The sequence below is a fragment of the Heliobacterium chlorum genome (assembly GCF_014502795.1).
GTDB classification, from domain to species: domain Bacteria; phylum Bacillota; class Desulfitobacteriia; order Heliobacteriales; family Heliobacteriaceae; genus Heliobacterium; species Heliobacterium chlorum.
Genome location: NZ_JACVHF010000020.1, coordinates 1 through 50953, shown reverse-complemented (window position 1 = coordinate 50953; position 50953 = coordinate 1). Strand labels below are relative to the sequence as shown.

The following is a 50953-nucleotide window of genomic DNA, read 5'->3' as shown; positions in this document are numbered from 1 at the left end:
TTACCGGAACGGATTAAATCGGATGGCCGGATTCATGGCTCATTTAATCAGGTGGCTACCGTGACTGGCCGGTTCTCTAGCAACGAGCCGAACCTGCAAAATCTGCCGACGAAAGCACGGAAATTGATGATAGCTCCACCTGGCAAACTTCTAATTGGTAGTGACTTTTCACAGATTGAACCTCGGGTACTAGCCCATATTAGCGGCGATAAACATCTTCAAGAGCCATATTTGAACGGTCAGGATTTATATTCGACACTGGCCAGCCGTGTATTTAAGAAGCCTATCGAGGAATGCAGCGATGGGTCAAAGTACCGGAAAATGATGAAGGTCGGGCTTCTCGCTGTGATGTATGGTACGAGTATGCACACGCTATCCAGCCAGCTTGAGATCAAGGTAGATGAGGCCCACCAGTTCATTCGTGACTTTTTTAGAACCTACCCACAAGTCCATGCCTTCATTAAAGATACTCATGAGTTTGCCAAAGAAAACGAATACGTGGAAACCCTGTATGGACGAAAAAGAAGATTCCCTGGTCATCGCCAGAAAGCGAAGGTCTATGAATCCCTCGCCAAGCAAATCTGTCAGATTCTCAAAGTGGATGAACTACCCCTAAACATCTGGCGAAACAATGACATCCCTCGCGACCTCAAACGGAAATTCTACGATGTTAAAGGCGATGTGGAATCAGCCCGACGGCAGAGCGTGAATGCCATCATTCAGGGAACGGCCGCTGATGTAATGAAGCGTGCGATGCTCAACCTGCATCAATATTGTAGTCGCCGGGGCTGGGCTCTTTGCGGCACAGTCCATGACGAAGCGTTGATGATGGTGGATAATACCGTTACCGAGTGTGATGTGAAGGAAATTGAGGCGTGTATGACCTCAGCGGCTTCACTGAACGTACCATTAAAAGTCGATACAGAGATCATGCGACGATGGGGTGAAGGGGTAAAGAAAGGGGAGTGGTTTTCATCGGCAGCTTAGTCAATCGGGTTGGAGCCAAGGAACTCCGGCAGGAAGTTTTATCGGATGCTAACGATCGCGGCCTAGAGTTGACCAAGGCTATCCTCAATCACTTCGATGCGATTCATTCGATTCAGGAGCCTAACGATGATGAGATCGAAAAGTATCTTCTGATGGATGAGTTGGATGGTTTGAACAGCGACACAACCAAGTTAGGGTTCCAAAAGGGAGGCATTACCTTCTCGCCTTCATCGGCCTACAAATGTGAACGGGAACTTTATTTCAAGGTTAAAAAAGTGGAAGCCTCTTTTGTCGACCGATTTCCCTATCAAAGAAGATGGTCCCGCAATGGCTCAGCGGTTCACCGGGCGATGCAGCGAGATTTGCTGTATGCTGAGACCCACCTGGATGGACCGCAGTTTACGGTGGTACGGACGAAAACCACCAACCGACCGGCATGGGAAAAGAACATTCGGCAGGTTAGGCAGTTTGAACACAGCGGCCAGCGGTTTCAGCTGTACGGCATGATGGATGGCGTCCTTCAATATCAACCGGATGGCACCAAGATTGGGCTGGAGTTTAAGACCAAGTCAACGACGCTTGGCGTTATCGGCGAATACAAGATGAAAGATGCCCAAGCCGATCACAAAGAACAGTGTGTCGCCTATTCGTTATTATTCGGCCTCGATGAGTTCCTCATTGTGTATGAATCACTGGCAAAAGACAGCTGGACCAAAGGGGCGGAAGCCAAGCCGGACATGCGAGCCTTTTATATGAAGGTAACCGATGATGATCGAAATCAACTGTTGGATAAATTCGCAGATGTAGCCGGGATGTGTTACGCCAATGAACTGCCTCGGGCCATGGTAGAGAAATGCTTCTTCTGCTTGTATAAGCCGCACTGCCATCAGGTAAATGCTCGGGTGGCGGCCTAATGGGGCGCACGAATTATCAGCGAGGCTATGAAATTGAACGGAAGATTGTTCATGAGTTGACCGAGCGAGGGTTCTTAGTGGTGAGGTCTGCGGGTTCACACTCCAAGGTGGATGTACTGGGTATCAGCCGCCGTCGCATCTTGGCGGTACAGTCCAAGCGAACCAAACGGCTCTCCATGGCGGCCTATCGAAAAGAAATCGCTGAGATTCAATCGACCATTAAAGAACATGACATTGATGAAGTGATTGACTTTGAGTTCTGGGTATGGGTGGACAGGCAGGGGTTTCGGAAGTGGAAAGTAACAGCGGATAGCGTATCGGAGGTGGCGTGATGGCCACGGTTCGGATTGCTGGCTTCAATGATTTGAACACATCGGACGCTGACGGCATCGCCTTTAGTATTTTCTTTCAAGGATGCCATCGGCGGTGTCCCGGCTGTCACAATACTGAACTGCAACTATTTGACGGTGGGGAAGAGATGGATACCGACGAGATTATCCTACGAATCCGAGCTAAACAACGATTCTATGATGCAGTGGTCTTTGTTGGCGGAGAGCCGCTGAACCAGCCTGATGCATTGAAGGTATTGTTGGCAGCAGTCAAATCCATCGGGTTGAGCACATGGCTGTACACCGGAAATAACATTTTCTCGATTTCCGACGATATTAACGACCTATGCGATGTAATCATTGCCGGGGAATACCGTCAGGACTTACACACTGGCGGATTACCGGCCAGTTCCAACCAAATCGTACTTGACCGGCGGAAGGAGAAGGTGGCTTGAAGATATCACTGACGTTTGAACCAGGGTTCGATACGCTCTATCAGAAGTTCGCTAAAGACCCCGTAGGGTTAAAGATGTTGGAACTGGAAGGAATCAGCCCAAACAAAGTCGATGTGGGGCAGATGTCTCACGACTACTTTACCAAGCGATTGGCCGATGCCAGCGTCGATCAGAACGCTAACTCCAATGAGGAGCTCTCGGCCAACAACTATCAGGCAGAAGTCACCAAAGGTATCTTGAAGTTGGAAGGGTACTATCTGCTGTGGCGATACAGCAAGAAACGCTTTGGTCTTCATCGGGCCAACAAGCTGATATCGGCGATCTGGCGGGGAGAGTTATATTTTCACGATAGCTCTGGGCAAGGAATTCAGATTCCGTACTGTTTCGCTTTTTCCACGGCAAACTTGATGATTGAGGGTCGGCCCTATGGGCAATTGCGAAGTCTGCCGCCCAAACGCTCGGACAGTTTTATGGCTCAAGTGACCGAAGTCGTGATGGACCTAAGTCAAGAGTTCGCAGGTGCGGTGGCTCCCGGAGACCTCATCGTCAACCTTGCGTGGTATCTCAAACAGGAAGGACGCAATCCGGAAAATACGGATGACCGAGAGTACATCGTCAACCTCTGGCAGAAGTTTGTTCACGTTGCCAACAACAAGTTTCGAACGAGTGGGCAATCACCGTTTTCTAACGTATCTATCTTTGACCGTGAAAACCTCACCAAACTTTTTTCCGAATATCGCTACCCCGATGGCTCGGAAGTTGATGTTGAGTACATCATGGAAATCCAGAAAATCATCGCCGAGTTCTTTGCCAACGGTGATCCTTCAACCGGCCTGCCATACCGGTTCCCGGTTATGACGGCAAATATGTGTGTAGATGAGAATCGGCGGCCGTTGGATGAAGATTTCCTAAACTTTATCAGCCAAATCAACGTCAAACTTGGTGTGCTGAACATCTACGCGAACGAAGGCTCTAAGATTGCAATGTGTTGCCGCTACGTCAATGATACCGAACGGATGAGCTACCGGGCCGACAGCTTCGGGAACGGTGGACTCAACATCGGCTCCCATCGGGTAGTCACCATCAACTTCCCTCGGCTGGCGTTAGATGCCCGAGATGAAAAGCATTTTTTCGAGCTGTTGGATCGTAGGGCGAGAATGGCGAGGGATCTGCTGTTGGTTCACCGGGAAGAAATACTACGTCGACGGGTAGAAAAAGGCTTCCTCAAGTTTTTCAAACCGCTCGGCTGGTTCTCGCTGGAAATGCTGTTCTCTACCATCGGAATCCATGGTCAGTATGAGATGTGTGAATTTATGGGGATGCCCATGGAGAGCAAAGAGGGTCAGGCGTTTACCGAAAAGGTACTGAAGCGGACGGAGGAATATGTCCAAATTTTCAGCCGTGGAACAGGTCATTCCTTCAACACCGAGGAAATCCCTGCGGAGAGCACAGCGGTGACATTGGCGAAAAAAGACCGGTTGCTTTATCGGAAACTACAGCCCTTTGAATTGTACTCAAACCAGTACGTTCCCTTAATCGCGGATATGGGAACCACCGATCGCATTCACCTGACCGGTCGTTTCATGAAGCACGTTAGCGGCGGAGGCATCTTGCATCTCAATGTTCAGGAACGGATTACCGACCCTATTATGATGAAACTCATCCTGATTTCCTTATCAGAGGGAGTTGAACACTTTGCCATCAACTATGGATTCGGGGTTTGTGCCAGTGGTCATACGCCCATAGTTGGGACCGGAAAAAGCTGTCCCATCTGTGGGGAACCCATTGTTGACTATATGACACGGGTGATTGGGTACTTCACAAAGGTTTCTTCTTGGGGAGATGTTCGGAAGAATTACGAGTATCCGAAGCGGCAGTTTAATGAACTAAAACAAGCAGGGTAGGAGGGACCGGATTGAAAATCGCAGTGAAGAAACTTCACCCTGATGCCATCATTCCAGAGCAACAAACATCACATGCCAGTGGATTTGATCTCCACATGCTTGATGCACTGATTTCATCAAATCAACCGTATGGACGTATTGAGGCGATTCAACTTTATCCGGGACAGCGGATGCTGATTCGAACCGGTATTGCTGTTCAACTGCCACGTGGAATAGAAGCTCAAGTTCGTCCGAGAAGCGGATTGGCTCTTAAGAAGGGAATCACGGTTCTTAACTCACCGGGTACGATTGATGCGGACTACACCGGAGACATCGGCGTAATCGTAATTAATCACAGCAACGATGACGTTGAGATTTCGAAAGGTGACCGAATTGCCCAACTGGTTTTCCAGCCGATATTTCACAATATCACACTGACCGAAGTAGATGAGCTTCAACCGACAAAAAGAGGGGATAACGGATTTGGCCATACCGGAATAGAAGGGAGCAAAGCGATTGCCTAAATTTATGATTGACCTCAATCCTATCTGCTGGAATGAGCGCATCCATCTTGAACCGGAAAGGATCAACGACATCCGTAACCTAGAACGCTTCATTAATGAGAACTTCGTCAACGAAGGATTCACACCGATCCAGCACAGCCGAGTGATCGCATTGCGTGCCACCGATAAAGGCAGGAAGTCCAGTGCCTTCGCATCGGCCTTGTATCTCGGCAAATATGACGATATGGGGAATACCAACCGGTTCCTTAATGGCATGGTCAAGGCCGGTCATTCCTATGAGCCCATCCGAGGAGAAACCGTAACCTTCCTTTTTATAGGTGTAAGCAAGACGGCCTACGACCACCTCATCACCTACACCATCCGCAATCGCCGGATCGCTGGTGGATTCCGAGCGAACAAACCATGGAGTTTTGTGGTTCCATATGAAGCAAAAGATCCATGGCTATACCATCGAATGTTGGAAGAGCAACTGGGCAGATGCGAACAGCTTCGAAAAGAGCACCCGGAAGAATCACTACAAGCCATTCGATCGCTGTATCCCATGGGAGTGATGATGCCACCGTTCATGTTGGATTTTTCCGAGGAAGCCCTGGTGAAGAATGTGTTCAAGCAACGGATCTGGGAACGAGGTGCTCAAGGGGAAACCCGCGATGTGGTTAACTCCATGTTTGAGGCTGTCCGCACTCTGGATACCGAGAAGTGGGATACATTACGGGAATACCACGGTCCCCATATCGAGGGTCATAACCGAGCGATGTGTAAACTTCGAGAACAGCGGCCCACCCTGCGCCAATTGGTGTCCAAAAATAAAAACGCCCAGGCCAATATAATGGACCTGGACGTGTATGAGCTGCTGATGGATACCGTTGGGAAGTCGCCAAGGACGATGTGGGATAGAGCCGGATAAATCATAGTCTCTTTTTGGTTACCCTAAGGCTCTTTCGAATTTCTCGTAACTGTTGAAAAGTAATTTCACCTTTTGCGTATTTTCTTTTTGCCACTTGTTCAGGAGAAAAGTAGCTTTTATATGTAAGGACTCCACTAAATAAGAGTAAAAAAGGAATTCCAAGTACAAGTATAAGCTCCGGAACTGAAATATCAGGAAGATAACTAGACATTCTGAATCACCCTCCCCTGAACGACCTTAAACAATTATAACATGTTAAGCATTTATCGATACAGACAGGAGGTTGTCTCTTGACAGCAAATGTTTTCAAAAATGCAGTTTTGCAGGGGGATAGCCTTGATATTTTATGCACTATCCCGGATAACTCCATTGATTCCTGCGTAACCGATCCACCTTACGGCCTTTCCAAAGAACCGAATATCCGTGAAGTTCTCTCGAAATGGATGGCTGGCGAGGATTACACCCACCAGGCCAAAGGATTCATGGGTAAGTCCTGGGACTCATTTGTCCCGGGACCCGCCATCTGGCGGGAAGTGTTTCGCGTACTCAAACCCGGCGGCCATATCCTGTGCTTCTCTGGTACACGAACGCAAGACCTGATGTCCGTCGCCCTTCGAATGGCCGGTTTTGAGATCAGAGATGTAATCGAATGGCTATACACCAGTGGCTTCCCGAAAAGCATGGATGTTAGCAAAGCCTTCGATAAGCGAGCCGGGGTTAAACGGCATATCATCGGCGAACGGGAAGTACCGGATAAGCGCAACGGCCACGGTAGGGCGTATGGATCGTCTTTGTTCGCTGGTGAACAGACAGGCAAGATCGTTCATTACATTACCGAACCAGCGACTGAACTCGCTAAGAAATGGGATGGATGGGTTACATCGATCAAGCCAGCACATGAGCCAGTAATCATGGCGAGAAAGCCTATGCTTGGTAATACCTGCGAGAACGTTGAGCTTTACGGTACTGGCGCAGTCAACATCCGGGACTGCCGAGTTTCATCAGAACAATCGGAAGAAGGCCGATTCCCGGCTAACTGCGTGACTACCGATGATGACGAGTGGTACAGCCAATTCTTCAACATCACTCCCAAAGAAATATCAAAGAAGTCCAGTAAGAAAGACCGCAACAGCGACTGGCAAGGTAACGTCATTGACCTTGAAGAACGGCGAACCTATCCCGGCACCGGCCGTGGCGTCATAAACAGCAAGTATACCATGGACGGCCGTGAACGAAAGCCCGTTAAAAGCCGCAACCATCACCCAACGGTAAAGCCCGTTGATTTGATGGCATGGCTGATTAAGTTGGTCACCCCACCGGGAGGCATCGTCCTTGACCCATTCGGGGGAAGCGGCAGCACGGCGGTCGCAGCTAGAAAGAATGGATTTGACTTCATATTAATTGAACGCGAAGAAGACTATGCCGAAGTGGCAAGAGCGAGGGCGTGCTGATGGGAAAAGTGATTGATTACCACAAGGCTTTGGCACTGGCAGAAGGGGAGGCCCGGTTGTTCATTACCTTCGTGAATGGCATGGCCAGACTACGAAAGTCTCACAGTTTTTCAGAACAAGACATTGAGTATTACCAACGTCTGACGAAAAGACTTAACCTTCTCAAGCAATGGGAAGCCTTCGACCTACAACATTCTGAAAGGAAGATTGCATAATGAAAATCGCTTTAACAGGGAAGATGCGTTCCGGCAAGGATGCCGCTGCCGATTACTTGGTGGATCACTATGGCTTTAAGAAATTCGCCTTCGGCGACGCCATTCGCAACCTCTGTAAAGAACTCTTCCCAAGTGCTGACCAAGACGGAAAACCTCGTGAACTATACCAAAATGTAGGACAAGCCCTTCGAGACGTCGACCCCGACGTATGGGTGAACTATGTACTACGGCAAATCGAAAGGGAAACTGGGCCAGATGATGATATCGTCATTACCGACCTCCGCCAGTGGAATGAATATTTCTCCGTTCTGGAAGCTGGTTTTGATGTAGTGAAGATCAATTCCTCTGCGACCACGCGGATTCAGCGTATGAAGCGATTGGGTGAGCCGATTCAACTGGCTCAATTTAACCATGAGACGGAAAAGTTCGTCGAGCAGATTGACGTTGATTTCGAGATTACTAATGAAGGTACTTTGAAAGAACTACACTGCTTAATCGACAATGCTTTACTTCATATAGATGAGGAGGTGGCGTAACTGGGGAAAGTCATTGATTTCTCGGCCAAGGAACGGCGATTGGATGATGCCTATCCATTAGACAGCGAACGGGGAATCTATGCTTTGCTCACTCAACTTCACCATGTCCGTGAATCCCGCTTCCTCCGTGGTGATTACGACGCTAGTTTGTTATTGCTGGATTTAGCGCAATCCATTGAAGAAGCAAACTTGACCCATCGCCAGAAGCAGGCGTTGAGGCTGGTCTTCATTAATGACTTCATTCAAAAGGACGCAGCCCACTGGATGAATATCTCTCAACAGGCAGTCAGCGACCACGTTCGATCGGCTATTCAACGAATTGCTCAGGTAAATGAAGGGAAAGAGGTGGCATGATGGTGTTCACAGCAGAGACCAATTATAAGGAGTCTTTCTCAAAAGCAGTGGCCCACCTGGCTACTCAAGACATGCCGGTTCAATGGCGGATCAAAGCCGTAGATGATCTCATTGAGGTGTATGTGAAGCAGGTTGGTGAGGTTCCCGATGGCGATCAGCTGGAACGGCTGACTAATTACATTCTTCGAGATTCAAAGAACCAGCCCGATAAGGTCAGCAACACAGAATACCCCGTATTCAGCGAATGGCAACAAAAACATCGCTCCCGACGGGAAATTCCACTGGAGTATGTTGGTGGGTTGCCTGTTGAAGCCAAGCGAGTGGGAATTCGGTTGAAGCATCGACATAAACAAAAGAGGATCGCTTAACGGCGGTCCTCTCCCCTAAAAACCCCACGCCAAATAAGCGACGGTTGTGAGATTAAAGAACCCTCGCTTGATATGTGGTCGGACTTATCTCTCGGGTACGGATGGGCGGACTTCGCTGTTGGTTGTTGGGGCAAACTGACCTCTAAATTACTGGCCAAGTCACCTATCAGCTGTTTGGGCAAACTGCCCTCTCTGCGGTATGGGCGAAGTTCGCTGTTTACCTATCGGCAAAACTGGCATGGCCGATGGTTTCGGTAACGTGGCCGGATTTCGCCAAGTGGTGTCGGCATAGTAAGCCATCCAGATTGCCGATCACGATCGCCACCGGTAATCCTGCAAAATGTTCTAAGAACTATATTTACTTAGAATAATTTGCAGGTTACGTTGCCATGGTATTTCACCCGGGAATCTGAATTTGCGGTCATTGTTGAGACCACCCCAGCTCCCCATAGCCCGACTGGAAGCAACGCTTCCCATATTCGATTTTCGAAGAACTGGTGCTTCAGCTTTTGCCCCTTATCGACCTCCCTCTGGTTGAGAATTCGGGCAAGACTGTTATTCCAGTTAGGCAGACCTCCTTCGTTGGTGAACTTGATTTGTAGCTGTCTTTAATTGAAGGAACCCAGCCATCAACCGTTAAAACTCCCCCTTATAATCCGGCCCATCATGCACTGAACCGAGATGTGAGATAACTGAAGCAAAATGCTTGTCGTTGATTCGACGGTAAAAGAATCATTGCGGAATTATTTTTTAATTTTTTGTTGGGACCAGATATCGCTCGATACCCACTCCTCCCTTGCTGCTGGCCCCTCATACACCGGGCCATTATTGAGATATATGAATCAAAATGCGTGTCGTGTTGATTTCAACGGTGAAAAATCATTTGCGGAATTAAATTTTTAATTTTTAGTTGGGGCCGTTATTACTCGATATTCATTCCTCCTTGGTGGGCGGTTGCCGCAGTAACATCATCGCTCTAGTGGGGGAGGAAGTCAACACGATTACGGACAGTTCAAAGAAAATAAATGCTGGAAAGAAATCATTGGAATTGATACAATTGGATTGGTTGAAAACTAAAAAAAATAATATGGTGGTGAGAAAATGACTCAAAATATAATTAATATTCTGTTATTTATAATGCCAGGAACTTTGGTTAATTTTATTGCAGAAAACATATTTGGAAACGCTGGTCATAAAAAAAGTGATTTTGAGAAGTTGTTAGAAGGAGTTTTTTTAAGTCTTCCAATTACCGCCGTGACATATTGCATAATAGTAATTATTAATTACTTTATGGTAATGTACTTTAATGGTTCTTGGTGGACGCTATCATCAATTACAGAAATTGAAGAGTGGTTAAAAATACCAAAACATTTAATTCTTTATGCTGGTATTAGCACTTTAATATCTTTTTTATCAGCTAAAATAGCTGTTGCTATGAGAGATAAAAATTCCTATATAACAAAGAAAATAAATAATATAAGAAGTAAGTTAGGGATGGGGAAACTAACAGGAGCCGAAACCGTTTGGGATGATCTTGTTAATAATGATAAAGATATTGTCGTTACTCTAGTAACAAAGGATGGTGTAAAATACAAAGGTTTTTTGGCTACCTTCTCTGAAAGTGGTGATAAACCTAGAGAAATATTGATTGAGAGACTTAAAGAGGTACAATTTTTTGAAGACTACTTTGACTTTGAAAATATAGATTCAGTCTACTTTAATTTTGATTCAGGAACAACATTATTAATCCATGACATGAGCAGATATGAGTTATATAAAAATGCTAATACGTAATAAGGTTATTTACATAAGCATAGTCACCGTCTTTTTGTTATTGCACGAAACATACCTTTTTTCTTTAAACCTTTAATACTGCTACCCGAAGCAACGACTGTAACTGGGATGTTTGCACAACCAGAAACTATAATTCGTACTTTACCCATAACTTCTTTATTATTATCTTTTGAACTTTTGCTAATACTTAATCTTTTAGGATTGTTAGAAGGAGCCGATTCAAGTGTTCTCTTGAGTTTAATCATAGCTTTATTATCGTATTTATTTTTTCTAACCATACTAATCACCTTTTTTTCTTTAGAATAGAGGTTCCGTATCATCCCACTGTTTTAATAGACTTTTATATTAAGTGGGACAAATGTAAGTATTGACATACCGTGGGTTAATATCGACTTGGGCTAGAGGTATTGAGAAGAATTGTAAAAAATAAATTAGGAGTGAAACTTGTGTATAATGACTTATATAGTGTTATGGCGCTAGTCACGTCTAGTATTTCTCTAATAGTTTCCATAATCCTTCTTAACAAAGTTACTAATATTTCCTTCAAACTAAAAGAAAGAAAAAATTTGTACACTAGTATAGAAGGTAGACGAGGCAGGGCAGTTACTAAAAAACGTGATAATAAATAAATCAAATAGCCATTTTTGTTAAAAAAACTACCTCTAGAGGTACCCACTCTTTTGTACTTCTTGGTATATTAAGTTCACTTGTTGAATCGGGGAAATATAAGGATTAGAACTAAATTTCCTTAAGCTCCCTTTATCAACGTAAAGAAAAGAATTATAATTCATCCGGCCAAACATTCGACTATAAGTGGGGCAACGAAATCAACCAATTTTTTTTGATAATAGTTGTGCCTCATGACTACGATAGGCATCGTGTAACATAATTAAATGACGAATAATCCGGAGGTTGAATTAATTATGAATTATTACTTTATCACAAGAATACACCATTTTTCAGTAAAAAAGGTATTGAACAATGGAATGAAAATCGTAAACAATTTACGGTTAAGTAACGGTTCTAGAATAATTAATAGTTTTTTCAGTAACGATGATTTTATTACGAGTATTGGTACCTTAGAGTATAACCACATTTGTAGTGGAGAATATATATATTCTATAAATGATAGTGATTGTCTACAGGGTTCAGATGGTAGTGGATTTTTAAACCAACAATTAAAGTTAGTTCAACTTTTTTCTAATTGTCTATGGTTAATTAAAGATAATAGTGTTAACAACGAACTTGGTTTCTTATTGGAAGTTGACAAGAATCCTATAAAGATATACTCAAATCAAATGAGTGCTATGTTCGTTAATGCTTCCGGTGAACGCTTGGACGTACAGTTTACCGAAGAAGAAGTAAAAAAATCTGTAGAACTAGTGGAACTGTTATTTGAGTTGTACAATCTTGATTCTAGTAAAACTACTCCAGGGATGTATAGAGAAGCTAACAGAATACATAGATTTTTTTATTTTTTACAAGGAGCTAGAACTCAAAACTTTTTACCAAATAGAATTGCATTATACTGTACAATGCTTGAAACTTTGTTGTCAACTGACTCAATTGAGATTTCTCACAAGATATCTGAAAGAACTTCTAAGATTATAGAAAAAACGTTGGATAAACGACAAGAATGTTTCGATATTATTAAAAATGCGTACTCTGTGCGATCCGCATCTGTTCATGGTGATAATTTACCTAAAAAGTTTCGAAATAAAGATAAATTAAAAGAGTTATCCGTAGATTTAGACGATATTTTACGAAGATTAATATACTCAATTATCAATGACAAAGAAATGTTAAACATGTATAAGCTTGATAATAAGAATGATTTAAATAACTGGTTTTTAGAACTAACATTGAAATAAATTTATTCTAACAAAGGTGAAAATTAAATTAGTGTTCAGATAAACTGGATATTTGGTTATAACGAAGCCCCTGCCTCCTCAGCTGACGATACTTATTTATTTGACCATAGTGGTATAGTAGGGCATAACTTCCCAATTAACACCCCCCCCAACAATTCCTCCAATGGTAGTATCTGCTTAACTCCCCAACCATAATCCCACGACCATTACGTTGACATACTATGGCCGGAATCATCAAAAATTTAACTTGGATAAAACGAAAATACGAGATAACCTACACCTGCCTCCCTCGAAATCAGTCGATCAAACAGAAGGAGCAGGTGTTTCTTTATGACCTCCCAACGCAACAAACCCGGACAAGGCTCAGTCTACCAGCGAAAAGACGGCTACTTTGTAGCCCAAGTCCACATCGGCCAAGAAGATAACGGAAAAGGGAAATACGCTCGTCGAACTTTCAAAACAGAGGGCGAAGCCCTACAATGGCGTGACCAAGCATTAGTCGAATATCGCCAAGGCATCTTCGTTATTCCCACCACAGTAACCTTCGCAGAATGGCTCGACATCTGGCTTGACCAATATGTAAAGCCAAACGTGCGTCCTAAAACTTGGGAGTCATACGAGTACATCATCCGGCTTCATTTGAAGCCGAAGTTGGGTAACGTGAAGGTACAGGCGTTGCAGACGACGCAATTGCAGAAGCTCCTTAACGAAAAACGGCAATCGGGTCTCGCAACGAGAACGGTTGAACTGATTCTCACGACTGCTCGAACGGCATTAAAACAAGCCATCCATGATGGACTAATCGCCAAGAACGTATCTGAACATGTACGTAAACCCAAACCGTCCCCCAAGCAAATCAGTGTCTTCACCTTAGATCAAATGAAGGAATTTATGTTTATCGCCGAAGAGGACAGGTTATGGATCGCCTTCAAACTGCTGCTCGGAACTGGGATGAGGGTGGGGGAGTTACTGGCCTTAAAGTGGGGAGATATCGATCTTGACCGTGCTCATATCGATGTGACCAAAGGGACAGTACTGGTTAAGAACCAACATGGCCCCAACAAGACCCACCAGATAATCCAAGAGCCTAAAACGAAAAACGGCTACCGGAGGATTCCGATAACCGAGGATTTGGTTAGACAGTTGAAAAGGTGGCACTTCCTTCAATATTTTGAGAAGAAAACGGGGGAAGAGAAGTACGAGGATAGCGGGCTGGTCGTTACAACCAAAGAGGGAAAGATGGTCTCGCAGCGAAATCTCGCTACAAAATTCCATCGGTTACTGGACAAGGCCGAAATTCCGAAGACCAATCTGCACTCATTAAGGCACACCTACGCGACCCGACTGCTTGAGGCTGGTGTTCATCCGAAGGTTGTGCAGGAACTGCTGGGCCATGGGAGTATTCGGATCACGCTGGACACCTACAGTCACGTGCTCCCCGATGTCAAGAAACAGGCGATCGATAAAATAGAGGGGATGTTGAGTCCGAGGAAGATGGGGTAGTGAATAGTTAAACAAAGAAGGAATAATTGGCGAATTTATAGAATACCATCCTTTATTAATTGTTAAAGGATGGTATTAATGTCCAACAAAATGTTTGAAATGAATTACTACGCTACATACTATTTTGTAGATATTGTAAATAATGTTATAATGAATGGCGGTATGGATTATGCACCTACCTTGAATGAATTCTTTGAAAATGGAACTTTCTTTTATCCATTTGAAAAAAATAGTATTTTACACGAATTTATATATTGGGCTATAGAGCGTATATTGCTAGATGAAAATGACCTAAAGTCATTTGAAAAAATTGATGAAAATAATTATTTCGAATACGAATTCAAAGTAAACTTATTTATGAAGAAACACGATATTTCACATATTTCATTTGCTAAGTGGTTTAATACTGTTAATGAATATGAAAAAACTATTAATGAAGACTGCCTTGTTGCATACTTTGACTACTTAAAAGAAGGTCCGTTACATACATTGTTAACTCAAACAACAGAAGAAGTATTTTACATATTATTTCAAAACAGGGCATTTCTAAAAGAATTTAATATGCATATTGCTTTCTACATTAGTAATACAGAGATCAAAAATTTGTCAACTGAAGACAAAAAGTATTTCGAAAAGGATGGTATCTTAAAAAGAGATAATATACCTAAATGGGTTAGAAAAGCGATATTTTTTAGAGATCGAGGACATTGTTGCTGCTGTAATAGGGACTTAACAGGTTTGATTTCTCTAATAGATTTAGAACCAACAATGGATCATATTGTACCATTAGCTGAAGGTGGGAGTAACGATATTAGCAATTTACAGTTACTATGTAAAACCTGTAATTCAAGAAAGAATGATGTAGCAATAACATATAATTTGTATCAATTATGGTATGAGAAATAGATTTAGTATACGTTTATTTGAGTAAGTTTTTTCCGTGTCGGCAATGGAGAGGAACACCCGTACCCCACACCGAGCCACGTTCCCACCGTAGCTATATTACGCCTCCAACGAAAGAAACCGCCCATCAGCCCCAACGCTGCAAGCGGTTCCCCTTAACGCATATAAAACCGGCCCAGGCCCACAACAGCCTCGCCGGTTTTTTTACTTTTGCCGTGTCGGCAATGGGGAGGGAGCGTGGCCCGTACCGGGCCTCGTTAAATCATCGTAATCATCATCGTCAAAACACCCTACCGGAAACGCAAAAAACCGCCGTCAGCACACTGCCTCCGTCGGTTTCCCCTGCGTACCGGGCCATTTCAACCCCATGGCTTCACCAGAGATGCCCCTCCGTAACTACGACCGTAACCACATTTTGGTTCTCTCTTCCACCTGGTGATCCTGCTAACCCGCATATGTAGTGGAGCCGGCGACAGGACTTGAACCCGCAACCTACTGATTACAAGTCAGTTGCTCTACCTGTTGAGCTACGCCGGCGAGTCAAGTTAAGTTTTCATCTGTGATAAAGTGAGATAGAAGCCGTAAAATCATGAGAATAGTGGAGTAAACGGGAAATTCCGAACGTGATCCGCTTTGACAATCTCGGGTGCGTTTAATCTAAGTTCAATATACGTTGAGATACTGATTACAAGTCAGTTGCTCTACCAGTTGAGCTACGCCGACGAGCCAAGTTAAGAAATCTCCAATTTAGTTGGGTGCATTAATCAATAATCAGGGGGTATCTCCATGAGTAAATTGGAGGTCATGGATTTAGTGCATACCCCCAATAAATGGACAAGCTAGAGATGTATAATCTCAGTGTAATGAACGTTGGAACAACTGATTACAAGTCAGTTGCTCTACCTGTTGGAAGACGGTCTTTCTTTGGGTTAGATTATAGACAATTTTTGAAAGTTTGAACAGAGAGTAATTTGTGGGATAACAGGTCGGCATTGCTTGGGAGAAGAAGGGGTTAAGTTAAGGGAGCACGGAATGAAAGGCCCGCTGATCAAGGCGAGGTTTTTTGGTGTCAGCGATTTCGTTTAGGGGGCAGCGTTAGGGGAACTACAGTGGGACTACAGGGGTTTGGGGGGGGTATTGAGTTGACTAATAGTTCTATGGGGGCAGTAGGGTATACGTTATTGTCGTTCACATGAGGGGAACGAAAGATGAATTGGGATATCGTTTGTTTTAAACGAAAAATAAATTTGTCACGATAAATTGCTAATATATCCCAATAGTTTCTTGACAAAATTCTATCCTTATAATATATTCGAGAAATGGTAATGTTAGAGAAAACTGAAAGGAGTATACAGGTATGTTGTCGAGAGATAAATTGTTAAAGATCGTTGCTTTTATTTTATCGACTCTAATGATACCCTTATTGCTACAATTCATTAGTGATCGTGGTAACCAACAGCGAGAAATTGAATCCCTATTGAAACAAGCAAATCAACAATATGAAATAGGTGAGTATAAACCGGCATTGATTACTTATGAAACAGCAATAGAAAAAATGAAAACGGAAAATGTCAGTTATGAGAAAAAGAAAGATGCTGCTAAAAATTATTTTAATAATATTAATGATTGTTTTAGTAAAGTAATGAAGCAAGTAGAACCAGAAAAAAACATTAAAGTTTTAGAATCGCTTATTTTTACATACGAATTTTTAATAAAATATTGCGATGATATAGAAATTTGTGTAGATCCCGATAGTGATTTAGATAACGTCTCACCGTTTATTAAAAAGAAGGTTGATTTAGCAGACTTATGTAATGATGCAATAATACAATACAATAACATGTCGTTGCAAGAATTGAATAAAAATAAAGATAAGATATTGAAAATTATTAAATTAGGAAACGAAATGTATATTGATGCTATAGGAGAATGTAATCTAGAAGTAAATAGTAAAGAGGTCGCTTCAAGTAAAATTATCAACCAAATTTCTGCCAAACAAATAAAATACAAATCAAACTTTAATATTTTATTAGATAAATTAAATGTTAAAGAACTTTAACAGCAACTTTAAGGCTTCATGGGTACCCTAACCCCAGAAGGTGGCGAAGATGGCCGACAATTACGATCTGACTTCTGTACCCGGTAAGTGTCCGAAGCCTTTAATACCTCTCATAAGTTTATAAGAACATCGAGTTTACGGGGAAAGTTCTTAAAGCCTTACCATATGACGACGATAGAAGAATATTCGATTAGCGTTCAGACAGTCCGGCCAACGGTCGGCTGTTTCTTTATCCCCTGTCAATGCATAAGTTTGCCTAACATCGCTCTTTCAACGTAAAAACACCGCCAATAATCAGCCAAAATCCCCCAAACCCCACATAAGGCCGCTGTTATGCCCATGTTCAGTTTGACCGATGTTGTGGTATGAATGGTATGGTTGGTTGTAATGGAGGTTACTAGAGTGGATTGTTGTAAATCGGATTTCAGACGGTTAAAGAAATACAGGAATCATTTCCAATAATCACATACTAAGGAGGATTTACTAATTCCTTTCACGAAGAGATTAATCGGAGTGAATTTCAGAAGGTCTTTTGTCGATAATAATGGGGTATTCAATTACATAAACAGATAAAGAATATTGATTATTTTACAAAGTTTATCGGGGGAGATGAGTGTATGGAAATTGGAGATTTAAAAAGTATGAATGAAGGGGCGGTAACACTATTAGATGTTCTTGGCTGGAAAGGTGTTTGGCAAAGAAACCCTAATGCTATTAAAGATCTAAAAACTCTAATAAACGATATTTCCATAAGAGCAAGAGATATGGTTAGCGAAGATAGATATAAATCAGCTAATTTTCAGTTTATGAAAAACCTCAAAATAGAAATAAAGAGTATATCCGACACTATAGCTTTAATTACGTATGGAAAACCTGAAGACTCTTTGATATTTCAAGCACTCCTTTCTGGAATGCTCATTACTAAAAGTATCAAATTAGGATTACCCCTTAGAGGTGCTACCAGTTGGGGGAAGATGATTTCGGAAGATAATATATTCGTCGGACCAGCAATAGACGAGGTAGCATCTTGGTATGAGTCTGTAAACTGGATTGGAGTAATATTTACCCCTTCTGCTCTCTGGAGAATTTCCGACAACTTAAAAATAAAAAACTTGCTAATTAAACAAAATGTAAATGTTAAATCGATAGGATTGTTTGAAACCTATTGTGTAAATTGGCCTAATGTATGGAAATACGATGGAAATAGTGATGAGAACTTAAGAAAAGTATTTATAAATATGGGTCCTATTACTCCGGATATTGGTCAAAAGCTAGCAAATTCACTAAATTTCTACGAAACGAATAAAAGTAATTATTTAGATTTTATTTAACAAAGATTAAATACAAAATATAGGGGGATCAAAAGTGCGACAAGTTAACGATAATAATATGCCATATTTTAATCAAGAATTAGTTGATCTTATTTGCACAGAAAAAAGGGAACATATAAAAGATACAGAAGATAATAATAAAGCCACAGATCAGATTCATAGGGTTTTTCAAGATTCACCTTATTTTAACGAAGTAAATAGAAATACAGAAAAAGAAGATGCTATTTCTAACACCATTAAAGCTATATGTTATAGCTATTTTAAACTTCTTGATACGCTTCAATTAACTGATAATCAAATACAACTTGATTATTTTATACTTAATGATCTAACTGATAGGTTTTGGAAAGATGTAAAAAATATTCACTCGTACGATAAAATAACCACTCATCGAATTTCAGGATACTTATGTTATTGGATATGTAAATTAAGGCCATTATCTGTAATAGATCAAACGATTCTTAATAAAGATAACTTATCGATTAATGTAATGAATGAGCTGTTGGCTGTGTTTTGTGTAATCGGTAGACTTAACGCACATTTAATTGATTCTAATTCTAATAAGCGAATTAAGATCAGTGCTAATTTCATGAACAGTCTTTTGTATACATTAAGATACAGTCCCTTAAATCCTGAGCTTTTATCTTTAATATTTACCTTACTTGAGGAAACATCACAATAATAAGTAGTTGTTATAAAGCAACTCAATTATTGTAAATCTCCCCCATATCCACACACATCGACTTCGCCACCACCGGAGAGGTCGCTTTTAATTTTGGGGCATCCTAAACCCCGGAGGTGATGCGTCTTCATCCAGGAATGGCTTGAATCTCGACGGCAGCGGAAGAGGGAAGAAGATGAGGTGGCTTTGGCCAACATTAATGACAAGTGTGAGAGAAGTGCCACGTTAGCCAAAGACCTCGAGTTTTTCCAAGAGCAAATCGAAGCCGCAGGGCTGACTGTTCCGAACAGCGTTCAGGAATTATTAAAGGAAAGCCTTGAGAAATCGAGCAATCGGGCCGAGCTGTTTTGTGATCAGCGTGAACAGATTAAGAAGAGCATCCACTGGCCTCCCAGCGATCTCGCCGTTACTGGCGGGGTCGTTTGCTTATTTTTCGCCTAAAAACCCCCACACCCCACATAAGGCCGCTGTAATGGCCCACGTCCGATTTGCCCCCATTCTGGTATGAATGGTATGGTAGGGAGGTTTGGAGGGCACACAGGTCATTCTGCTGGGTTGGGTTTGATGGGTGAAGGAAATAATTAGGTGAAATCCACTGGTATTAAATTAACACTTTGTTCAACTTCCAGTAAGAATATGAATTCAGTGGGACGTGAGTAGTAAATCACCTCAGATTGTTAAGGATAAAAAAGGATAATCGCAGAAGGTGGCGAATAATTGCAATAAGATATCTTTTGGGGGCGTTAATATGACAATTCCCAAAATAGCCGTATTTTTTGGAGCTGGTGCTGAAATAGGTTACGGCTTGCCGAACGGCGGAAGGTTTGCGTTGGATCTTTTTAGAATGCCGCTTGATAGCGATAAAAATTTTTTTAAGGAGCAAATAAAGAGCATACAAAACACGTCTATTTATGCATCAAAGTGGATGCCTAAAAACTATCATAATAAAAGGATTCACGTATTTGGCAAAGGGGAGTTTGAAGGTTTAATCGCGTCTAGTTTAGAGTATAAAAGGGACTATATACTTGATTATTTCGATAAGTTTGATGAAAAAGTGGCTAAAGTTCTTGAAAAGTGGTACATCAAGGAAGATGTACTCTGTGCTAAATTTAAGGAAAATACGAATTTTGATATCGGCGGAGTGTCGTACGGGCAAGTAATTCGTTTGAACAAGACTCTTGCTCAAGAAGTGTCTTTATTTAATTCAGAGTATTTCTCTGCTTTTATAAAACTTTTAGAAATCAACAATCAGAATAGAAATCTTAAAAAAATTGTGCGAGCGTTCTTGGAGCTTCTCGTAGGAGCTTTCGGTCAAAATTTAATCTCAAAATTAAATGAAGAGTTATTTGAGGATGCCCCTGATGCATTATCTGTATTCGATGATCTATCCGGAGTTTTTAGTATCGATTATAGAAGCGTTGGACAAACAGGCATGGAAATTGTCCTCGAAGAAGAAGTTATACATGTAGATAAAGACAGTTTTGTATTAGATGTTTTCTACACTTTAGGGTATCTAATACTTGAAGATATTTATTCTGGGGCAATTGATTACCAGGCTTTAATAGATAGTCATTATAGATATTTATACAATCCAAAGGCTCAGTGGGCAAAGTTTTGTAGGATTTGTATTTTCTTGCATTGTGTCCGTAGGTATATTACCGAAAAAGTTACGGTAGATATGAATAAGCTTTCTAGCGGTCCTGGTTTTTACCATGATTTAATTAATTTATCAGACATGTCTGAACTAGTCGCAATCGGAACAACTAACTATAATAGTTTTGTCTCCCAAGTAATTAAAGAAACACCGCTTTCAAAAAAACCAGTTTATCATTTGAACGGAAGTGTCGATGATTATTATGACCCGTACTTAAATACGATTTACACAGGACTTACTGAAAAACAAGTATCCCAACACAGTCACATATTGGTTCCGCTAATATTTACACAGAGTGGAATTAAGCCATTGACATCAGTAACCATGGCTCGTCGTTACGTTGAGTTATACGATGACTTTATGAAAGCAGATTATATCGTCTCTATCGGATTTGGTTTTAACGGAGATGACGGACATATAAACGGATTAGTTAGATCGTTAATCGAGGATAAAAACAAGAAACTGTGTATCCTTTACCACGGTAATGAAAGCATTGCCACGGCTAAAAAGACACTTCAAGAAAAATTACGTTTAACCTCTGGCAATAATATCCACATATTAAATGTTGATGATAATCGGAATGTTGATGGGGTGCCGTGGTACCAAGCTTTGCTACAATTAGTGATTAAAAAGCCCAATCAACAAACCGGTTAAACACTAGACCGGCAAAGTGTTCCCACAAACTTTCCACCGCGACTTCGCCACCACCGACGAGGTCGCTTTTTTACAGTCACTAGCATCAGCCAGTAGTGAAATCGCTGGGCATCCTAACCCCGGAGATGATACATCTTCATCCAGGAATGGCTTGAATCTCGACGGCAGAAAAAGCGAGATACCTTCCAAAAAATCGTAGATAGCATGGATGATAGTCGCCAAGAGCAATTAAAACTTGCGGATGACATCGAAGGATTCTTGGTCCAGATAAAAAGCCAAGACTACCCTATACCACAGAGTGTTCTAGAATTTTTGGAGAGAGGCTTAAGCCAAGCAAGAGGACGAGCCGCAGGTTATGAAGAAATGCAGGAAACAATCAAAGAAGAACATCTTCACTGAAATGTCTGCGACTTCGCCACTAACAGCGAGGTCGCTTTTATTTTTGTAGCCCAACTGACAAATCCGCCAATAATCCTGGGCATCCTAACGCACGGAGGTGGGATTATTGTTTGAGTGGCTTGGGGAACGACGCCAAATGCGAACGGCTAGAGAAATATCCATCATAACCGAAGAAGCTGCTCGTTGTGAGAAGGCTTCAAATGAAATAGAAGAATTCCTACTGCGGGTTAATTCAGCTGGTATAGAAATACCAGAGATGCTTCGAGAGCAAATTGACGAAGACTTAGCCACTTATAAAGCTTTAGCTACCGCATTTCGAAAAGACCTCGAAAAACTCAACAACCACTGAACCTCTCAACGATCTCGCCGTTACTGGCGGGGTCGTTTTTTTTTGCGTTTTACATAGTAGATGAGTTTTTGAGGGATAAGGGAGCCTTTTTGTGGGGGTGGGAGGGGTAGGTGAGCCAAAACTCATCTTCAATTGGTGTATGAGCAGACGAGTTCTATCAAAGAAGGTTCTCATATCATACTGGTAAGTCTCATTATCAGGAGGTCAATGAAAAGCATCGTTTATTTTGCAGGATTTTCAATTTATACATAGAAGTAAATAGCAGTAATTGATTTGTTATTTATGGAAGATTGTCGTTGTAAATAAACTAACAAAATATTAACAATCATTATTAATTGCTCAGATGTTATTTTATAGATGTATTTTTCTATTTAGCTATATATCATAGTTTAAATCGGGGGTTGTTATGAGATATAAGATAAAAGCTTTTTTTGAGATGGATTGGTTAGAATATTATCAGTTATTAGTTAAACGCATCAACGCAGAGATTAATATGCAAACAAAAGAATATATATTGAGTATCGATGAAGAGGAATATAAGAAATTTTTATTTGAAACATATCGTCTTGAAAAAATATATATTGATTATAACAATGAAAATATTGGTCATCCCGAGACAAGGGTAAGAAATTTAGATGATCGGTTTTTACGTAAAATACGCGTCGAAGAATATTATTTTACTGTCACGTATCCATTTTTAGGATCTCCAGAATTATTTATGGTTAAACCCACTCGATTTTATCATAAAACACAAGAAATACTTGTAGATGATATTAATTATCTTGTAAGTTTTGACTTTGCATTTAATAAAATGAATAAAGATCCCCATGCTTTCGAAATTGAAAAACAAGGTTGTTATTGTAGAGCTTTTGAAAATGTTTCTTTCTTAAATGAGGATGTGGAAAAATGGAATAAAGAGCTGCATTATTTGATATCAAATATATTCAACTCAATAAAAGATAAATATAAATCGGAAAGAGACTTTTTTGCTGCTATCAACGTAAAAGTAAATAAGAACACCGAGACAGTTTTTTCTACTCCTATAATAAAGAAAAAAGATGTTCCCCGCCCAAGTGTTTCCGATAACAAAGAGTTTTCTTCCGAACCGACGATGAGTTTGGAAATGTATTTAGACGTCATAAAAGTAATATATGAGGCAGGAAAAAGCATGGAAAAAAAGCCGTCTTTATATATAGATAAAGACGAAGAAGGGCTAAGAGATCAAATTCTCTTTTTATTAGAAACGCGGTACGAAGGTATAACTGCGACAGGTGAGACTTTTAATAGAGCCGGAAAAACGGATATATTATTAAAGTATGCGGACGACAACTCTAATTTATTTGTTGCAGAATGTAAGTTTTGGAAAGGTGCATCAGAACTTAATAAAGCTATTAATCAACTATTTGAAAGATATTTAACTTGGCGAGATTCAAAAACAGCCTTAATCTTTTTTGTTAAAAATCAATCTTTTACGCAAGTGTTAAATATAATAAAAAACGAATCTAAAAAACATAAATATTTTTCATCTGAAAAGAATAATCGGGGCGAAAGTTCCTTTGCTTATGAATTTTTTTTACCCCAAGATAGAGAAAAACGAGTGTTTTTAGAGATTATTGCATTTCATTTTGATAAATAAATCTTCTCTGAAGAAGTGCTAATTATAGTGCAGCCTGTATTACATGGATAAACTGATGGAACGTAATATTTATGCCTAAAACTATTATAATGTTTTTTGGGGGTAACAAATGGAGAATTTTCAAATGGACCATATAAAAAAAGCTTTAGAAGAACTAATTGGGTTTGATTTAATATACGAGTTAGATAATTCGACTGATTTTATTAATATTCAAATGGAAGTTAAATCTCCTTTTTTTACTGTATTGAATGATCCCTCAGTTCATGCATCTTTTTTTACTATAGCCTCAAAGTATCTTAATTCCGCCCGAAAAAAAGAAACTTGGTTACCATCATATACGACGGCTTTTATAGAAAACATCTGTCAGCAATATCTTAGTTTTGTGTTCTATAACAATAAAGATAATGATTATTCATATGAACAATATTTATTCTTCGAAACTCTTAAATCAGTTAGTAATAAAACTTACGAGGGTATTCCCGCGAATTTAGGACTTTTATTATTTCCTAATCAAGAAATCGAAGAAATTAAGCATATAATAAACTCACTAGAACTTGATTTTATTCAATTAAATAGCAATGAAAAACTCGATTTTTACATAAAAAACAAACAAACTTATAAAATTATTGATGGATATTCTTTAGCTTTCATAGTAAATGGAAATTTTGAGATTCTGGGAATAACCAGAAAAAAAGTTAATGGTAAAAGCATAAAGGACTTAGTTCTTAACAGGCTTCATGATTTAAGTATTCATCATCATAATCTATATATAGCTAGTTTATATAAGCAAACAGCTATAAAAGCTCCAGGTTTAGAAGCTTCTATCAGGAATAAAGTCATCAAAACATGTAACGATGAGTTAAAACAAATAGTATCAAAAATGAACTTTCCTGACTATTTCTTTATTGAGGTTAGAAGTGGTAATATAAACGTACATTTATTAGAAGATGTCTTTTTTTCAATTGTTAATAACAAATGGAAACTAAAATATTTTCAGTTCATGAAGTTTCTTCTAACCAATAACAACGGCCTTTCCAGAAGAATTTTTGGCGAAAAATTCTTTTACGCTTCAGATAGTTCATTTCCGACGAGCATCGTTAACGATAAATGTAAACATTTAGTCGAATCAGTAAACAAATTTATTTCTATTGTTAGATACGCATCAGAAAACAATATTGGATCACTTTTTCTCATACTGGCTGTAAATGAATTTGAAGTTAATAAATACATTACGAAGGACTACATTGATATACCTTTACCAGATGAGTTACTTTTACATTATAAAAAAACAAATAATCAGCTTGCCGTTGTATTAAATATGAATGATTGTAAATTAAATCTTAAATCTTGTGATAAATATTTATTCGTATTGTTATCGTCAGTAGATGGTTCCGTAATATTAGACTCGAACTTCAATATTCTTTCTTTCGGGGAATTGATTAATTCGTCTGGTGAGGTATCACCATCAGAACAAGGTGCGAGAACAGCTGCAGCCCTAGCAGCGTCAAAGTTTGGCACGGCTATAAAAGTATCAGAAGATGGTAATATATCTGTCTATCATTCTCAAAAAAAGTTAATGGAGATATAAAGTTTGAATTAAGTTAATATTATTGTACCCCACCACCCACAGCCCACCTATTGAATAGACAGGCAGTTCAGCCCACCGTGGTTGGACTGCTTTTTTATTTTCAAAGAGTAAAGAGGTGGCCAATGACAGCAAACTTCGGTGAATTATCAGTTGACCGCATCTATAACATGGACATCAACGACGGCCTCAAACTTCTTCCCGACAACTCCATCGACCTCATCATCGCCGACCCACCATACGGCATTAATTACCGTAGTGGCAGTCGCAAGCGAAAGTTCACTGCAATCCAAAACGATGACATCATCATGGCCGACTGGTTGGATGATGCTTATCGGGTTTTGAAAGATGGCGGTGCTTTTTACTGCTGGACTCGATGGGACGTCTATATCGAGTGGTACCACCGCATCACCCAACACTTCACCATCAAGAACTGCATTATCTGGCAAAAAAACAGCGGGGGAATGGGTGATCTCCGTGGAGCCTACAGTCCCGCTCATGAATTTCTTATCTTCGCCGTGAAGGGGCGACATTTATTAAATGGAAAGCGAATTTCAGACGTATGGGCTGTGCCTCGCGATCCGGCAGTAACCTACATCCACCCAACGCAAAAGCCGGTAAAGCTGGCCGAGATGATTATTGAGAAGTCATCGAAGCCGGGTGATATCGTACTGGTCCCTTTCTGCGGCAGTGGGGGAGACTGCGTAGCGGCTAAGCGGATGGGACGGAGGTTCATTGCGTTTGATGTGGAGAAGAGTTACGTTGAGGCAGCGAGTAATCGGGTTAATCAAGCGGCTTAATTCTGGTTGTTTAATGTTTGAACAATAGTGCACACAGAAAGAGCAATAGTACCGTTTTCTAAAAATAAAACTTGCTTCCGCTCTAGGTAGCCATTGTGATTGTTGTAACAAAGTGGTATGATGAACCTGACAGAATTAATAGTTGCCTACCGCAAAGGTAAGGCATACCCTGGCTTTTCTTCAAAGGCTGGGGTATTTTATTTTTGTTGAAGTTACTTCGCCACAGCCATACCTGTTTCGCCACGTGTGCCGAAGGAATCCATTGGTAATATAATTCCATTCAGATAATGCCTGCGAGCCACACGTTGCCACACAGGAAGCGACAGCGGTGGTCGAATTGAATTCGGGGACCGGTGATCTAGATTGGGACGTTAACTATCATCATTTTGATGACGGTTCGAGCGCGAAATTGTTGCCAACCCAACCGTGCGGCAGCTGGGCGAGTGATTGGCGGGGCCGGGGTTGATGGCGTGTTTCATCCACGGATAATTTGACCTTAATAATGAAACTAGTGATAAGCCGTTTCCCGTATGTCCGTTTGGACAATCGGCCGTATGTCCGTTTGAACAACTGGCCCATATGTCCATCTGGACAACTATGCCATATGTCCATTTGAACAACCGCTAATAATTTCCCATATGTCCAAACGGACAATGTAACAAGAACAACATAAAAAACCTAACGGTAACTAAGTAATCTACAGTATCTAACGTAACTAACAAGGATTATGAACAACGTTAACCTGCTTTCCCATATGTCCGTTTGAACAACCGCTAATAATTTCCCATATGTCCAAACGATCAATGTAACTAGAACAACGACTTAACTATAGATTACTGTGGTTCTTAACGGTATATAGGTAACTGTACTAGATACTGTAGTTAACTGTCCTGCCCACTGAACAGCACCCCACAGCCCTACATCAATCATATCTTTTTCACCGTGAACATGAAATAGAGGGATGCTGGCGGCAATTCCTGTAAGTCACTTGTCACAACTGCGATCTTTTGGGTAACAAAAAACAGTCTGGACCGCATAGGCCCAGGCTGTTATTATTTTGGTTATGTCTGTGAATAGGGGGAGCAGCGTTGTTCGTCAATTACACCTATAATGCTACGGTCACGAGAGTAATCGATGGCGACACTTTTGAAGCAAATGTCGACCTCGGCTTCAACGTCATTATAAAGGAAAGGTTCCGCTTGTACGGCCTGAATGCGCCGGAGATACACGGTGAGGAGAAGGCTAGGGGAGAACAGGCGAAGCAATGGTTAGCGTCTCAGATCGAGGGCAAGTTCGTTACCGTCAATTCCGTTCGGAAAGAGAAGTATGGGCGGTGGCTAGCAGTCGTCAACGCGGAGGGGAAGAACGTGAATGATGAGATGATTGTCGAAGGGCTGGCCGTTCCATTTATGAAATAGATATCCCCGGTAAATACGTCATTCACTCCGGAGGTCGCTCTCAATTTGACCGTCAGTTAAACTGACTCACAAAATTCGAAGAGCATCGGAATAAAGGATGTTGTTGCGGTGAACCGATGTGATAATCAACCGGTCGCCATGAATAATTCCCGATTGATCATTTGGACAATCGCATAGTTGATCAAACGGACAATCGTACGGTTGATCGTTTGGACAACCGTATAGTTGATCGTTTAATCAATCGTATAGTTGTCCGTTTGGACATACGTATAGTTGTCCATTTGATCAACTATATAGTTGTCCAAACATGCGATGTAACAAGAACCAACGAACAAGAACCAGTAAACAAGAAAGGAACAGGTAGGGGCCGCCAGTGGTGGTAAATACCGTGGATAAAAACAAACAACAGCATAATAGTGAAGACGCTTTGCTGACGAAGGTTGGCAGAGCGTTTTTTATTTTCGCACTGTAGTAGTAGGGATTGACGTAATTGCAGAAGGGAGGTGATCACCTTGTCAAAAGTATACCGGCTGTCTGCCCAGCAGTTGCGAGCTGCTGAAATCTTTGCCACCAACGATATTCACAAAATGACGATGGCTCAAATCGCTGAGGAAGTTGGCGTAACCGATCGGTCCCTATACCGTTGGAAACAAGAGCCCGACTTCATCGCATACCAGAATGATGTGGCCGAACGTGTGATGAACGACTTCCTTGCGGAGACTTACACTATCCTTCGTGGTATCGTTCGTACCAGCGGAAGCGACGGCAATAAGCTGAAGGCCATTGAACTGGTGCTGAAGAACCAGGGCCGATTGACCGACGTCCAGAAGATTGAGGCGAAGGTCGAGGATTCCCGTTCCAACGAAGCGATCGAGGCTGAGATCGATAACCTCAAGAAGATGCTGGCCGATATGTAATCAAAGGGTACGAACATTGTTCGGAACCCTGCGAACTCATCCTCTATCATTGCATTAGTCGCTGACTAGAGATAAGCTGTGACCCACGAAGCCCAATACTTCGGTGGGTTATCCGGCTTATTAGTCAGCGTCTTAGCAAGGAGAGAGCATTAATGATCGCAGCATTCATCGAAGAAATCCGTCGACACGGCAAAAGCCCAACCACCCTGCGCTCGTATCAGGACAGTTGGGCCAGATTCTCCCGGTGGTATGAAAGGGAGCACCCCGCCCCCACCCCCACCGGGGGGGCTCCTATGCCGCAGATGGCCACACAACTGGACGTAGCAAATTTCAAAAGGTTCGCTTCCAGTAACTTCAAGCCGAGCACTTTGTCCTTAACATTAACCCATCTCAACGTCATTTTCCGTTGGCTCGCAGATAACGGCCATGCACCGGATAATCCCGTAGAGCAAATTGACCGTGTTACGGTCCCGCAATCTTCGCCCAAATGGCTTAGCCGTAATGAACAGAACGCTCTCATCCGGGCCATAAGGCAACACGGCAGCCTACGGGAACTGGCAATGGTAACCTCGATGCTCCATACCGGTGTTCGAGTTCAGGAACTCTGCGACATCCGGATGAAAGACGTGGCGATCACGGACCGTAAAGGAACGCTGGTCATCCCAAACGGCAAACACAGCAAATATCGTGAAATCCCATTGAATGTGGATAGTCGGCGGGTTCTCCTTCGTTATCTCGAATCGCGAAGTACCGACAGTGAGTACCTATTTTACTCCCAGCGTAGCGAGAAGATGTGCCCTCGCGGTGTTTCATTCTTAATTGCGAAATACGCAAAGCTAACCGGTATCGACCATCTCACGTGCCACACGTTGCGCCATAGCTTCGGACATGAATTAGCTGTGCGGAAAATACCGCTTGACGTGATCGCCCGGCTGATGGGCCACATAAAAAAAGACGGCTCGCCAAATTTCTCAATGACCAGCCGATACACGATGCCCGGTGAAGAAGATTTGGTGAGAGCCGTAGAGGAATTATCGTGGGTATAAACATGTCCAGTAATACTGGACACCCTTTCTAAACTTCACATATCCCCACAGAGCCTGCACGTTGCCCTGTGTCGCGACAGAATAATTAGCTGGGTAAATATATCCAGGGCGAATATCTGTTCGAGCGTAGGGCAACGTGAAGGGCGACAGGGGGAATCGATAAATTCGATGAATCTGTTACATGGGGGAAGACGATCCACCGCCCGATGTTAGCGAATAAAATAGTCTCAGGATCAAAGATCCAACGATCGAGGTTAACAATACCATAGCTAGGCTAATGAGAAGTATCCCGGCAGCATAGACAAGAACCCGAGATAAGTTAGGTTTAGCAATTGGCGTTTCCGCCTCATCGATGATTTCGACACGAGGCATGTATCCTCTAAGCGGAGTTTTTAACCGCTCTCGTCCTGTCGTAGGTAATATTCGCTTTCTCGGCGGCGTTTTTGATTGACTCATTCCATCGCCCTCCTGACCGTTAGTCTGTGAGGGCTTTTCCTTTTCATGTATTGAATTCAAATCCACTGCTCACGTAAGGCGACACGTCGGCACGTGTAGCGAGAGAATATGTATTTGGGGTAATTATGCCTGAACCAAATTCTGTTCAAACGTGTGGCGACGTGTGGCGCGACAGGGGCAATAGCCCACTTTTAATAAATACACTTCCATGAAAACAAAAATCTGTCGATACGACGATATATTTGACAATAGTCTTCGACAAATCGATACAATATTTGTAAGCTTATCAACAGATTTAAACGGTTTTTCTGTGGATATCGTGAATAACTACACATAAATGATTTTTAACAGGGAAATTGTTGTCGAATAATTAGAACTCACGATGCTAAAGAGCAAATCAAAGCGACTAATATCATTTCCCGCTAAATTTTTGGAGGTGAACAAACCATAAACATCCTTGACCGTATGGAACGTCAGCAACGGATAGAACTGTTAGAAAAACGAGTCCAACTATTTGAAGAGGTCCGAGCAAAACAAGAACTAAGCCCCGCTATGCAGACCGAGTATATCACGGACATGAAGGAACTCTACCGTCTTCGGCGGATTGATCGTGCGGAGTTTGATGTCCTGTTCTTCATGTATGAGTATTTTTCTGATGATAAAAACCCGGAGAATGAGCAGAACCTCATTCCAGCAGGTGTCCATATTGATGACGCCCCTCGATTTCACCGAGAACTCTGTGATCTTCTTCGTGTGGTATCTATCGACAATCCAACAGCCCGTATTGCCTGGGCGGCTCCACGGGGCCATGCCAAGTCGGCTTATCTATCAAACGGATTTCCCATCCATGAGATCGTTTACGACAAGCGAAAATACATCCTCATCATTTCGGAAACCGACTCGATGGCCAAGAAGTTTATCGAGTGGATATCGCTTCAACTCAAGTTTAACAAGAAGTTGCGAGAGGACTTCGGCGAATTGCTGTCCGATAGAAAGTCCATGAATGAGCGGGATAATCAAGAAGCGTTTCTGACCCGAACAGGGGTACTGGTTGAAGCAGCATCCATGGGGAAACAGCTACGGGGGAAGCGGAACGGATCTTATCGGCCTGACCTTGTGATCCTGGATGACCTCGAATCAGCCAAGAATACCAATACACCGGAATTGCGTGATAAGAACCTGCATTGGTTTAACTCTGTCGTTATGCCCATCGGTGACCCGGCCAAGACAGCGTTCATTTACATGGGTACGATCGTCCATGCCCGAGGATTATTGACCACTGTGCTTCAACGGTCGGACTTTGAATCCCGCACATACTCCGCTATCGTATCCCCACCGGAACGGGGGGACTTGTGGGAGCAGTTCGAATCCACCTGTCGGAATCCCGAAAATGAAACCCGACTGGATGATGCGATTGCTTTTTATCAAACAAATCAAGAGGAAATGGATAAAGGCGTCGAGGTCTTATGGCCGGGACGCTTTTCTTATTCGCGGTTGATGATTGAGAAGGTCAATATCGGCTCCAGAGCCTTTGGTTCGGAGTACCTCAACAACCCCATCGACGAAGAAACCCAGATATTCAAGCCGTCCATGTTTACGTTTTTTGACTATCCGGAACTCAGGGATAAGATGGGGCGTCCAGTACCATTGGACTACTTCGGTGCGTGGGACATCGCCATGGGCAAGAACAATCGTTCCGACTTCAATGCTATCGTCATCATTGGCCGTGACCGTCGAACCGGCATCCTGTATGTCGTGGAGACTTGGGCGAGGAAGTGTCCGGCCCATGAAGCTCTGATTGAGGTCATTAATAAAATCGGCAAATATCGACCACGGATTTTCGCTATCGAGACCGTACAAGCCCAGTTCGACCTGTTCCGGCAGGCTCGGGAACGGATGGCAAAGGAAGGTATCTACACGACCAAGCTGAAAGCGGTGACCAGTAAGACCAAGAAGGAAGAACGGATTGAATCGCTGGAGCCGATTGTGGAGCAGGGGATTCTCCGGTTCATGAGGCACCAGCGAATCCTGCTGGAGCAGTTAGAGCAATTCCCGAATCACGACCACGACGATCTACCCGATGCATTGCAAATGGCCGTGGAACTTTGCGGTGGAGGACGGCGACGAACTTTCCATAAAAAACCGGAAGGGTTGTAAACGACCCCAACGGCCCGGCTAGGTGGATGAAAATGTGAGGAAGGAGGTCGTCTATTGTCCTTATTCACTATCGGCAGTTATTACCCGGCACCGGCTCATCGTGACCGGATTCGGCGATATCGAGAGAATAAGAAGCTCTTTTTGGGCAGGCACTTCGATGTATTCCAACGGATTCAGAACAAACTTTCCCGCAGACAAAACGAGTTGCTCTATATCTCGACCAACCTACCCGGCGTGATTTGCAAGAAATCGGCCGATTTTTTGTTTGGTGAGCAACCTACGTTTTCAGCGGGTAAAAACGACAACTCCAATGAGCAACAGGCCATTGAGCGATTTGTCGAGGGGAACGACCTCCACATTATGAACTACGAAAGCGCCTTGTCCAACGCCTACCGAGGCGACTCATTTTATAAAATCCGCTACGGGCAAGAGTACAGCGGGATGGTGGGGAAGGAAAGCGACCCCTTTCGGGTTATCATTGAAGCTCAGAATCCTGACTATGTTTTCCCGGAAACGGCTCCCGGCGACGCCAACCGCATCATCGCCCACCACATCGCTTACCCGGTGCTTGTGAAGCGTGGTGATGCCGAGGATTGGTTGTTAACCGCAGAATCCCACTATCCAGGCCGCATCGTATATGCCAAGTACAAGCTGGACCCGATTGTGGTGACCGTGGATAACGAAATCAATGAGTGGCGCATCGATGCAGAGCTTCTTGGTGAACGAAAGGAAGTTCAGACTGGCGTGCCGTTTCCTTTGGTGGTCCACGTCCCCAACTATGCCACCGACGATTGCTGGGAAGGCATCGACGACCTCAGCGAAAACAAGCCTCTATTCGATGAAATCAACCACCGGCTCTCGCAAATTGCTTCCATCCTCGATAAGCACGCTGACCCGGCAATGGCGGTACCAGCGGGTACGCTGGGTGAAGATGAACAGGGCAACCCCATCTTCCGGGTAGGCGTAGATAAAGTCTTTGAAGTCATGGGGAAGGACGAAGTGGTTCCGCAGTATATCACTTGGGACGGCCAGTTACAGGCGGCCTTTATGGAATTGGACAAGCTGGTTAAGTTGTTGCTTATTAACGCTGAAATCCCCGAAATTGCCTTGGGCTCTGGCGATGCGGGAACCAGTGGAGCATCGGGATTGGCTATCAAGTGGAGGCTTAACTCGATTCTGGCAAAGGTCAACCGCAAGCGGCAGTATTACAATAAAGCCCTAAAGAGAGTGTTGTTGATTGCCCAACTCCTTGAAATTGCCTGTAAAGGGCCGCAGGGTTATGAAGTGACGGTCCCCAAAGTGAAGTTCAAAGACGGTCTGCCGGATGACGAAACCGAGATGGCCAACATCATGTCCATTCGAACTGGCGGGAAGGCAACCATCTCTCAGAAATCGGCCCTAATGTGGCTTGATGATTTAACGGAAGAACAAGCCGAGGTCGAGTTGAAACGGATGCAGGACGAGGAAGCCGTTGCTGACCCGTCTATCTTCCAGCAACCCGGTGACAGCGAATGACGCCGATTCCGAAACCCGTATACGAGCGGGATGTGAAGCGGCTAATCGGATATTACCAGAAGGCCTTCACCGAAATTGCTAGTCGGTTAAAATCCATTCCGTCGAGCGGGCTAGAAAAAGCCTATGCCGAATCACTGCTATCGCAAATCATGGTCATCCTGCGAGACTTGGATGGCTCTACGAAGACGTGGTGCGAACAGGTTATTAAACGGGTTTTCACAGAAGCACAGGCGCAAACTATCCTATCTTTGGGCGATGCGACCTCAGTATCCGAGGCGGCATCGTCCGTCTCTTTTTCCATGCTAGCCCGAGAGCGGACAGAGGCATTGATTAACGACACTTACACAGACTTGCTGATGGCCACGCAAAACACGGAAAGAAAAATTAAGCAGCTTGTGAGAAATGCCGTTAGCGAGACGCTACGTATGAAAGCGTTGGAGCAGATGGGTCGCAGGACGATAAAAAAAGCCATCGTAGGCGACCTCACCCACAAAGGTTTGTCGGCTAAGTTGGATAGCGAAGCATGGGTAGGTATTGTTGACCGTATTGGTCGGAGATGGAACCTGTCAACGTACGCCGAGATGGTGGTCCGAACAAAACTTACACAGGCTCACATCGAAGGGACTCGGGTGGAGATGATGGAGCGGGGTGTGGATTTGGCAGTTATCTCATCACACGGCGCACAGGATGCCTGCCGGACATTTGAGGGCATGATTATCTCAATGCACGGGTTGACATCTGGCTATATGAATTATGACCAAGTTCGAGCTACCGGCAAGATTTTTCACCCTAACTGTCAACACCGCGTCAGCCCGGTGCGGGATATTCATCTTCTCCCGAAAAAGCTACGTGAAAAGCATTATCAAAAAATGAAAGACTTTGTGTAAAAAAGCCACCCCAAAAGGAGTGGCAGGTAGGCAGCTAACACTTTCGACAACGACGGAACAGAAAACGTCTAACCATGAGAGTTCCGATTGATAAAATGGAAGCAAACAGCCAACGTATGACACGTTGCCGTTGGTGAAATTTTCGAAAAGTTAGCATTGAACCACCTCCGGGTTTAGAATACCCGAATTTCTCTACGACCCATCGGTGTTATGTCGTTAAACTGGCCGCCCAATTAACCCCACGCGGACGCGACCGCGATATCAAGCGTAGGGCAAGGAGGACATGTTTTTGGCCGAAGAAACGCAGGTTCAAGAATCACAACAGCAAACAGACACCGAAGTAAAGCAGGAACCCACGCCCCAAGAGCATCTCATTCCGAAAACCCGCTTCGATGAAATCAACACCAAATATAAAGACGTTCAGGCCCAGCTAGAGCAACTGTTGACGGAGCGGGAACAGCAAGCGAAACAGACAAAAGAACAGCAAGGCAAGTTTGAAGAGCTTTACAAGACCACTGCCGATGAATTAACCAAAACCAAAGACGGTTTCAAAACTGTGAATGGCCGGGTTCAGCAGTTAGAATCAGTCATTAACGGCCTTCTGGAATCCAAGTTAGAAGGTATCTCTAAGGACTTTCACGACCTCGTCCCCGGTAACCTCACACCGGAAGCGAAGCTGGAATGGTTGACAGTCGCCGAAAAGAAAGGCTTATTCGGTGCCAAGCAAGAACAGCCAGTCGGTCAAGCGACGAATCCGACACAAGCCCAGACCATAGACCTAAACCAGCTAAGTTCTATCCAACTTCTCAAGATGGGCTATGCCCAACGAGCGTAATCCCGCAGCGGATTGCGCTTTTTCTTTGCCCAAAAACAGCACATAGGGAGGAATTATTTCTTTGGCACTTACAATGACGGAAGCCGCAAAACTGTCTACCGATATCCTGCAAAAAGGTGTAATCCAAACGTTTGCTCGGTCTTCCCCGATTCTTGAACTGTTGCCGTTTATGGAGATCTCGGGTAACTCATACAAATACAATCAGGAGCAGACATTACCGGGCATCGCCTTCCGGTCTGTCAACGAAGGCTATGTAGAATCGGCAGGCGTGGTCAATCAGCTTTCCGAAGGCTTGTATATCCTCGGGGGCGACGTAGACATTGATAAATTCCTTGTCCAAACCCGTGGCAACGTCAACGATATTCGCTCCATCCATACAGACCTGAAAGCAAAAGCTCTCGCCCTGGAATTTACCCGAGCCTTTTTCAAAGGTGATGCCGCCCAACCAGGACAATTTGATGGGCTACAAAAGCGATTAGCTGGCAAACAGATTATCGACGGTGAGGATAAACCCTTCGATTCAGATAAACTGGATGAACTCATCGACGCGGTAGAGGGTGAACCCGATATTCTTCTTTGCTCCAAAGCGATGCGTCGGGAAATCAAAAAATCGCTTAAAGAATCCACTCACTATATTGAGAGCGGCGAGGACTCCTTCGGGCGTCAAGTGAGCACCTATGCAGGCATCCCCATTCGTGTCATTGAGACGGATGGTGCCGGTCAAGAGATCCTTGGTTTTAATGAGTTGGATAAGGCCGGAGCAGCATCAGATACCGGTTCCATTTATGCGATCAAGTTTGGTACCGAACAGTATGTCTCCGGTCTCCGTAACGGTGGTGTATCAGTACGTGACCTTGGAGAAATTGATAGTAAACCCGTGTTCCGTACTCGGATTGAGTTTTATTGTGGTATGGCTGTGTTTCATCCACGGGCCGCAGCACGTCTCCGGTACATCAAAAAGTCCTAATTATAGTTGACGTGGTGGAGCATTCTGCCACGTCTATACTTTTTTTGAGGAGGGGCTACCTTGGCGAAATATAGAATTAATACCCCGAACGCGATTTACAATGGTGTTACCGAGGGTGTGCTGTTTCAAAACGGCGAGGCGATTATTGAAGATGAGAGACTCAAAAATCTTTTAGCGAAAGACTACGGATATACGGTTGAGGAAATCAAGGAAGAAACCGTTGAAGATAAGAAGCCAAAAACCCCCATAAAGTAGGTGAGTAAGTGGCAGACCTAAATCGAGCCAACACCTATTTTACCAACAATGTGCTTCATAACGAAGAATGGATGACAATAGAAGATTCGATTCGGCAGCGAGCATTGAACAACGCTGAAACCCAGCTATACCGGGTATTCCGCAACTATCGTGCCGATACACGACCACTTCCCGAAGAAGCGGTGTTCGAGCAGGCTCTTTGGTTGTTGCGAATGGATGAAACAGTTCGCAAATCTGAACAAGGTGTGAAGGCTGTATCTGTTAGTGGTCTTAGCATTTCAATGGACGGTGTTCGTCGGATTTCCCCAGAGGTCATCGCCATCCTTGGTTGCCGGATAGGGAGGTATGCCGATTGATTCCCATGAAGCAGACCGTCACCATCCGTAAGGCAGGGGATTTAGATATCTGGGGAAAGCCTTTATACGGGGAGCCGACAGTGTACCCTTGCCGAATCGACGCATCCAATAAGCGAGTACAGCAAGTAAACGGGCAGGAAGCGATCGCCACAGCGACCATCTTGATTAAATCACTGATACCAGTGGGCCTCAGTGATCAGATCGAGTGGTCCGATGAGCTCACTCAAATGTACTGTAAGCCTCCGCTAACCATCACCGTTATCCGGGATTTTTCCGGTAAACCGCTGTTTACTCAAGTGGTGGTCTGATGAAGATTCAAGTCAAGATTCACGATCAAGTTCTGAAACGCATGAAGAAAGATATCTGCAATCAGTTAAAGCAAGCGGTTCATGACTGTGTAGATGACCTCGTTCGGACTTCATCCGAAACGGCACCTCATGATAAAGGCATTTTAGAAAAGTCTTTTGCTATGGAAGCGACCTCAAACTCCGGTACAGTAACGGCAACCGTCGATTACAGCGTTAAAGAAGGCAGATTCAACTATGCCCTGGCGATGCACGAAATGCACTACCGACTCGGCTCCGGCTCATTAGCCAAATCCGGTGGGTACGGAATGAGCGGTAAGCATTATCCCGTAGGCAATAAGTTTCTAACCCGGCCGTTAGAAGGAGAGGCCCAAACATACAAACAGCATATCGAACGGGAACTCCAAAAAGTATTGAAGGGGGCGTGATGCGGTGCAAATGGCAGAACTTATTGCCGTTTTTCAGCAGACCGTCCCCTTCAAGTATTTTGCTAACTCCTTCCCGGTGGGGGCCGATAATTGTGCATCTGTCCGATTGACGGGAGGCGGAGAAGACAGCATAAAGGCTAATCTTAGCCGACCTACCATGCAGATATTGATTCGCGCCGGTGACCCGGTGACGGCCGAAGCGAAGGCGACCGAGATTTATCGGACATTTAACGGCAAACGAGACTTCGACGTGGGAACCACCCACGTCATTTTTTGTACAGCACAGCAATCGAGTCCACTGTTTTTGGGCTTTGATGAAAACAATCGATCCATCTATTCAATAAACTTCTCACTGATCACAGAGGAGGCCTGATATTTTGGCAAAAATCGCAGGCGTAGACGTATTGCTCTATGTCCAAACGGGTGGGACCGATGCTACCCCGACCTACACCGTAGTCGGTGGTCAGAGTGGAGCTACCCTGAACCGATCGGCGAATCTGATTGAAACCACATCGAAGGACGCCTATGGATGGGCCGAGAATGTCGCTGGAGTACTTTCATGGAGCATCGAATGTGACGGCTTCATGTTGGACAGCGATACCGCATTAGATCACTTGGATGAAGTATTTAACAGCCGGTCGACGCTCAAAGCGGAAATCCGACTTCCCTCGGGCAAGAAGTACACCGGAAACTGCATCATTACCGATTTTCCCTACGAATTTCCACAGGATGATGCGGCCACTTATAAGCTCACTTTGACCGGAACTGGCGCACTGACTGTCACCACAGGAAGCTAACGGAGGTAACGCATGGCGAATAAGCAGCGTGGGTTTGTCGATATTGAACTGGATCGTCCACGGAAGCTCCGGTATACCTTAAACGCTCTTGCCGAGATTGAGGATAAAATAGGTGTATCCGTCACGGAACTCGGCGAAACCAATCTTGGCATTAAGTCCATTCGCACATTTCTATGGGCGGGACTCATCCATGAAGATACTAACCTCACAGAAAAAGACGTAGGTGATTGGGTGGATTTCGAGAATCTTGAATATGTCCAACGTAAGATTGCAGAAGCCTTTGAAACGGCCACCCGAAAAAACGATTGACGCGAGCCGACTGGGACCAGTTAAAAAAGGTTGCCTTCGGCTCGCTTCGTTTATTGCCGGAACAGTTCTGGTCGTTGACGTTGGGGGAACTTCTCGACCTTATTGAATATCGCATCGAACATGAACAGCAACGCCAAGCAGCGGAATATCACCGAACGGCTTGGCTGGCCTGCCACATTATGAACACATCGGGGAATCTTAAACGGCTAGTCACGCCGGATAAGTTACTCGGTAACTCCACAGATGTAAAACGGATTGACCGAAAAGAACAGCACAAACAGCTCGACGAATTGAAGCAGAAATTCCAATCATAGGACAGGAGGGAGGAAAGCATTGTCCGCACTCTCTAGTGTCCTTGTCAAATTCACCGCAGACATCTCCGATTTCAACGCCAAGATTCAGTCGGCCATGGGGCAAGTACAAAAGACCGGTAAACAGATGCAAAAAGAAGGCTTCACGATGGGTGGAGCCTTTACGTCATTAAAGAACTTGGCGTTACCGGCTCTTGGTGCGATCACTGCGGCATTGGGCGGACTGAGCCTTAGCAAAGGCCTATCGTTCAATGCGGATATGGAACAGGCAGCAATCTCATTTGAAACCTTGCTTAGCTCGGCGGAAAAAGCCAAAGCGATGATAAAAGACCTACAACAGTTTGGAGCGACGACACCCTTTGAATTTCCCGGCCTGCAGAAATCAGCCAAACTTATGCTGGCGATGGGCTTCAACGCGGACAGCGTTATGCCAAACCTTAGGGCCATCGGCGATGCGGTGTCGGCGATCGGCGGTGGAGAAGACGTCCTTAATGGCGTGACCATGGCTCTCGGTCAGATGGCCACCAAAGGCAAAGTATCGGCAGAAGAAATGAACCAGTTGGCGGAACGAGGTATCCCTGCGTGGGATCTGATGGCAGGAAAACTGGGCATGAGCAAGCAGCAACTCATGGAACTGTCGGCTCAAGGCAAAGTAATGGCTGACCAAGCCGTCCCGGCCTTGATTGAAGCAATGGGGACCAAGTTTTCCGGTGCCATGCAGAAGCAAAGTCAGACCTTTACCGGGATGTTAAGCACATTGAAAGACAATACCAACATGCTTTTGGGCCAAGTGCTTCAGCCGGTATCGGAACGATTGAAAGCACTTATGCCAATCGCCATTGAGTTTGTAGATAAGCTATCCACCGGCTTCAAAGCAGATGGACTGAAAGGGACGATTGAAGCCGCTTTTCCTCCAACGGTGGCAATCATCTTGAACGGCATTATCACTGGCGTATCCACGTTGTTTTCTCTTCTTCAAAACAACTGGAGTACCATCGGTCCCATATTAGCCGGTATCGCCACCGGATTTGCGGCCTTTTCAGCCATCCAAGGCATCATGGCCGGGGTATCTGCGGCTATGGCAACGTTCGCAACGATTACTGCAGCATTAGCTACACCTGTGGGGATCGCGGCAGCAGCCATCGGAGCGTTAGTGGTGGCCGGGATTTACTTGTACGACAATTGGGAGGAAATTACCCAAAGGCTGGCGGATTGCTGGAATAGAATAAAGTCAATTGCATCCTCAATTTGGAGAGGAATAACCAATGTAATCCATGATGTCTGTGCAGATATCAGTAATACCGTTTTATTTCTGATTGGCGGCAATTTGGGGGATATATGGGATCAATCGATGCAGAGGTTAAGCACCTCGACCCATTCCACGCTAAACAGCATCAAAGATTGGTTTAGCCAAACCCTGGATTCTATCGCCAACAAAGCGGATTCCGCCTGGACCGCTATCGGGCAAATTTGGGATGAGACGTTTAGCCGGATTGAAACGTCTACCGGCGATTCACTGTCATGGATGAAGGACACGATCACTTCAGATACAGAAATCTTTCGAAGTATCTGGGATGCTGCCGCGAAAAATCTCGGTGTAATCACCCAAGAGATGTGGAAGCTGATTCTTCAGTATTTCAAAGATGCCCCAATGTTACTGGCGGCAGCTATGAAAGTGATTTACGACGTGCTCCATCAAAAATGGGTAGACATGAAAAACGACGCCTATTCCATGGGCATGAATCTAGTCCGTGGTTTCGTCGAGGGGATGCGTTCACTGGGCAGTTGGCTTTACAGCAGTGTATCTAGCCTGTTTACCGGTGCGGTCAATGCGGCGAAACGAGCCCTGGATATCCATTCGCCCTCCCGTGTGATGATGCAACTTGGTGAATACACCGCCCAGGGGTTTGCCATCGGGATGGATAACCAAGAAATGAGCGTACAAAAATCGTCAACCAGTTTAGCTGATACCGCAATCAGCGGTGTTTCCGGTTATCGGCCAACAGTGTCCACTCCAGAACTGGCGGGGCCGGGTGCTGGTCACACCTTTAATATCAGCATCCAAGGCAGTAATGCCCAAGAAATTTGGGAGCAGTTTGAACGCCAACTGGCCCGGCGAGGGGTGAAGTGGTAATGGCCGAACAGATTCTGATCGCCGGGGTAAACCGAATTCACGATGTTCTTCTGGAAGACCTAACGATAGAGCAGGTTCTGACTCATATGGTGGATACCTGCTCGTTTTGCATCAAAAACCAGCCTCCCGGCGAAGGCGATGAAGTCATTATCGAAGTCGCTGGCACCCGTTTTTTCGGTGGCATCGTGGATTCCGTGCGCCTGAAACGATCGGCAGGGACACTAAACATTTGGCAAGTGGATTGCCAGGACTACACTTACCAGCTAAACCGCCGGTTGGTCGTAGAGACCTATGAAAACAGAACAGCGGATTGGATCGTGAAGGACATTCTCCTCAAGTACGGACAGGAGATGTTTACTTCCACAAATATTCAAGTTGGTGCTCCCACTGTAGAATACATCTGCTTCGACTACCTGCCACCTTCAGAATGTCTCAAGAAATTAGCCGACTATTGCGGTTGGGAATGGTACGTCGATTATTACCGGGATGTCTGGTTTTTCGATCCTATGGCAGGCACTCAGCCGGCTCCTATGACGATTACCTCTGATACCGAAATTCGTAATCTTGCACATCGCTTGGATACACAGGGACTTCGAAACCGTGTCTACATCAAAGGCGGAACCATGCTTTCCGACCCATTTACCTATGAAGTGAAATCTGACGGTAACGCTCGAATTTGGACACTCCCTCATAAATCGCACAATCTTTCGTTGGCAATATCCGGTTCGCCAGTGACCGTAGGTATTGAAAACGTTACCGAGGAAGCCACGGTAGGCTACCTCATGAACTATCAAGATAAGTACGTGAAAGCCTCTTCCCGAACAGCGACACCTGCAGACGGTGCTACACTGACTTTCACTTATCAGTACGACATCAATGTAATTTCTATGGTTGACGATTTTGAATCTCAAGCGGCCATCGCTTCTGTTCAAGGGGGCGACGGAGTGTACGAGCATGTCATTCACGACACCAGCTTAACCACCATCGAAGCGGCGGAAGCGGCGGGGATGGCTGACCTTCGCAACAATGCCAATCCGCGCGTCCGGGGTTCTTTTGAAACAGAAATCCCCGGTTGGGTGCCCGGTCAACTGTTGACCATTGACCTCCCGAACCGGGGAATCCAAAATACATTTCTGGTACAGAAAGTTTCGATTTCACCGCTTACGCCGACGGTCTGGAGCTATCATGTCGAATATGGCGGACGTCTAATCGGGATTCCAGATTTTCTGCAAGCGATAGTGAGTGCTCAGCAAACCCAAACGTCGACAGAAACTCAACTGCTGAACAAGTTCATCTATGACCAAGATTTGTTCAATGTTACCGATGAGATAGTCATTAACCAAGTCGAGTTACCGTTTAAGACGGAAGTAAGCGCATCGGGCATCTTTGACCCATACAGTACTGACCTCATTTACCGTGAAGATTCTACTTCAGATTTTCAGCAAGGCTGGTTGACCGGTGTCATGGCGTCAAACGGTTCCCTTACGCTTACATCTCAGCAACCAGGCAACCGTGTGATTACCCTGGATTTATCGAGGCTTGGCATCGCTGACCAGACCAAAATCTCTTGGGATGCCGTGGATGGCCCTCTTCTGGATGAACCATTCACTGCGATGAACCCCCGATGGATAAACCTGTACACCGACACACCGGGACTTACCACATTCATTCTGAATGAGCCTACAGCCACCGATGGAAAATGCCTGCGGGTATCCGGTGGGGTGGGGTGGTTTTACTGGAACGGGTTAATTCCCTATCAACCGGACCGTCTATATGTAATTAAAGCTCGATTCCGGCAAGCCGTAGACCCAACGGTAGGTGGACCCAACTGTTATCTTGGTGTCGAAGGCATTGCGGCAGACGGCGTGACGCTTGTGAATACCGTAGGCAGTAATACGCACTCCGGTCAGTTTTATTACGGAGCCTGTGGAACTGCCTTGACGTCAACCGGCGGTTGGCAAACGTTCATCGGGTATATCCGAGGGTACAGTTCTACTGTTCTCAACATGCCTTATCCCAACCCGAACAGTCCCGGCCCTATGGGAAACAGCGTCGCCTATATCCGACCCATGTTCATCGTGAATTACTTAGACGGCAATGGGACTGCCGATATTGACTATGTGGTGCTCGAATATCCGGGAGATGTTACCGTCGAAACCAATCTATCCCTAAATGGAGGCTCTTCGTGGGATGGCTGGTTACCCGTTACGAACAGCGGCAGTGTTCCTGGTATTACGCAAGGGCTCAATCTACAAAACGCACGACTACAAGTTCGCCAATCCTTGTCCACGGATATTCAAGGACTGCCACGGCTAGACAACTTTACCCTCACTGTCGAAGGAACGAGAGAGCCGATTTCAACCATTGGTTCTCTTTTTTGTGTGATGCCCATTGATACAGGTCCACTGCCAATGATACAGATTGCTACCAGCCCAGACGGCATTAAATACTTGCCGTGGACCGCGATTGAACCGAACAAATCCGTAGCCGTTCCTTATCCCGGATATGTAAAGCTAAAAAGCACTGCACGGATTCGATACTACAACGCAAAATTGGCTTACGACGAGACCGGTGTCGTATGCGATGGGGTGGTGGTCTCATAAGCAGTCCAAATCTGCACATTAAGGGCGAGTGGTTTTTTGAGTATGCAGACGGAGAGATCGTCGGTCCCTTGACCAACTTCATCACCGAAGCGGGCTTACGCCTTATCGCAGATAGCATTCAAAACCTGCCCAGCCCTTTTCTGGTCATAGGGGATGATATCGCTCCCGGTGAAACGATCATTGAAGTCCTGCGAAAACCCGTTTCATCTATCAGTCGAACAGGCAATCAAGTCCGCTTTCGGACGCAGTTTTTACAGCACGAAGCGATCGGAGATCACCGGAAAATCGCTGTGTTTACGGGTGCGACAGATACACCCGGTACCGGAACCATGCTCAACTTACTGGTAAAGCCATGGTCAAAAACGGCCAATACGCTGCTTACCGTGGAGGCGCGAATCACCGTTAGTGCCGGATAGGAGGGATTTTTTTTGCCCATTCAAGCCTTCAAAGGCGGGGTCTCGATTATCGATGAGGCGACCTTGAACAGTCTGATCAGCCTACAGCCGTTTGCGTTGATTTATGATGGGAACCAAGTTGACGGGCTTACCGGAACCGGAATATCCGAGTTGGACTGTTCTGGGTATGACCGGGCATTTTACTTTACGGCGTTGGGCGTGACGGAGATTTCCCGCGTGGAGTTCGAATTAGTCGGAAACGGTATTGGAGCCGATGTGATCATCGAACTTCGATCTGGATTAGTCAGCGATGGTAGTACAGAAGGAACGTTACTTACCAAAATGGTTCTTCCCAAGGAGTTCTTACCCGGTGCTAAGGCCTATGTAAGCATCCCTTTTGATGCCGTTGGTCTAGTCAGCAGTGCACGGTATTGGTTGGTGGTTCGTGGGGCGGGAGACGCATCGAACCATTTTCACCTAATCGGTGAGACAAGCTCCAACGCCAACTACCCCTGTTATTATCGTTCTGGTGCAACGGGAAGTTGGACACTCGGCCCATCAGGTCATTTTAAGGTTTTCTCCGGTGAATCGGGAGAACTCAAACACGGAATGTATGGAAGTGGGTTTACGACCATTGAATACAGCAATGAGTTAATCTCTAAGGTTTATCGGTATCTACCCCCAATGGGAACCACCCAGGGCGGGATTCGGGATATACTCGTTTACCAATGGAAAGGCGAGTATCTGAAAAGAGGAGTGATATAGCCTGTTTGGACTTAACGAAACCTTGTTATCGTTCCTCCGACGACAGGTAGGGCTACGGACTGATCCATCCAACGCTACGGGAAGTGTTCACGCTAAACTCGGCGATATCAAAGACAATCAGAATGCAAACTTTCAGTCTGTTCGTGACTCGTTAGACCGGAGTCCTTGGGCCTATGGGAAAAAAGTCAACGAGGTTCACGGATATATTACCACTACGGTAAGCAATGCAACCGCAGATATCGTACGAATTAACGGACCGGTGACTATTCTGGATGGATATATCGAATTCGAGGCTTCTTCCAACTATCTATATCCGTATCTTGTGATGGACGACTTAACCTTTTTCAATGGTTGGTCGACCAGATCGTTAAGTGACTACGCGACAAGTAACTGGGACTCCACAGGCGATTACGGAAAAAACATGTACGCGTGGCGACCGTACGCTGGGTTTAACAGGCATTATCAGGGGTCGAGTATCATCACTACGTCTCCCGGACTTTTTATGTTCGTTATCCCGAAAATGCTTCATATTCAGAACAAGTTCCATCTTTACGTGACTACCAGCGCGGCGTTAACTCCGTGTATTCGCTATTGTATTTGGTATGTTACAGCCTAATCAGAAGATAGGAGATTGAATATGGAAGGGTTTATTCAAGAAGCGGATATCGTGTACCGAGTCATCCGAGAGGATGAAAAAATTCAACGAAAAACTTTTCACTGTGCAGTGATTTCATTGAGGATTGCAGGAGAGGACAGTCCACTCACCGTGAATACAGGTCGCTCTTTATTGGTTAAATATGAGGACTGGCAAGGTAAACCCTTACCGAACATAAACGCCTCCGTTACGTTGACGGTCGCTCATGGTGGTGACCAAACAGTGACTTTGCCCATAACTCCTGTAAACGGTATCGGAGAGTTTGATTTTATCAGTGAAAAACCTGGGATTTACTTTATTAAAGCGGTCGCCGAGGGGTTGGCCCATAACCCCGCCGAATTTAGGGTGGAGGTAACGGAGTAATGGGAAAGCCCACCTTGAAAGTGTCGAAGACGGAAAAAGAAATAAAAGCGGAAGACCTGAAAAAGAGGGTTAACGCATACAGGGCTAACCGGGCAAGAATCGATAAAGTGAGTCTGGAAAGTTTGAATGAAAGACTGGATTTAATCATTGACCTGTTAACCAAAGAGGAGAAGTAAAGGCGCAGAAAGGCGTCTTTTTTAGTTTCCGGGAAAGGGGGTGAAGTATGGACGGACTGTTAGCCGAAGCATTGTCACAAGGATTGTGGGCCTCGCTGTTTGTGTCCTTATACCTGTACCAACTCCAAGAAAGCCGCCGGCTACAGGCAGAGGCTCGAGGTCGTGAAGATCGGCTTACGGACTTTCTCAAAGACATCTCGAAGCAGTTTGAAATCTTGGCAAAGCAGTACGAACGGCTCAGTGACGACGTGCAAATCATCAAATCCGAAATTAAAGAAAGGGGCAACTAATCATGGCAAACATCATTCAGGACATCGTACCTCTAGGAGCCAAAAATCGTCCCAGCTATCCCTTGACCCCGACATTCATCACCGTTCACAACACGGGCAACAGCAGTGCGGGAGCCGACGCTGCCGGTCATGCCGCGTTCATCAAGTCTCCCGGAGCCGGGACGACCAGTTGGCACTTCTCTGTCGATGACCATCAAATTATCCAACACATCCCGACCAACGAGAACGCTTGGCACGCTGGTGATGGAGGGAATGGTCCTGGCAACCGAACCAGTATTGGGGTAGAGATTTGTGAGAATAGCGATGGCAATTTGGCTCAAGCGGAAGCCAACGCGATTGACCTGATTATCGACCTCATGAAGCAGTACAACATCCCGCTTACGAACGTAGTTCCACATAAGCACTGGACCGGGAAAGATTGCCCTCATCTCATCCTGCCACGATGGGACGCCTTTATTGCTTCAATAGCGAATCGGAAGCAAGAAAGGGAGCTTGAAGCGAAGTTAGCTACCGTCCCTGATTGGGCAAGAGATTCCTTAAAAAAATTAATGAACAAAACCGTAGTGGACGATCCTACCGGGGATACCACCTTCTACCGGGTTATCGTCATTTTGGATCGCCTTGGTCTGATCGCCTAACCCTCACCTCCCTATAACCATCCACAGTGAAGGGAGGTGAGCAGATGTTTGAGTCCGGAATTGTTGTCGCAGTTCTAATCGCGATTGGACAGTTTGCCAAAACGTACATTGACAGCAAGTACATCCCATTGGTCACGCTTGTACTTGGCATCGTCGCTGGCATCATGTACGTCCCCGCTGATACCATTCAGACAGGTATTCTAAACGGCATTATCGTCGGTTTATCGGCCAACGGATTGTTCGATGCAACAAAAATTCTTCATGAAAAAACCGAATAAACCCTTATGCCCAGTGGCTTTACGGCTGGTGGGTATTTTTTTGTCGTTATTTCCCAAGTAACAACAAATGAAAAAAAGCTATTTGATAGGTAGAGGGGGTTATTTCGATGGGCTAAACAAAGTACAACACTCAACACCAAGGAAGTGATCGCATGAGTAATATTCAGGTCGGCCTTTTTCTGAAATTACATCTAGACATGATAAACAAAGGAATGCTTACTGCACTGGGGCCGAAACGATTCACAACCCTGGTCGTATTGGCTTCCTTCATGAATGAAAAGGGTGAATGTTACCCGACTCAAGCGCAAGTGGCGAAAAAGCTAGGGGTATTACCAAGGACAGCCTTCGATTATATCCACGACTTACTTGACTTTCGTTGGAATGGTAAACCCATTATAGAGCGACGAAAAGAATACATCCCAGGAAAAGGGATACAGGAACGATCGATTTATCGGCTCCTTCCGCTATCCCAAGTAACAATGTTTAACGGAACTGTTGAACCGATTCAGGCTCAGGACAGCACCGATTGTTCAAATGAACAAGTAAGCGATTGTCCAAACGATCAACTATACGATTGTCCAAACGGACAACTACATGATTGTCCAAATGATCAACCATACACTTGTTCAAACGATCAACTATATACTTGTCCAAACTTGCGATGTAACAAGAAACCAATAAACAAGAACCAGTTAACAAGAACAGATACAGGGCAGCAGGCAGAGATGACCGTGGAGAAAGAGACAACGGAACTCTCTGGCCCCAAGGACGTGATTGAATCCTTCTGCCAAAAATACCGTGAGCGATACAACGTGAACTATTCCGTGAACTGGGGAAGGGATGTGCCTCATGCGAAAAAGCTGTTGGCTGATTTTACGTTCCCACAGATCCAAACCATGTTCGATACCGTGTTCGAGCGTTTTGATACTACATGGAAGACAGACAAGTATCCACGACCCTCCTTGGGTCAATTGGCGACGTGGCTGGGTAATAAAGCCCTTGCCTTATCGCAAGAGGCAGATAAGAGCTCCGTCCCTACCGTAAAAGAATTTGGAGGCCGCGATCCTTATCAGATGCTTCAGGAAGTTTCCAATATGGGAAGGAGGAAGGCTGGATGACGTTAGATTCCATCTGTTTACTGGCGCACCAATGCAAGAAGGCGGGAGAGCCGGAACGATGCGATAACCACTGCTACGCCTTCCTTAAACTCCACGGTGAGAACGGGGAAGGGGGACTATGGAGTGTTGCAGATATCCCAAAGGCGTATCGGCAATCCAAGATGCACACGCTCCCATTTGAAAAGGACAACCCCTTAGCCTTTGAGTTTGTGGCTAGATACTGTAGCAATATCGAAGAAAATGTAAACACTGGCCAAGGATATTATTTTTACTCCATTCCCGAACCGGTAGTGAATCCAAAAGGAACGGGAACCGGAAAAACCACCGCAGCCACAGCCATTCTAAACGAGTACCTCGTTGCTCGCGTCATTCTTCATGTCACCCGGAAAAAGTTGATTACTGAATTACCGGCTCTCCTTGTCAACGCTTCGAAATATCAAAATACGTTCAACGCCCAGTTTCGGGGTCATCGAACACTGCAAGAGGAAGCCAGCCAAAAGTATTACCTGCTCAAAGACCGGATGATGACCGTAGCTCTCTTGGCCATCGATGATATCGGCATCAGAGAGGCCACAGAGGCCTTCAAAAATCAGTTCTATGAGGTCATTGATACAAGAGCTGTAGAGCAATTAGCGACCATTTATACCTCTAACGAGCCGATCGAACGGATAGGTCAACTGCTCGACGACCGAATCGCCAGCCGAATCGAAGGCTCCACATTTCCGGTTTCATTCAAAGGGGAAGACAAGCGCAGAGGAGGGCATAGGTAATGTTGGAGTCTCAACTGCTCTCCAAGGTGCTTGATGAAAAGAATTTCGCTGTACTATATCGCTATCAAATCGATATCACCGACTTCCCTACCCTCGGTGAAGCCTATGCGTTTATCCGCGAGTATGTACGTGAAAACCACACCACACCGGATTATCGAACGGTCGTGGCACAGTTTGAAACCTTTGATTACCAACCGGAAGTGGCAGATACGTTCAAGTACCTTTGTATGCGGTTAAAAGCACAATCTGCTAAGAGACGGGCCTTTGAACTGTTACAAAATCAGGCCGTGAAGAAATTCAGTGAGCTACCCGGCGATAAGTTTGTTCAATGGCTGAAAACCGAAACGGAACGGATTGAGTCAACTACCCTCGTTCGCTTTGACGTTGGCACAAACTACGCGACAAACGGCGATGAACGAAAGCAATGGTATGAGGCCGCGAAGGAACAGCGGTCGAGGACGTATCTACCCACGCCTTATCCCTCATTGACTGAGGCACTCGGCGGTGGGTTTGAAGTTAGTGATTACGTTCTGCTAATGGCCTTCACAAACCGGGGAAAGTCATGGATCGCCTCACATATCGGCCTAACTGCTTGGGAGAACGGCTTTGGCGTCCTTCATTACTCACCAGAGCTATCGAAAAAGCAACAAGCCCTGAGGTTGGATACGTTGATGGGGAATTTCGATAACGTGAAGCTGCGCCGGGGTTCACTAACGAATGAGGGGCAATATCTCAACTATTTAAGTGCGTTTAACCCGGAAACGGCATTGGCTCCCTATGTGATCAAAACCATGGAGGACCTGCCGGATGGGCTATCGTTAGAAGTTATTGAAGCCGACCTCCACGTGTATCAAAACATCAAAATGGTGATTATCGATGGCTTCAATCTTATGAATCACGGCAAAGGCCGAATGAGGGATTCAATGTCGTTTACGTCTCGACGACTTCGGCAGATATTTGGTCGATATCAGGTCGTAGGACTGGTGGTTCATCAAACGCCGGGGGCCGCCGAAAAGGAGAAGCGGCAGGAAGATGATGCCGGTAGACGACTGGTGAAACCTCCGAGGCTAACGGATTATTCCGAGACCGTCGCTGTCATTCAGGACGCCGCCACAGCCCTCACGTTCGACGCATCTGACGGGATAGGCATGATATCCATAGAGAAGGCTCGCGAGCCCAACGTGGGCCAAATTATCGAATTGACATGCAATTTTAATGAAGGCCGGATTCGAGAGACCGATATTACCGACCAATTCTAAATCAAAAAATTAGGAGGATGTTTTTCAATGACTAACTTACAAAAGGTTTTTAACTATGAAGGTAATCAAGTGCGTACAGTGATGATTGACGGTCAACCTTGGTTTGTCGCGAAAGACGTGTGTGATGTACTTGATATTGGAAATCCAACAATGGCTTTAAGCCGTCTTGATAATGATGAAAAGGGTCTCAGTTTAATTGAGACCCTTGGTGGACAGCAACAACTTACCGTTGTTAACGAGCCTGGGCTTTACTCTTTAATATTGGGAAGCCGTAAACCTGAGGCCAAAGAATTCAAGCGTTGGGTGGTTCACGAAGTCTTGCCGACTATCCGTCAGACAGGGTCATACTCAATTTTCTATGACCTCATCCCCAAAACGCTCCCAGATGCACTGCATAAATACGCGGA

At 44.6% G+C, this 50953-nt stretch carries 57 protein-coding genes and 1 tRNA gene; 54 read left to right on the top strand and 4 right to left on the bottom strand.

The features are described 5' to 3' along the window. The 7 genes from H1S01_RS15540 to H1S01_RS15510 all read left to right on the top strand — a co-directional run. Nucleotides 1–987: DNA polymerase A family protein (locus H1S01_RS15540; protein WP_243237371.1), on the top strand; the 987-nt coding region annotated here is incomplete at its 5' end. Next, the gene (locus H1S01_RS15535; protein WP_188041332.1) at nucleotides 966–1901 is read left to right on the top strand and encodes a hypothetical protein; all 936 of its coding nucleotides are present in this window, start codon (nucleotides 966–968) and stop codon (nucleotides 1899–1901) included. The genes H1S01_RS15540 and H1S01_RS15535, both read left to right, overlap by 22 nt. Continuing rightward, nucleotides 1901–2233, top strand: coding sequence for a PDDEXK family nuclease (locus H1S01_RS15530; protein WP_188041331.1), 333 nt, complete (start codon nucleotides 1901–1903; stop codon nucleotides 2231–2233). Before H1S01_RS15535 ends, H1S01_RS15530 begins: the two co-directional genes overlap by 1 nt. After that, a complete protein-coding gene (locus H1S01_RS15525) occupies nucleotides 2233–2685 on the top strand; it encodes a 4Fe-4S cluster-binding domain-containing protein (protein WP_188041330.1) in 453 nt (150 codons plus the stop codon). The genes H1S01_RS15530 and H1S01_RS15525 overlap by 1 nt, the downstream gene beginning before the upstream one ends. After that, nucleotides 2682–4589, top strand: coding sequence for an anaerobic ribonucleoside-triphosphate reductase (locus H1S01_RS15520; RefSeq protein ID WP_188041329.1), 1908 nt, complete (start codon nucleotides 2682–2684; stop codon nucleotides 4587–4589). Before H1S01_RS15525 ends, H1S01_RS15520 begins: the two co-directional genes overlap by 4 nt. Before the next feature lie 11 nt (nucleotides 4590–4600). After that, a complete protein-coding gene (dut, locus tag H1S01_RS15515) occupies nucleotides 4601–5092 on the top strand; it encodes a dUTP diphosphatase (RefSeq protein ID WP_188041328.1) in 492 nt (163 codons plus the stop codon). Next, entirely contained in the window at nucleotides 5085–5999 is a 915-nt protein-coding gene (locus H1S01_RS15510) for an FAD-dependent thymidylate synthase (RefSeq protein WP_188041327.1), read from the top strand. The genes dut and H1S01_RS15510 overlap by 8 nt, the downstream gene beginning before the upstream one ends. A gap of 1 nt (nucleotide 6000) precedes the next feature. On the opposite strand, the gene H1S01_RS15505 is transcribed toward H1S01_RS15510, so the two are convergent. Continuing rightward, nucleotides 6001–6210, bottom strand: coding sequence for an SHOCT domain-containing protein (locus tag H1S01_RS15505; protein WP_188041326.1), 210 nt, complete (start codon nucleotides 6208–6210; stop codon nucleotides 6001–6003). 79 nt (nucleotides 6211–6289) lie between these two features. Between H1S01_RS15505 and H1S01_RS15500 the strand changes: the two genes are divergently transcribed. The 6 genes from H1S01_RS15500 to H1S01_RS15475 all read left to right on the top strand — a co-directional run bounded on the left by H1S01_RS15500 (nucleotide 6290) and on the right by H1S01_RS15475 (nucleotide 10717). Continuing rightward, nucleotides 6290–7450 carry a DNA-methyltransferase gene (locus tag H1S01_RS15500; RefSeq protein ID WP_188041325.1) on the top strand — a complete coding sequence of 387 codons (1161 nt, stop codon included), beginning with the start codon at nucleotides 6290–6292 and terminating at the stop codon, nucleotides 7448–7450. After that, nucleotides 7450–7665, top strand: a complete 216-nt coding sequence (locus tag H1S01_RS15495; RefSeq protein WP_188041324.1) for a hypothetical protein — start codon at nucleotides 7450–7452, stop codon at nucleotides 7663–7665. The genes H1S01_RS15500 and H1S01_RS15495 overlap by 1 nt, the downstream gene beginning before the upstream one ends. After that, nucleotides 7665–8201, top strand: coding sequence for an AAA family ATPase (locus H1S01_RS15490; RefSeq protein WP_207732372.1), 537 nt, complete (start codon nucleotides 7665–7667; stop codon nucleotides 8199–8201). The genes H1S01_RS15495 and H1S01_RS15490 overlap by 1 nt, the downstream gene beginning before the upstream one ends. Before the next feature lie 39 nt (nucleotides 8202–8240). Then, nucleotides 8241–8555 carry a sigma factor-like helix-turn-helix DNA-binding protein gene (locus H1S01_RS15485; protein WP_243237370.1) on the top strand — a complete coding sequence of 105 codons (315 nt, stop codon included), beginning with the start codon at nucleotides 8241–8243 and terminating at the stop codon, nucleotides 8553–8555. Between the two features lie 2 nt (nucleotides 8556–8557). Further along, nucleotides 8558–8923 (top strand): hypothetical protein, encoded by a 366-nt coding sequence (locus H1S01_RS15480; RefSeq protein ID WP_188041323.1) that lies wholly within the window; start codon nucleotides 8558–8560, stop codon nucleotides 8921–8923. 1101 nt (nucleotides 8924–10024) lie between these two features. Beyond that, nucleotides 10025–10717, top strand: a complete 693-nt coding sequence (locus tag H1S01_RS15475; RefSeq protein ID WP_188041322.1) for a DUF6338 family protein — start codon at nucleotides 10025–10027, stop codon at nucleotides 10715–10717. A 23-nt stretch (nucleotides 10718–10740) separates the two neighbouring features. On the opposite strand, the gene H1S01_RS15470 is transcribed toward H1S01_RS15475, so the two are convergent. Beyond that, nucleotides 10741–10995, bottom strand: a complete 255-nt coding sequence (locus H1S01_RS15470; protein WP_188041321.1) for a hypothetical protein — start codon at nucleotides 10993–10995, stop codon at nucleotides 10741–10743. A 645-nt stretch (nucleotides 10996–11640) separates the two neighbouring features. On the opposite strand from H1S01_RS15470, the gene H1S01_RS15465 reads away from it, so the two are divergent. The 3 genes from H1S01_RS15465 to H1S01_RS15455 all read left to right on the top strand — a co-directional run bounded on the left by H1S01_RS15465 (nucleotide 11641) and on the right by H1S01_RS15455 (nucleotide 14997). Then, nucleotides 11641–12588, top strand: a complete 948-nt coding sequence (locus tag H1S01_RS15465) for a HEPN domain-containing protein (RefSeq protein WP_188041320.1) — start codon at nucleotides 11641–11643, stop codon at nucleotides 12586–12588. A gap of 330 nt (nucleotides 12589–12918) precedes the next feature. Next, nucleotides 12919–14091: a tyrosine-type recombinase/integrase gene (locus tag H1S01_RS15460; protein WP_188041319.1), complete on the top strand. Its 1173-nt coding sequence runs from the start codon at nucleotides 12919–12921 to the stop codon at nucleotides 14089–14091. 78 nt (nucleotides 14092–14169) lie between these two features. After that, nucleotides 14170–14997, top strand: coding sequence for an HNH endonuclease (locus tag H1S01_RS15455; RefSeq protein ID WP_188041318.1), 828 nt, complete (start codon nucleotides 14170–14172; stop codon nucleotides 14995–14997). A 458-nt stretch (nucleotides 14998–15455) separates the two neighbouring features. On the opposite strand, the gene H1S01_RS15450 is transcribed toward H1S01_RS15455, so the two are convergent. Beyond that, nucleotides 15456–15531: transfer RNA gene (locus H1S01_RS15450), tRNA-Thr, on the bottom strand. A gap of 820 nt (nucleotides 15532–16351) precedes the next feature. Between H1S01_RS15450 and H1S01_RS15445 the strand changes: the two genes are divergently transcribed. From H1S01_RS15445 to H1S01_RS15390, 12 genes are all read left to right on the top strand, one after another. After that, complete coding sequence (locus tag H1S01_RS15445) at nucleotides 16352–17053, top strand: hypothetical protein (protein ID WP_188041317.1); 702 nt, start codon at nucleotides 16352–16354, stop codon at nucleotides 17051–17053. Between the two features lie 617 nt (nucleotides 17054–17670). Continuing rightward, nucleotides 17671–18384 (top strand): hypothetical protein, encoded by a 714-nt coding sequence (locus H1S01_RS15440; RefSeq protein WP_188041316.1) that lies wholly within the window; start codon nucleotides 17671–17673, stop codon nucleotides 18382–18384. A 34-nt stretch (nucleotides 18385–18418) separates the two neighbouring features. After that, complete coding sequence (locus H1S01_RS15435; protein WP_188041315.1) at nucleotides 18419–19066, top strand: hypothetical protein; 648 nt, start codon at nucleotides 18419–18421, stop codon at nucleotides 19064–19066. 180 nt (nucleotides 19067–19246) lie between these two features. After that, a complete protein-coding gene (locus H1S01_RS15430; protein ID WP_188041314.1) occupies nucleotides 19247–19507 on the top strand; it encodes a hypothetical protein in 261 nt (86 codons plus the stop codon). Between the two features lie 307 nt (nucleotides 19508–19814). Next, nucleotides 19815–21374, top strand: coding sequence for a hypothetical protein (locus H1S01_RS15425; RefSeq protein ID WP_188041313.1), 1560 nt, complete (start codon nucleotides 19815–19817; stop codon nucleotides 21372–21374). A gap of 505 nt (nucleotides 21375–21879) precedes the next feature. Next, nucleotides 21880–22122: a hypothetical protein gene (locus H1S01_RS15420; protein ID WP_188041312.1), complete on the top strand. Its 243-nt coding sequence runs from the start codon at nucleotides 21880–21882 to the stop codon at nucleotides 22120–22122. 406 nt (nucleotides 22123–22528) lie between these two features. Next, complete coding sequence (locus tag H1S01_RS15415) at nucleotides 22529–23758, top strand: hypothetical protein (RefSeq protein ID WP_188041311.1); 1230 nt, start codon at nucleotides 22529–22531, stop codon at nucleotides 23756–23758. Nucleotides 23759–23867: 109 nt separating this feature from the next. Beyond that, complete coding sequence (locus H1S01_RS15410; RefSeq protein ID WP_188041310.1) at nucleotides 23868–25346, top strand: beta/alpha barrel domain-containing protein; 1479 nt, start codon at nucleotides 23868–23870, stop codon at nucleotides 25344–25346. Nucleotides 25347–25468: 122 nt separating this feature from the next. After that, a complete protein-coding gene (locus H1S01_RS15405; RefSeq protein ID WP_188041309.1) occupies nucleotides 25469–26143 on the top strand; it encodes a DNA-methyltransferase in 675 nt (224 codons plus the stop codon). 1088 nt (nucleotides 26144–27231) lie between these two features. After that, nucleotides 27232–27561, top strand: a complete 330-nt coding sequence (locus H1S01_RS15400; protein WP_188041308.1) for a thermonuclease family protein — start codon at nucleotides 27232–27234, stop codon at nucleotides 27559–27561. A gap of 512 nt (nucleotides 27562–28073) precedes the next feature. After that, entirely contained in the window at nucleotides 28074–28478 is a 405-nt protein-coding gene (locus H1S01_RS15395) for a phBC6A51 family helix-turn-helix protein (RefSeq protein ID WP_207732371.1), read from the top strand. 152 nt (nucleotides 28479–28630) lie between these two features. Beyond that, entirely contained in the window at nucleotides 28631–29524 is an 894-nt protein-coding gene (locus H1S01_RS15390) for a tyrosine-type recombinase/integrase (protein WP_188041307.1), read from the top strand. A 177-nt stretch (nucleotides 29525–29701) separates the two neighbouring features. Here H1S01_RS15390 and H1S01_RS15385 read toward each other — a convergent pair whose 3' ends face one another. Further along, nucleotides 29702–29980, bottom strand: a complete 279-nt coding sequence (locus H1S01_RS15385; protein ID WP_188041306.1) for a hypothetical protein — start codon at nucleotides 29978–29980, stop codon at nucleotides 29702–29704. A 465-nt stretch (nucleotides 29981–30445) separates the two neighbouring features. Here H1S01_RS15385 and terL point away from each other — a divergent pair, with 465 nt between their 5' ends. The 26 genes from terL to H1S01_RS15255 form a co-directional block, all read left to right on the top strand. Continuing rightward, entirely contained in the window at nucleotides 30446–32137 is a 1692-nt protein-coding gene (terL, locus tag H1S01_RS15380) for a phage terminase large subunit (protein ID WP_243237369.1), read from the top strand. Between the two features lie 54 nt (nucleotides 32138–32191). Further along, nucleotides 32192–33652: a phage portal protein gene (locus tag H1S01_RS15375; protein ID WP_188041305.1), complete on the top strand. Its 1461-nt coding sequence runs from the start codon at nucleotides 32192–32194 to the stop codon at nucleotides 33650–33652. Further along, a complete protein-coding gene (locus H1S01_RS15370; RefSeq protein ID WP_188041304.1) occupies nucleotides 33649–34539 on the top strand; it encodes a phage minor capsid protein in 891 nt (296 codons plus the stop codon). The genes H1S01_RS15375 and H1S01_RS15370 overlap by 4 nt, the downstream gene beginning before the upstream one ends. A 289-nt stretch (nucleotides 34540–34828) precedes the next feature. Continuing rightward, nucleotides 34829–35374 carry a hypothetical protein gene (locus tag H1S01_RS15365; protein ID WP_188041303.1) on the top strand — a complete coding sequence of 182 codons (546 nt, stop codon included), beginning with the start codon at nucleotides 34829–34831 and terminating at the stop codon, nucleotides 35372–35374. Between the two features lie 61 nt (nucleotides 35375–35435). Beyond that, nucleotides 35436–36341: a major capsid protein gene (locus tag H1S01_RS15360; RefSeq protein ID WP_188041302.1), complete on the top strand. Its 906-nt coding sequence runs from the start codon at nucleotides 35436–35438 to the stop codon at nucleotides 36339–36341. 60 nt (nucleotides 36342–36401) lie between these two features. Beyond that, nucleotides 36402–36596: a hypothetical protein gene (locus H1S01_RS15355; RefSeq protein ID WP_155476941.1), complete on the top strand. Its 195-nt coding sequence runs from the start codon at nucleotides 36402–36404 to the stop codon at nucleotides 36594–36596. Nucleotides 36597–36604: 8 nt separating this feature from the next. Further along, the gene (locus H1S01_RS15350; protein WP_188041301.1) at nucleotides 36605–36952 is read left to right on the top strand and encodes a hypothetical protein; all 348 of its coding nucleotides are present in this window, start codon (nucleotides 36605–36607) and stop codon (nucleotides 36950–36952) included. Then, nucleotides 36949–37260, top strand: a complete 312-nt coding sequence (locus tag H1S01_RS15345) for a hypothetical protein (protein ID WP_188041300.1) — start codon at nucleotides 36949–36951, stop codon at nucleotides 37258–37260. The genes H1S01_RS15350 and H1S01_RS15345 overlap by 4 nt, the downstream gene beginning before the upstream one ends. Beyond that, entirely contained in the window at nucleotides 37260–37685 is a 426-nt protein-coding gene (locus H1S01_RS15340; RefSeq protein ID WP_188041299.1) for a hypothetical protein, read from the top strand. Before H1S01_RS15345 ends, H1S01_RS15340 begins: the two co-directional genes overlap by 1 nt. A gap of 10 nt (nucleotides 37686–37695) precedes the next feature. Beyond that, on the top strand, nucleotides 37696–38058 hold the full coding sequence (locus H1S01_RS15335; protein ID WP_243237372.1) for a minor capsid protein: 363 nt from the start codon (nucleotides 37696–37698) through the stop codon (nucleotides 38056–38058). Between the two features lie 4 nt (nucleotides 38059–38062). Then, a complete protein-coding gene (locus H1S01_RS15330) occupies nucleotides 38063–38482 on the top strand; it encodes a phage tail tube protein (RefSeq protein ID WP_188041297.1) in 420 nt (139 codons plus the stop codon). 12 nt (nucleotides 38483–38494) lie between these two features. Continuing rightward, nucleotides 38495–38791, top strand: coding sequence for a hypothetical protein (locus H1S01_RS15325; protein ID WP_188041296.1), 297 nt, complete (start codon nucleotides 38495–38497; stop codon nucleotides 38789–38791). Next, nucleotides 38788–39105, top strand: a complete 318-nt coding sequence (locus H1S01_RS15320) for a phage tail assembly chaperone (protein WP_188041295.1) — start codon at nucleotides 38788–38790, stop codon at nucleotides 39103–39105. Before H1S01_RS15325 ends, H1S01_RS15320 begins: the two co-directional genes overlap by 4 nt. Nucleotides 39106–39124: 19 nt before the next feature. After that, a complete protein-coding gene (locus H1S01_RS15315; protein WP_188041294.1) occupies nucleotides 39125–41236 on the top strand; it encodes a tape measure protein in 2112 nt (703 codons plus the stop codon). Then, on the top strand, nucleotides 41236–43839 hold the full coding sequence (locus H1S01_RS15310; protein WP_188041293.1) for a hypothetical protein: 2604 nt from the start codon (nucleotides 41236–41238) through the stop codon (nucleotides 43837–43839). Before H1S01_RS15315 ends, H1S01_RS15310 begins: the two co-directional genes overlap by 1 nt. After that, a complete protein-coding gene (locus H1S01_RS15305) occupies nucleotides 43815–44255 on the top strand; it encodes a hypothetical protein (protein ID WP_188041292.1) in 441 nt (146 codons plus the stop codon). The genes H1S01_RS15310 and H1S01_RS15305 overlap by 25 nt, the downstream gene beginning before the upstream one ends. Before the next feature lie 12 nt (nucleotides 44256–44267). After that, nucleotides 44268–44999 (top strand): hypothetical protein, encoded by a 732-nt coding sequence (locus tag H1S01_RS15300; protein ID WP_188041291.1) that lies wholly within the window; start codon nucleotides 44268–44270, stop codon nucleotides 44997–44999. A gap of 637 nt (nucleotides 45000–45636) precedes the next feature. After that, entirely contained in the window at nucleotides 45637–46017 is a 381-nt protein-coding gene (locus H1S01_RS15295) for a hypothetical protein (RefSeq protein ID WP_188041290.1), read from the top strand. Further along, entirely contained in the window at nucleotides 46017–46193 is a 177-nt protein-coding gene (locus H1S01_RS15290; RefSeq protein WP_188041289.1) for a hypothetical protein, read from the top strand. Before H1S01_RS15295 ends, H1S01_RS15290 begins: the two co-directional genes overlap by 1 nt. A 47-nt stretch (nucleotides 46194–46240) precedes the next feature. After that, nucleotides 46241–46483: a BhlA/UviB family holin-like peptide gene (locus H1S01_RS15285; protein WP_188041288.1), complete on the top strand. Its 243-nt coding sequence runs from the start codon at nucleotides 46241–46243 to the stop codon at nucleotides 46481–46483. Nucleotides 46484–46485: 2 nt separating this feature from the next. Beyond that, a complete protein-coding gene (locus H1S01_RS15280) occupies nucleotides 46486–47121 on the top strand; it encodes a peptidoglycan recognition protein family protein (protein ID WP_188041287.1) in 636 nt (211 codons plus the stop codon). Between the two features lie 44 nt (nucleotides 47122–47165). Further along, nucleotides 47166–47399: a phage holin family protein gene (locus H1S01_RS15275; protein ID WP_188041286.1), complete on the top strand. Its 234-nt coding sequence runs from the start codon at nucleotides 47166–47168 to the stop codon at nucleotides 47397–47399. 152 nt (nucleotides 47400–47551) lie between these two features. Continuing rightward, nucleotides 47552–48517 carry a helix-turn-helix domain-containing protein gene (locus H1S01_RS15270; RefSeq protein ID WP_188041285.1) on the top strand — a complete coding sequence of 322 codons (966 nt, stop codon included), beginning with the start codon at nucleotides 47552–47554 and terminating at the stop codon, nucleotides 48515–48517. Then, complete coding sequence (locus H1S01_RS15265) at nucleotides 48514–49287, top strand: ATP-binding protein (protein WP_188041284.1); 774 nt, start codon at nucleotides 48514–48516, stop codon at nucleotides 49285–49287. The genes H1S01_RS15270 and H1S01_RS15265 overlap by 4 nt, the downstream gene beginning before the upstream one ends. After that, the gene (locus H1S01_RS15260) at nucleotides 49287–50546 is read left to right on the top strand and encodes a DnaB-like helicase C-terminal domain-containing protein (RefSeq protein WP_188041283.1); all 1260 of its coding nucleotides are present in this window, start codon (nucleotides 49287–49289) and stop codon (nucleotides 50544–50546) included. The genes H1S01_RS15265 and H1S01_RS15260 overlap by 1 nt, the downstream gene beginning before the upstream one ends. Nucleotides 50547–50573: 27 nt before the next feature. Beyond that, nucleotides 50574–50953: BRO-N domain-containing protein (locus tag H1S01_RS15255; protein ID WP_188041282.1), on the top strand; the 380-nt coding region annotated here is incomplete at its 3' end.

Excerpts from the sequence above, each read along its gene's own strand:
- H1S01_RS15290 (WP_188041289.1), top strand. The coding sequence starts at position 46,017 with ATGGGAAAGCCCACCTTGAAAGTGTCGAAGACGGAAAAAGAAATAAAA.
- H1S01_RS15305 (WP_188041292.1), top strand. The coding sequence starts at position 43,815 with ATGCGATGGGGTGGTGGTCTCATAAGCAGTCCAAATCTGCACATTAAG.
- H1S01_RS15410 (WP_188041310.1), top strand. The coding sequence starts at position 23,868 with ATGGAGAATTTTCAAATGGACCATATAAAAAAAGCTTTAGAAGAACTA.
- H1S01_RS15260 (WP_188041283.1), top strand. The coding sequence starts at position 49,287 with ATGTTGGAGTCTCAACTGCTCTCCAAGGTGCTTGATGAAAAGAATTTC.
- H1S01_RS15265 (WP_188041284.1), top strand. The coding sequence starts at position 48,514 with ATGACGTTAGATTCCATCTGTTTACTGGCGCACCAATGCAAGAAGGCG.
- H1S01_RS15390 (WP_188041307.1), top strand. The coding sequence starts at position 28,631 with ATGATCGCAGCATTCATCGAAGAAATCCGTCGACACGGCAAAAGCCCA.
- terL (WP_243237369.1), top strand. The coding sequence starts at position 30,446 with ATGGAACGTCAGCAACGGATAGAACTGTTAGAAAAACGAGTCCAACTA.
- H1S01_RS15310 (WP_188041293.1), top strand. The coding sequence starts at position 41,236 with ATGGCCGAACAGATTCTGATCGCCGGGGTAAACCGAATTCACGATGTT.
- H1S01_RS15490 (WP_207732372.1), top strand. The coding sequence starts at position 7,665 with ATGAAAATCGCTTTAACAGGGAAGATGCGTTCCGGCAAGGATGCCGCT.
- H1S01_RS15405 (WP_188041309.1), top strand. The coding sequence starts at position 25,469 with ATGACAGCAAACTTCGGTGAATTATCAGTTGACCGCATCTATAACATG.
- H1S01_RS15460 (WP_188041319.1), top strand. The coding sequence starts at position 12,919 with ATGACCTCCCAACGCAACAAACCCGGACAAGGCTCAGTCTACCAGCGA.
- H1S01_RS15385 (WP_188041306.1), bottom strand. The coding sequence starts at position 29,980 with ATGAGTCAATCAAAAACGCCGCCGAGAAAGCGAATATTACCTACGACA.
- H1S01_RS15455 (WP_188041318.1), top strand. The coding sequence starts at position 14,170 with ATGTCCAACAAAATGTTTGAAATGAATTACTACGCTACATACTATTTT.
- H1S01_RS15280 (WP_188041287.1), top strand. The coding sequence starts at position 46,486 with ATGGCAAACATCATTCAGGACATCGTACCTCTAGGAGCCAAAAATCGT.
- H1S01_RS15505 (WP_188041326.1), bottom strand. The coding sequence starts at position 6,210 with ATGTCTAGTTATCTTCCTGATATTTCAGTTCCGGAGCTTATACTTGTA.
- H1S01_RS15440 (WP_188041316.1), top strand. The coding sequence starts at position 17,671 with ATGGAAATTGGAGATTTAAAAAGTATGAATGAAGGGGCGGTAACACTA.
- H1S01_RS15525 (WP_188041330.1), top strand. The coding sequence starts at position 2,233 with ATGGCCACGGTTCGGATTGCTGGCTTCAATGATTTGAACACATCGGAC.
- H1S01_RS15370 (WP_188041304.1), top strand. The coding sequence starts at position 33,649 with ATGACGCCGATTCCGAAACCCGTATACGAGCGGGATGTGAAGCGGCTA.
- H1S01_RS15425 (WP_188041313.1), top strand. The coding sequence starts at position 19,815 with ATGACAATTCCCAAAATAGCCGTATTTTTTGGAGCTGGTGCTGAAATA.
- H1S01_RS15335 (WP_243237372.1), top strand. The coding sequence starts at position 37,696 with ATGGCAGAACTTATTGCCGTTTTTCAGCAGACCGTCCCCTTCAAGTAT.
- H1S01_RS15475 (WP_188041322.1), top strand. The coding sequence starts at position 10,025 with ATGACTCAAAATATAATTAATATTCTGTTATTTATAATGCCAGGAACT.
- H1S01_RS15465 (WP_188041320.1), top strand. The coding sequence starts at position 11,641 with ATGAATTATTACTTTATCACAAGAATACACCATTTTTCAGTAAAAAAG.
- H1S01_RS15325 (WP_188041296.1), top strand. The coding sequence starts at position 38,495 with ATGGCGAATAAGCAGCGTGGGTTTGTCGATATTGAACTGGATCGTCCA.
- H1S01_RS15445 (WP_188041317.1), top strand. The coding sequence starts at position 16,352 with ATGTTGTCGAGAGATAAATTGTTAAAGATCGTTGCTTTTATTTTATCG.
- H1S01_RS15295 (WP_188041290.1), top strand. The coding sequence starts at position 45,637 with ATGGAAGGGTTTATTCAAGAAGCGGATATCGTGTACCGAGTCATCCGA.
- H1S01_RS15495 (WP_188041324.1), top strand. The coding sequence starts at position 7,450 with ATGGGAAAAGTGATTGATTACCACAAGGCTTTGGCACTGGCAGAAGGG.
- H1S01_RS15340 (WP_188041299.1), top strand. The coding sequence starts at position 37,260 with ATGAAGATTCAAGTCAAGATTCACGATCAAGTTCTGAAACGCATGAAG.
- H1S01_RS15470 (WP_188041321.1), bottom strand. The coding sequence starts at position 10,995 with ATGGTTAGAAAAAATAAATACGATAATAAAGCTATGATTAAACTCAAG.
- H1S01_RS15530 (WP_188041331.1), top strand. The coding sequence starts at position 1,901 with ATGGGGCGCACGAATTATCAGCGAGGCTATGAAATTGAACGGAAGATT.
- H1S01_RS15415 (WP_188041311.1), top strand. The coding sequence starts at position 22,529 with ATGAGATATAAGATAAAAGCTTTTTTTGAGATGGATTGGTTAGAATAT.
- H1S01_RS15270 (WP_188041285.1), top strand. The coding sequence starts at position 47,552 with ATGAGTAATATTCAGGTCGGCCTTTTTCTGAAATTACATCTAGACATG.
- H1S01_RS15285 (WP_188041288.1), top strand. The coding sequence starts at position 46,241 with ATGGACGGACTGTTAGCCGAAGCATTGTCACAAGGATTGTGGGCCTCG.
- H1S01_RS15275 (WP_188041286.1), top strand. The coding sequence starts at position 47,166 with ATGTTTGAGTCCGGAATTGTTGTCGCAGTTCTAATCGCGATTGGACAG.